Here is a 56,783-nt window from a genome sequence, read left to right as displayed (position 1 = left end):
TGATTTAGTTGCGCAGAACACGCTCTAAGTGCAAGGCATACATGAACTGCTGTACATTGAGCTTTATAACCTTGCACTTTTAATTTAAAAAATGGATGCCACGATTTAACCTTTTTCAACATTTCTTTTCAAAATTCTATATCTGTACTTTAATGACAACATGGCTCTGGCATCGAGGTAGATTACGTACGAAGCGGATTTGTATCTACTCATACTTCTTACTCCTTTATTGTTGCTGGTAACAATAAAATTGGAGTATCTAACGTGGTTTTTTATAGGCACAGCCTTGAGAGAATTTTGGCCACCTAGAATAGAAAATGATTTTTGACTGAACAAACACTCAGATAGAAGTCAAGATAGCTCTTTTCGATTATATTGATAGCAGCAATTCACCTGAGCAAAAAGAATTACTGATCATCTAAATAAATTCTGAAAATCAAGTAGACGAACAACCCGATAGCCTCAGATAAAGTTATTAAATTAACGTTACCAACCTAAGCAATGGGTAACTTTTGTTTTGTTAAAAAAAGGCGCTCACTGAACGCCTATTTTGAATGGGTCTCACCCTAACTTGTTAACCTTCAATCCATAAAACTCATCTAAGGGGAGACGGCGTACCCGCTGTACGCCAGTTTAAGATGATTGTTTTCGTAATTTTTTTGTCTCTTAAGATTCGCCAATCGAAATCTGTCGCCATACGCTATCAGACTTTTTAAAAATAACGATTCCATTATCTTTCAACAAAACTGTGACTGTATTTTCAGTCGCAAAGAAATAAACCAATTCTTTTTCTATAAGAATCAAAGAATATACTGCAGAAACCAATTCATCATTCATTTTATCTTTCAAAAGTGAAATATCATAGGAGCCTTTTTTAATGATTTTCACTAGCTCAGGTACACCTTTGCCAGAGTTATGTACATCAACAGTGAAAACATTCCCTCCTATACAATTTTCATAAATAACTGTCTTACCATACTCTTCGGTCACCTTACATTCATTCAGAACATTGAGGCCACTAGCGTATACATTTCCACCAACAAAAAAAATACACACTACATATATAAATAATTTCACTTTTAAAACCCTCTATATTTACCGAGTAATAAGTATCTTTCATCGTCAAACATCATATCAAAAGCCTCTGTGTTCATATAAAAGTTATTCCTAACATTCTGCACATCCCACATCGTATTTATGTTCAGATAACTACTATAGCCACCAGCTAATTTGCCAATAGTAAAACTCGAAGTAGCGGATGAGACAACGTCAGCTACCAATGCTCTCTGGGAAGAATCACTGGTAGGATCTGCTGCCTTTAATATTTGAGGGATTGCATCACTTGCGATAAGTTTTGTTAAATCAGTTACCAATGCACGTTGTAGCAGTCTAGCATGACTTTTCTGCCTTAAAATACGGTCGAACTGAGATCTACTGATACCACCTTTAGTTAACATATTTTTTGCAGTTGCAATTGTAATACGACCTTCTTCAGTCTTATAATTGGCCTCTGATATCTTATCTCTTAAATTACCAAAGTTCTTTTCAATTGCGTCTGCTTCATTTCGAGACTCCCCATTAAACGCCTGTGTAAACGCAGCCGTAATAGCTCCATTTGCAAACTTGCCCCCTGTTATCATTGACGTGGTACCACCAATAACCGCCGCACCAATAATACGATGCACCTTAAACTTGGCAAGCATCTCGATATTACCAGTTTTAATGGCCGAGTTGGCACTTTGAGCACCACCAATATTATTGAGCATTGGTTTGAATGTTGATGCGACGCCTGCAGCTATAAATCCATGCCCAAACTTTCCACCTTGGAGCTCAGATGCAACACCACCTACAAGAGCATTGGCTGCAATGTTTTCTATGCTACCAGGTTGGCCCCATGTTTTGCTGGCACCTATTTTCTGAAGCGCAGCGGATTGTGCGTAAGAAATCGCTCCAGCTTTTATACCTGCATTTAAGCTACCTGTAGCTGCAAAAGTTGTTGCCGCATTAAATACCGCATGACAGGCCCCAGATTGACAACCAGGTATAAATATCATTACGACTTGAATGACAGAGTTCAAAACTGGATTAGCAGCTATTTGCTGCATCAAGTCCCAGGTACCCGTCGCTTTCATAGCCCCTTTAAGCATCTTTTTAAACAAGTAGCCACTTGGATCTGTAAACGAAAGAGGGTTGTTCAAAACGTAACTATAAGCATTGTAGTTTTGCAGGTTCTGCGGCGCCTGAATAAACGGATCAGCCTGCATAAAGCGTCCCGTATCAGCGTCATAGATTCGACCATTCATATGAATAACTCGATTATCTCCGTCCAACGAAACAGGTTCATGCCCCGTATAACTTCTTAGGTTCGGTGCTATTTCATTAAATAACGAGATGCTTAAATGTGCAGCATAATATTGCTCATCTGCCTTATTTTTCGCAACCTTAGAGCGTTTACCAAAAACATCGTATTGATAACGAGCAAGCAGATTATAATTACTGTCTGCAACGGCAGTGATTGACCCTTGATGATCTGTAAACATCCACTGTAGTGAACTGCCACCTTCTACATAGTAAATTTGTACCGCCTCATTACCGATATACCGCCTGATAAACTTCTCTTCAATCGATCCGACGTTACGCTTGGTAAGCTCTAGCGCACCTACATAATAAACCGTTTGATTATCATCAACACGTTTGTAGCGACGGTTATTCACATCGTAATCAAAGCTAATTTCATCCTTGATACCCTTGATACTTTTAACCTTGTTGCGACCACTGTATGTTTGCGAACGATAGGCTTTATTGTCTCGCTTCATCCATAGTTCGTTACCATTGTTGTCATAATCAAAAGTTTCTTCGATATGCCCCAAAATTTGAGGATCTATCGCAGCGTGAGATGCAGGAGTTAACTCAGGTGCAGTATTATTACCTGCCGCAGTTAATCCATTAAATGGCTCTATGTTTGTATTGAAGTCTCGAATATTGCGCGTACGCTTTTCTAGTCGGTGACTATCACATTGGTTTGCCCCATAATGATATGTCCACTTACCTTTTTTCTTGAGACTTCCATTATCACAGTACTCAAAGTCAGTTACGCCATTAACGGCCGATACACGGTTTAATCCATCATACCCAAACTTTTGCTCTCCCGACCCGTTTAAAAGACTTCGATAAGTTAAGTTGCCCAAACTGTCAAAACGATAGCGATCACCCTGAAGATAAAGCGCCTTGTCTCGATATTTAGCGTCGATGCCAGCAATCATCCCTTGGCTATCGTACATCAAGCTCATCTTAACAAGACCCTTGTCATAACTCGTGACTTGTCCACGTTTGTTAACAGCAGCTGTATCCACGTTGTAATATCGAATACCGTTCTCTGTGTCCCTAGCTTCTTGCAGGCCTATGACCATACCGAATTTGTGGTATATCTTCTTAATACCACGGACATCGTAGAAATACCCATCCTGATTACGTCGATAATCTTCGAATTGATAAGCATCCCTACCATATTGGTCATAGAACTTTTGTTGAATAACACACAAGCTAGAGACTGGGTCTAACAACTTATCATCAGAAATATTTAAGTCGCTGTTACTCGAATTGAACACCACTCCTGAGTAACATTGATTACTTTCAAGATCAGTCAGAGTACTCGCCAAACGTCCTCGTTTGTCATAGAAATAATGTTGAAGCCAATTTCCTTGCTTGGCATACTGCAGCTGGTGAGTTGGTTGTGTGGCAGCTTCGTCATACTCAATATAACTCCACTCACTATCTCCCTCTAGCACCACTTTATTATCAGATGATGTTTGTGATTGAGAAATTTTTCTGCCGATTAAGTCATATTTAATCGTTGAGGTAACGCCCCGAGCGTCGGTTTGCTCTCTAACTTGACCAAACGCATTGAATTTATAGCTCCACTCTCCATTATTGAGGGTCTTACGGGACAACAACCGACCATCGGCTTCATATGTATTTTGAAGAACAATTTGATTATCAGCCGAAGAGTGAACTGTCGTGTTATTTCCCCAAATATCGTATTCGTAAGTCAACACATTACCGGCATTGTCCGTCACTTTATAGTTTCGGCCCAATAGGTCCGTCTCTACTGACTGTGTCTGTGAATTGCCTCCAGGCAACCCTTTGTCACGGTTAGCTGTACCTTCAATTTGCAAGCCAGTGCTTTCCATAGTCACCGTGCTTACCAGCCCTTGTTGTTTGTGAGTCGTGATCGTGCCAGCGTTAGGATCCGTTACGGAAACCACCCTGTCGAATGCGTCATAGACTGTAGTAACGGCTTCTTGTCCTGGTCCTTTATGAGAAATCGCTCGCCCAAAACGGTCATGCTCGACCTCAGTTTTGAACCAGAAATGATCGTGCATACCGCGTTTATGTGACTCATAAACTCGACCACCTTTGTCCATGTAACTTTTTTCAACTATGTAACCATTTAAAAGCGTATTTTGCTGAACGGCACACTGCGTATCATTCGCATCACAGTCTGTTAGGTAAGTATAGCTTTGTGCACCATCTGTGGAGAACGAGCCAATCTTTGCTCCAAAAGTGTCATATAGCATGTGGATCTGAAGATCATCAATATGCTCAACAATCAAAGGCTGACCAAAATCATTCCAGCTTTTTACAACGCTAGGAGTGAAGTAGTTATTACTAGAGGACTTTAAATGCAACTGTTCGTCATACACATGTGTTGTTAAACGAGTTTGCTGCTGCTCACTACTGCAACCTGTGTTAGTTAGAGCCACCGTTTCTATGTTGCCAACCTCGTCATATGTGTATGACGTAGTGAGCTCTTTATCACATCCTGCGCCTTCGTTTACCACTTCGTCTTTTAGTAAAAACTTTTCAATACCGGAGTCGTAGTAAGTAAACTTATTAGTCTTAGTTACACTGTCTTTGTTGAGTTCGGTTTGAGTTACCGTGGTACTCGTAAGTCGGCCCAACCTTACATAAGGTTTTGCGTATGCATATTCCTTATTGCATGCCTCGCCATAGCAATTGGTCGTATTCGTAGATGCCAGTTCAGTTCCATCTGACAAATACCCATAGTAAGCAAACTCTTCAACATTATGAAACAATACATCGTATTGTGTCACATCCATTGTAAATACATTGCCCCACACATCTTCGTCAATTGTGGTGTTTGTACAAGAGTAGCCACTCACTGAATAAGATGCGACTGCATCAACGCTGTCGATTCTCGCTGAGCAATCCCGGCTTTTTTCAGTAAAGATATAATAGCTGTTACTATGTTTACCTTCAGCCCTAGCATATTTATTGACGGCTAATGATATTAGTCTTTCGCCAATCGACTTATGTGTCGCAGCTGGTAGGCCTGTATATGGAAATGCTTGGCGATAACGCGTAGTAGTAATAAAGTGCTTCTGATCTTTTTCAGTAGTTGTCCTTATAGCAGCAAAGCCTAATGTGCCGCGTCCACCAAACTGTGCTTTAGCACCGTAATAGCGATAACTTACTGTAAGCGGTTTGTCTTCACCCTGTGCAGAACTTACTGAGGTGTCGGTTTCAACAGAGGCAACCAACGGCATGGCGCTAACCAAATTACTAACTTTAAAGCCCTGCGCATCAAATTGCTTGCTATCTTCTGTAGTATCTCTCAGCTCACTTGGTAAATCTTCCAAGGACTTAGAATATATTGCGTCTTTCCCTAACGTATTCATCGCACGATACTCAATGCGCGTCTCATTGCCATAACCTTGCTTAATAGAGCGTAATAAGCCAGCATGGGCTGGTTGATTACTTCCAAAGCGTGCAACTAAGCGATCACCATCTTTTTGAACAAGGTCAACAAAGCCGTTGTTGTCAAAGTCAGCTGGGAAAACGAGCGACTTCGCATCCCTATCTAGATTAAATGTTCTTACTCTTTCAGCTTGTAAACGCAGTGAGCCTTTATCCGTATCCCATTGGAACTTATTCCAATAGTCGGTCGCGCCCTTTTGCTTAAAGTAGACTTCGTTAATACCATTTTTGTCTACATCTAAAACAAATGGAGTTGCATTTTCGTCTAATGACGCATCTTGCAAATTTAAAGAGGTATCTTCTGTGTCATTTAGCTCGAACACTGTAGCTTGATACTGAGGTACAATATTGTAAGCATAAATGCTAGATGTTCTTGAAGTGAGTACTTTCCAAGCCTTTGTGCCATTGGATGCAGAGTCCAGCAAAATAAAGTCAACTAAGCCATCACTATTTATGTCGGTGATTGTTAAGTGTTCAAGTTTGCCATTCTCAGAACCATATATTGGATGTGATTGAAATGATGTATTGCTACCCTGATTAATAAAGGCAAAAAGTCTGCCTGGATTTGGCTCATCGCAACTTCCCGACCAACATGATAATGAAATGATATCAGCTAGACCATCAAAGTTTATGTCTGTTGCTCGCCAGTCAGAAACCGTACCAATCTCTCCATATGAAAAATCAACTTTGCTTTCATTACTATAAGAAGTACCATTCCAATAACTTATATAAACAGTCGCATCATCAAACTGTTTTTTATAGGCGATATCAAGATAGCCATCCCCATCAAAGTCTGCACTTTTGATTTCACGCATAAAGTTACCTCTAAGATTACTAATCTCAGGGTATCCAAATGTCAATTTTTCACCATCGAAACCAAACGCCAGCCAGTAAAAACCACTATAACTCTCTTCAAAGTAGGACTTTTTATTAATCCAAAGAGTTTGAGAACCATCTCCCTCGGGATCAATGGCCATCATGCTTACGCTATCAGAATCATCTTCTCGACTTAAGGTCCAGCAATCCAAAGCTGACTGATTATCGTTTGGTTGGCTTGGCCAAAGGCACAGTTCGTACTTTTTATCCTGCCCGTGCAAACGCTCAAGCGTAGCCAATTCTGCAAAGCCGTCACCTTGTGTATCGATAAACGTAAACGCAGCTAGTTTATTTTTATCTTTAGCAACAAAGAGTTCAGTGTTTTTTTCAAAGTAATGTGGTGTTGCAAAATCTGCATAGTCGAAAACTATAGGCTTTTTACAAATACCGCCGCGACATTGCTGGAATTTATCCAGTCTTCGCAGACCGTTTCCACTAGGTTCACTCGTATTAGCAGCAATTTTGTAGTGGCTCAGCTCTACCGGGGAAGCGCCCACCTTTTGTACTGTTATTTTGTCAAGTCTGGCACGTTGCGACAAAGTACCATGATTGATATAGGTAAGGTTTCGTGTTTTCCCTGCACTATAATCGAACTTTACACGATACGTACTGTAATCGATTTTCTCTAGGACCAATTCACCGTCACCTAAAGCATCGCCATTAGATGCTTTTGTTGTATAACTATAAGTCACTGCGGATTCATCCGATTGAGTACTATCGTATTCCTTATGAAGAAGCCAAGTTAGTGTGGGGTTATAGTCTCCTCCTCCAACTTTGACTATTCGTGAACTGTGTCCACCATAGATTTTTTTAGAACCATCTTTACCAAACACAACAAATTGACGTGCACCCAATACGGTTACGTCTTTTACAATTACTTGAGCATCGTGCTCCAGTACATAAGTAGCATTCCCACTGCCTTGATAGGGTAATACAGGCGATACATATGGGTTTTCAACCTTAATTAACCTCTGACCATCTAAGCAGTATTTATCGCTGTCATTAAACCCTACCGACCTAGAGTACCCATCTGTGGCCAATGTAGCTCGGCATCGCGTGATTGCGGACCCTACGTTAAGTGACCAACCAACAGCAATACTTGAGTCTCCCGCTTGAGAGTTATAAGACATAGAAACTGAAGGAGTAACACCTGCGATGCCTGACGGCAATTGAATAGGTATTGAGTATGTGGCACTCCCTGCTTCGCTGACTCTAAAACTACCTAGCGTTGGCGTCATTTCAGCATTTTTCATCAGCTCAACTTGAGATGTATCTTTGGTCGCTGGCTTTGTTGATAACACAACGTTAATTGCTGACTCAGAACTGCTGTCTTCAACAGTGATAGATTCATTGCTCGATGCGGATACACTGCAAGATTCATACTTTTTGTTCTCAATTAGCGTTTCTAGGCACGATTTAGCGTAAAAAACATGATCAGCATTGGTGACAACTTTAGACCACACTGTCTCATAAGGCACAGCGCTACCTGATGCATCTAATCTCGTTTCTACTTCAGGTGATGAGTTAACGATGTGAAAAACTTTATAATAGTCAATATTATCCAGACTAGACAAAGCAAAAGTTAGGTTACCACCTTCACGCTTTTGTAAAGTCATCTGTGGTGCGCGAAGGCCATCTCTAGGGTCGTTAACATTAAGCCCCAAAGCGAGTTCAATGATATTTAGAATACCATCATTATCAGTGTCTCTACTGTAATTACATTGACTTCCAAAACAGTAGCCAAAGTATATGTCCATCAACTCATTAACGGTATCTTGATAATAAGTATAAGTTGGTTGTTGCAATAGAATAACTAACTCTGCACGACGTAATTTGCCACTTTCTAATTCCGCAGCCCACTGTGAAGCTGTTTTACCTAAAAGCGTTGTACTAGTCGACACCTCAGAGTTAAGCAAACGACTCATTAATGCATTTGCGAACGCTAAATTATCAGGTCCTCTAAGCGCCAAGGCTTGCTGATCTGTGCCCACGGGCGCATTCAATATCGCATTTACAACTTCTTCTAAAGAATGACCATGCATATGAGCAAATGATAGCGCGGCGATTTCTCGCTTGCTCGGCAGGCGATTATGAATTACAGCCAAAAGATGGCTAATAATATTGCCTTCTAAATAATCTACTGGAGGTTGCCACCCTGGGTTTTCAAGGTTTTGATAGTCGTCGAGTCGAGTCCAACTAACCGCTTTTTTATCAACTAAGTTACGGTCAATATGGTTAATTTCACCATCTTGTGTTGTCACAGATACAAGACCATCTGCGCCCACGCCAGTTAAAGAAACTACACCACCTGAAGGAGCAAATGAATAGTGCCAATTGATCTGACCGCTGTCTGGTAACAATGAATATAGCTTTTGATCCATTGAGCCTACATAGATGTTGCCGTACATATCAGTTTGCACGCCAGCTGTATTTGCACCGCCTGTTGTTTGTTTCCAAATATAGCTAAATCGATTATCACTAATTGAGCTTGGGTTATGAGTTATTTTGTACACACTGTGGTTTTGTGCACCAAAATACACGTGTTCTACACCACCTTGGTTTAATACCAATGGTTTGCCTACAATACGATCATCGCTATTTGCATTGGCATCATCAGTTTTGAATATCCAACCGCTATTTTGTGTACCATGTTTATAGATATGAAGGCCGGTAATTGTCTCTGAAGAGGCCCCTACTTGATAAAATGGCGCAGCCCCCTTATCTGAACCAGGTTGAGAAGCTCCAACATAAACATATCCACTACTACTCACGGTAAAGTTATTTTCGGTCATATCAAGCACCTCATCTGGGGCCTGATCATCAACACGCACTTTGTAGGTAGACAAGCCATCAACACAAAGAACCTTACCTATGATATTGATATCATTGTCATCTACAGGGCAGCTTACTTGGTTGCGATATTCAACAATTAAACCTTTATTCTCATACCCTTTATAAAGCCTCTCTGTTAGGTTGGCTGTTAAAACTCCCCCTGATTGATTAACCGTAATATCACTTTGTTCAATTTCATAAGTTTCGGAAGTATTCTCAATTTGAGCGATCAGACGACCACCAGACAAAGCAAAGCCTGCGCCGCCTAAAATCAGCTTTTTGCTGTCTTCACTTACTGATGCACTGGCGGCCATAGGAGCAATATGCTCCACTACAAATGGAGAAGATTGCTTACATTCATTAAAACGATTACACGCTTCTAAAATATAAGTATATGTTCCCATTGGTGTGTCCGTGATAGGGAATGCTGTATCTTGAATGTTTGAGTAAATGGCATTTGCAGCTTGTGAAGTTGCCGCTATATGCCCATTCCAACGCTTTAAATTATAGTATTTTGTTAGACCTTTATCTTGGCTGGACTGCCAGCGCATAGTGTAGTCACCACCAAATTGACTATGCGACATATTGAATAATGGTCTTTGGGGCGTATCGTTGTGATCTATCGTCTTTGACGCGCACCCTTTAATTTTGCTCGTGGAAAAACCGTTTGGCCCATCTGCAATACCCACAACACACACTGAAAGAGTACTGCCATTATCGTCAACAGATGTACCCGGTACTCCCCACGGCAGACCTCTTGTTGTTGTCGCATAAGTTGATTTCACTCCTGCTTTGTTTACTTCAATGCTAAAGCGGGACGCATTACCATATTTACTGACGTCAATTTCATACCTATTCAAACTAGAGTTTAAATTCAAAGATACAACTGGGGTTGGGGGAACAGGAGGCTTAGCAAGCGCAATCGTTGTTTGAATCGTGTCAGATTGCTGCACTGCATTTTGGTCATCAATAACCTGAACATAAAAGTGGATAGGTGAACCAAACACAGCATCCGAATCTGGTTTCCATTTCAAAGTAAAACGACAGCGACCATCAATACAGGCCTCATCTATACTTACTGGCCCTCCCGCTAATTCAGGCACATTAGGAGTAATTGCATGGGCAGCATTGCCGTTGGGAACAATTCTGAATCCTTTTACTTTTCTACCTGAGGAGTAAACCTTATTGGCGACAATTGTCCATGAGATTTCTGGCGGATTGTTTTTGTCATTTACAATGTATTGGCGAGCAACCGAGTTTTGGTCAACATAAATACCGAAGTCTGACAACACATGTATTGTTTGCGGTGGAGCAAAACCTTTCAATCCGAGTTTGTCTTCAACACGACTGTAAATAGTGTATGCCCCAGCGCTTGTCAATTTACGAGATTTTGAACAAGGGCTCGAACTACAACTCACCCATTCGCCAGCACTGCACGCTTTATTTGGATCGACGTTGTTTGTACCTTTAGCACCACAGATTTGAATACGGGCTATATTTCCATTACTATCAGTGGCTGTAGTCGATACAGAAACATCGCTGCTTGTTGTGAAAAAGCGAGACTCTTTGTTACCTGATTTTATCGACAAGTTATTAATCTTTGGCGCATTATTGATACCGACCCATTGCTCGTTAGACGTTACCCAGAGGCCAGAATCTTTAACCCTTGCTTTAAAACCCGCTGCTTTAGACAAATTGCCAGAATTAACCTTACAACTGACTCTTTTCTTCTTACCGCTATTTCCGATACATTGAGGTGTTTTAGAAACCCATTTTCCATCAGCTCCAAGAAACTCTACCTGAGAAATATGATGCGCTGGGTTTACATTCTTATCACTTGCAGTAATGGTTATATCTGTCGATGTACCGTTGTTAACAAGGTTACTATTTGCAGAGATTGAGACAGATGGACTCACATTGCGACCTCTACTTGACCAATTATAAGTTACCGGGTAACTATTTTGCGCCCCATTGTAGGCAATAGCGCTTATCGCATGTGTAGTAAAGCCTTCAGCATTTATCTTGCCTTCACAGGTACTGGCATGACATGTTTTAAGAGCGCGCCAATCTTTTTCTTCATACCTTTTTGTTGTAAGAATAATTCTATCTGCATGGGCAGCACTAAAAGTAATGGATATATTCTCGTCTTTATTTACCCAGTACTTATGTGACTGCTTGATTACTTCCAACTTTGGAACTTTGCGCTTAAGTACAGTAATTTTTTTAGTACATTCATCTATAAAGTGTGCCTTATTCCCAAATTTTTTATCTATTTCAATTTTTAGATCGAAGGAACCAGCAGTAGGGAATGTATGAGTATAAAAATTATTAACTGTTGCGACACCGGCTTTTGGGTAAATAAGCTCGTTGTCTAGATACATTTTTGAGGGACCCATATTCCAATAGTTATGTACCGGCTGAGTCACCCTAAATGTAATGGCTTCATTTGCATATGCCTGTACAGGATCACTATTACAAGGGGTCGCAGAAGCTCTTACGCCAACGGCTGTAAAAGAGATGCATAGCAATGCTATAAACTTTAAGAGCTTACTCATTTATAACTCCTTCTCCCAAATCACAGGCAGAGGAGCCCCTTCTTGTCCCGTCATTGATTGATTATCATCAGACACACTAAAACTGACACTTCGCATCAACGAGCTAGCTGCTTTTGAAAAAGAGCTCGGCGTATCACTCGTGCTCGGCACACTTACACCCATTATTTTTTGTTCACCTTTGATTACAAATTGATTTTGTTCATTAGCGTTGTCAGCTAAGTACACCTCAGGAGTTGCCAAGATCCCTTGCCCGAGCCCTTGTGTATTTATCGTACGAGAGTCAATTTGATTATTGATGTCTAACGGATCTAATATTGAAACTTTGCCATCTCGGCTAAAGACATACAGGCCATTTTGCGCAGAAGTCGCAGGGCTATTACTAAAAATATGAAACGCATTTCTCAAGCTAGGTTGTGCAGAGTGAACTAAAACTGGTCCTGCAACCACATTCGCTTCAAATTGATTGCAAACCGCTTTTGGAGATTGAACGTACGCTGCGATATCTACCGAACAAACTTGCCCTGAGTACTCTTTCTCATGCTTAACTCCATTGATAGTTTTCCTTGGGGTAAAACTCGCTGTGTAATACAGATTGTCATTCTGAATAACAGGCTTATTTGCTATCAACCCATCCGTATTTAAAACCCAAGTAGGCTCAGTTTGATAATTATTTAATGTCGATTTATCAAAGCGATATAACTTAAAATCCTGAGTAGCAAAGTAAACGCTACTGTCAGTGTAAAGAACGCTTCTTTCTACAATTGAGTAGTTTTTTTCATAGAATGGTTGTAAATACTGGGTATGTTTTGTTCCTTTCTGACGAGTCAAATCGACAAAATTGCCTGCGATATTGACTGTTCTTGAAACTCTTTGACCACCAAACCCCACTGCTGTTAGGGTAACTGATTTATGCTGCCCAGGGTAAATGTTTATATTTTTCGTACCTGATCTTGGTGATAATCCATTGGTAGTAAAGAGTACTCTTCCGTTTTCTTTTTCAGTCACCGAGACGTAAGTAGCTCCTGAAGCATTCCAAGCAATTTGCGCTACCTGTGGAGAAACTAACTTACCTGTAAAAGCATTTAATTCAAGGCGAGTTGGTACCTGTGTTTGGCTATATTTAAACCCTGAACAACCGTATTTATGACATGACCGTACTTGAATTGCTCCGCTCAAGCTCCCCTTCGGTTTGAGTATATAGTTTGTGGCATTAACTTTGATCGTATCTGTTAATAATTGCCCAGATGCACTTTTATATTGATATACAATTTCATAATACTGGGCTTGGTCGGCTGGAGACCATGCCAGATTATATCCTCCATCAATGCTTGTTTGCCAGAATTGAGAGGGTTGCTCTGGTTTCAATTCAATGGGAATAAAAATGGTTATGTCAGATACTACGATGGGTGCATATGCCTGCTCAAACTCGGCAATTACACTTGTAGACATCAGCGCTAAACCAATTGTCCAAGTTTTGTTCAACTTCCGTCCTTATTCTTTCATGGATAAAAAACGGGGAATATTATTTTATTCCTCTACCCCATTCAATATTGCTTTAAATAAAACAATTAATCACCACAGGTAGAAAACAAGGGGTTCACAAAAGAATAAAAATCAAATAAAAGTTCAAACAATAAAAACAAAAATTAAATAAAAATCAGACTTAATAAATTCTAATAAATAATCACCCCTCCCTCTCAGAATAACAAAAAGATCTCACTTCAATTACAATAACAAACATTAATTAAACAAAAACCAAAACAAAAACCACTAAACTTAAATAAGTAAAAATCTCTTTAAAAATATAATTCCGTTATAATTAAAAAGGGGGCTGTGCCCCCTTTTATCTAGTTAACTTGATAACTAACCAAAAAAGTTAGTCAATAAATTTAGTCGGTGCCGGTGGCACAGTTAACTTCTTCTTCGGATTGTCCTCAAGCTCTTTTAACAGCTCTTTAACTGCACGCTCAACAGATGGGTCTTTACCAGCTTGGATTAGTTCTGGTCGATCAATCACTTCAATATCCGGGACGACCCCTTCATTTTCGATGATCCAATTACCATCATTATCAAGAATACGGAATGTAGCAGCAATTACCTGACCCCCATCAACCAAACGTGGGTTACCAGAAATACCGATTAAGCCACCCCAAGTACGAGTACCAATCAACTTACCTAAGCCAGCTTGGCGGAAGTAGTAAGGAATAGCATCACCACCGGAACTTGAATAACCATTAATCAACATGGCTTTTGGTCCATCATGTGCAAATTGTGGTGTTTTTGTCGGGGTGACACCACGGCGCTTCCAGTAGTTAAGCGGCTTGCGCGCAAGCCAAGTAATCACGTGCTCAGGAATAAAACCACCACCGTTATAACGATCATCGATTATCAACGCATCTTTGGTCGTTTGTGGCATAAAGTTTTTGAACATTGAACGGTTACCTTCGTACGCCGTATTTGGAAGGTGTACATAACCAATGCGACCGCCAGAAAGCTCCTCTACGTATGCTTTACGCGATTCAACCCACTGTAAATAACGCAAGCCAATTTCGCTCTTCACTGGCTTGACGCTAACTTTCCAGCTGTCATCAAAACTTGGTGACTTACTTAAGATAAGCTCTACTTGCTCGCCTTGCGTGTTCTCCAGTAGTTCATAGAAGTTACTGACTTCATTCACATTGCGACCATTTACAGCAAGGATAAAGTCACCTTCACTTGCACGCACACCGGTTTCATTAAGCGGCGAACGGAAGTCTTCATGCCAATTTTCACCTTTGAAAATGTGCTTGATAGTCACAAAACCTGAACGGTGACTTGCGACTTCTGCACCAAGTAAACCGTGCTTTTTACGCTTGCCTTTTGGCTCATCACCTGACTGAACATAGATGTGGCCAGCATTGATCTCGCCAGCAATTTCACTCAACACATAGTCAATATCTGTACGATGCGCCGCAGCATCAGCCATTGGCTGATATCGTTTTAAGATTGCATCCCAATCTTGGCCGTGGTGATTCTCATCATAGAACCAATCGCGTAATGTACGCCAGCCTTCAGTGTACATCTGTGACCATTCGATGCGAGGGTCAATCTTTAAATTCATCTTGCTTAAATCAAGCTGATTAGCCTTTAAGTCTTGTTTTGCTTTAGGCTTGATCACACTGTAGTTACTACCTGCGCGTGCAATAACATGCTCGCGGTTAGCAGAAACCTTGTATTCACTCACACCTTTGGCAACCGTTTCTACTTTACCTTCAGCTTTATTTTCAACTAGCTTAAGCGCACCACCAGATAGCGTTAACACACCACCTTTGACACCTGTTAGTGAACGATAATTACCAGCAGGTGCAGGCAATGACACAACACGGTCCATAAAACCCGCAACTTGAACGCTGTTATCAACATCAGCTTTGTCAGCTTCAGCTTTGTCATCACTGACAATAATTGTCTCATCACTTTGCGGCGCGTTGATTGGTTTAATCGAGTCATTCACCGCCACCGAGTAAATACGTGTGGCTTTATTAAACAAGTAATCAAACTCGTATGAGCTGAATGCTAAATTGTAATCGCGCTCTGAGGTAAAGTAGATATACTGACCATCTTCTGAAAAGGTTGGATTTCTCTCAGAAGTCATATCATCCGTCAAACGACTTAACTTTTTACTTTCAAGATTGTAGTGCCAAAGTGACGCATAGCGGTTTTCATTGTTTTTAACAAACACTAAGTCTTTGCTATTTGGTGACCAAGTGTATTGCGTGATGCCATTTTCATCATGCAAACCACGGTCAATCTTAGTCAACTTACCTGACTCAACATCTAGCAACCAAATAATATGGTCTTTATCAGCAAACAACAGTTTTGTGTTGTCTGGTGACCAAATTGGGGCAAAACGCCAAATGGTTCCATTGTCTGTTAATTGTTTTACTTCGTTATTGTTAGCGCGGTCTTTTAGGTAGATTTCATATTCACCCGTTGCATCGCTTAAATAGGCCACATAACGTGCACTTGGAGACCATGTCGCTGCAATTTCACGACCTGTTGGTGTGTGAGATAAATTACGCGTCGGCCCATTTTTTACTGGTACTGAGAAAATCTCACCTCGAGCAGTGAATACTGCGCGTTTACCATCATGAGATACGTCCATGGAGTCAATAAATTTGCTGACATTTTTGCTGTATGGCATGGCATGCTTGCGTACACCATCAACATTGATTGTCAGCTTCTCAGTCATTTTATTCGCTTCATTAAAACGATATAAGTAGCCACCATTTTCATACACTATGGCATCAGGACCCGCTGATGGCCAAAGTACATCATACTCTTTGTGGTCTGTCATTTTTACAGGCTTTTTGCCTTCACGGTATTTGTAAAGGTTAAGTGTGTAATCTCTGTCAGATACAAAGTAAATGCTGTCATTTACCCATGTAGGCTGTTGATCTGTCGCGCGGTGAGTCGTCAACTGTGTTGAGGTATTTTTCTCTAGGTCATACACCCATACATCTTGTGCGCGTCCACCACGAGATCGTTTCCAAGTTCTGAACTCTCTGTCAATTGGCGTGTAAACAAACTTGCTACCATCACCTGATAGCATACCACCACCACCTTCAGGAATGGCAAGCGGCTGCTCCAAGCCTCCTTCCACAGGTACCATGTATGGACGTCCCATACGCTTACCCCAAGGCGTGCGATTAGCACGAAAAACAATGTGTTTTCCATCTGGTGTCCAGTCTAATACGCGATAATCAAAGCCTCCTCGCGGCGGCATCGGACCTACATCATTGTAGTATGTCAGCTGCTTAAGTCCTGAACCATCTTTATTAATAACGTAGATTTGGCGGCTGCCGTTATATTCGGCAGCAAACGCAATTTTTTCACCATCAGGAGAGAACTTAGGAAATGTTTCAAAACCAACATGGTCAGTCAGGCGAGTGCTTTTACCAGTCTGGGTATTAGCAACATAAATATCACCTGAATATACAAACGTAACATGCTCTTTATGTATGTCTGGAAACCTCAATAAGCGGGTATCTTCCGTGCTATAGGCATTTGCCATTGGGCTCGCTAATGGCCCAAGCACTGCAGCCATAGCTGCAAATAAATGCTTTATTTTCATTATTTTCTCGTGTTTAGCTAGTACTGTTACATAATAACAAGTTCAGAGCTAATGTCAGTTTCATGCGATAAAAAGCAAAAAACCGCTTTTAAACGGTTTTAAGAAAGGAATTTAGCCTTGTAGATGGCCTATTGAGTACTCACTAGACCACTTACCGCGTGTTATAGCAGCTACGAATTTTCAAAGAAACGAGTAACACTAAACGGTGTTAAATCAATTGAAGTAGGCTGGCCAGTTACGAGTTCAGTCATTAGCTTACCAGTGATCGCTGAAGTTAAGATCCCCGTTCTAAAGTGTCCACACGCATTAAGGTAACCCTCAACTCCAGGAACTTCACCCAAAATAGGTAGTTCATCTGGTGTGCCTGGTCTCAGCCCCGCCCAACATCGCTTTATGTTTGACTCATTAAGGATCGGCAAACATTTCATCGCTCCTCGCGACAGCTCCTGGATTTTATCTAGGCTATTGGTGGTATCAAAGCCCTTTTCTTCAGTGGAAGAGCCAATTAATACTTCGCCATTGTCTTTTTGTGCAATATAACAATCGCTGGTACTAATGCAGCCATTAAGGATCTTAGGCATCCGCTCAGACAGTACAATTTGCCCTTTTACAGGATAAACCGGCATATCAAGATCAGTGGCTTGCTTGAATAAAGTATTAGCCCAAGCTCCCGTTGCATTGATCACGGTATCACACCGCAACTCCCCTGCTGCCGTCTTTAACCCCAAAACTCGGTTGCCATCACGTATTACATGCTCAATTTCAGTGTGTAAAAACAGTTCAACTCCATTTTGCCGCGCCGCTTCTGTATATGCTTCAACAAGGCGATATGGATTTACTTGATGGTCGCACTTAAAATCAATGGCACCGATTGCATCAGGCGTTACATACGGTTCTTCTGCTTTTAACTGCTCCGCATTTAACCACCGGATCTGATCACTTAAATGGGGAATACCGCTGACAATCTGATCTGCGTATAACTCATCCTCACGGTTATACATAATAAACTTGAGTCCAGTTCGCTCGAATTTAAAGTCTACATCATGCTTTGAACGTAACTCCTCATAAAGATCTGGGTACATCGCATTTGATTTTAATGCCAATTCAAAAAAGCAATCTGGCAATTGGTGAGGACGCATTGTAGGTACTTCTTCTCCTTGTGCTTCACTTTGCAATTTTGACAAGGTTTTAAAAAAGATTACGCCACAGCCAAGCCCAACTGACTCTCCTATTGCCCATAGCCCACCAGCAGATGCGCGAGACGCATTCCCCGGCTTTTTTATATCTACCAAGGCGACTTTAAGCTTGGTATCTCGGCTTAAAAAATATGCACATGCGGCACCGATAGCACCACCACCAGCAATAACGACATCATATTTGCTCATCGAATGTTTCTTCCATAAAAGTAAAGGGGATTGGGTCCAATGGGAATCGAGGCTTTATCACCCCTGTTTTTGAATTTTGTTTATGACCTGCTTGGTGCAACAAGTCCAAAGCGTAGCTACTGCAAGTCTTACCTTGGCAGTCACCCATGCCAATACGAGTACGCATCTTTAATGTTGTAAGATCTTTTACACCTTGTTTAATTGCATCGTCTAATTGTTTCTTAGTTGCTTGCTCACAACGGCAAACCACAGTGTCGTCTTGGGCCAAATTGAGTAGACCATTTTGACGCTCGCTGAACCGGTCAAAACCAAATCTAAACCGTGCGATTCGCGCATGTTTGCGCATTACTTTTTGCTTTTCTTTTTGAGCAACACTTGTGGTTACCGCACCGCGCTTCAGCGCAATGTCAATTGCGGCAATTTGCCCCTCACAAATGGCTGCATCAGCCCCTAGTAGGCCACTACTATCTCCAACAACATAGAGGTTGTCCTGACTACTCAGAAAATTATCATCTAACTTGGGTATGTAACCACTCACTTTTGTATATTTGTGCTCAACTCCTAGTAACATGGCAAGCTGAGTGCGTGCAACAAACCCATATCCAACCCCAATCGCATCTACCTCTATGGATTGCGATTGACGATGATCCGCTTGCCACTGCTCGTCATACGGCGCAACAGTTATTCGCTCAAGCTTATTGCTGCCCTGAGCATTAACAATGCCATGGCCATAATAAAATGGGATCTGATGTTTTTTTAGATAACCCATCATGCTCAAACCAGAAAGCGTTAACTTGGGTTTGTTTAGAAGCGCAACGGCTTCTTTAGCAAGCTTGTTAAATGAACTAGCCTCATAGACCCCCACAACATTTACACCAGCTTTATGCAATTGACATGCTACTAGCGGTAAAAGTGGTCCGGTCCCTACCAAAGCCATTCTCGCTCCCGGCCGAACTAACCCGCTCTTTATTTGTAGCTGAACACCTCCAAGCAACATTACTCCTGGCAATTGCCAACCAGGAAATGGAATACTGCGTTCATGACAACCCGTTGCTAAAATCAATTCATTGTAACTTTGCGTCGTCAATTGGCCATTTTCACTCAGCAATAGTTGTTGCTTACCTTCCGGCCCCAATACGCGAGTCTGCAATTTGAGATCGATAAAACTGCGGTTGTTTTCATATCGTGTACGTAATGCACTCATGGCGCGCTGAAGGTTATCATCTAAATGGGGCAATGATTGTGTCTTACGAAGTGGTCCACGATATATTACTCCACCTATTTTTGGTGCCTCTTCAACAATGATCGAGGAGATTTGATATTTTCCAAGCATCGCAGCAGCCGCGGTACCGGATGGGCCACCACCAACAATAACAACAGGGCTAGCATTTGCCATTACACAAACCCTCTTCTTTAAATCGATTACTAAGCGTTTCAATTTGCATATTAGGCTCAACCAAAGTTTGGCAGGCCCTCTGCTTATGTTGCTTATTCACTTTTACATGGCAGCAATGACACACACCCATTGAGCAATAAGCACCTGTAACGACTTGTCTGTCATTTTCACTGATGCGTTTCATGTTTGTTGCTTGCAGCACGGAAAGTACCGTTTCACCTTCACAGGCGGTGATGGGAGTATTATCGATGAGCACTTCAAATTGGATTGAATCTAAAGGCGTAATATCCTTTGTACGCGTCGCTGTTGTCATTTTTTTACCTTACTTTGCCAAATTCTATGTCAGATTAGGGTAAAAAATTGCCAACAAGAATCATAAATTTACAATAATTAAACTTTTGTTGATCCAAATTAAATTAACACAAAAATAGGTACAGCTGTAATATACTGTAATTTATTTTCTTTAATTTTTATGATCTAGGAATAATAAAAACAAAAATAAAGTTAAATATATACATAAACTTATGAAATATAGACGTGAAAAACAGACACTTAAAAGAAAAAGCATAACACTTTATTGTGTCGCTAAAACTATTACAAAAATAACGATAAAAAACACTCCTCCCATAAATAAAAAGGACACATTGAAAACTAATTGTTAACAAAAGATAGGGTCGTCACTCCGGTATCTTCTTTTACATGCTCTATGACCATGTAGGTGTGATTAGTTCCCACTCCAGGTATTTCAACGATTTGTCCCAGCACCTCTCGGTATTGGTGCATATCAGCAACTCGGATTTTTAATAAATAGTCAAACCCCCCTGCAACCATATCGCAAGACACAACATGTGGTATCTTGACGACGTGCTGCTTAAAGGTTTCAAATACCGACTCTGTAGAGCTTTTTAATGTAATTTCGACATGCGCCACCAGCTTCTGGCCCAGCTTTTCTGCGTTTAATCTTGCAGCATAGCCTTCAATATATCCCTCAGCTTCAAGCTTCTTAACTCTGTCTAGACATGGACTGGGGCTTAAATTAACGGCTTTAGCAAGATTAACATTTGAAATTCGGCCGTTTTTTTGTAGCACTTCTAATATGGCAGTGTCGATGCGATCTAACACTCTGGTTTTTATTGATGTAGTCATGCAGCATAAAATTCTGTAAGAAAGTCATTACACCCCTAAATTTACCGTATTTAGCCAAAATAGAACAGCATATTCTGCTGAAACTTCTATACAATGCTCTCAAATTCTATGGCGTTCCTATGATAAGGGCAAAGTTGTTTCTTATCACTTAGGGACTAAAATTTAACCACCGCAAATTTACACGGCAGCTTGCTCTTTGAGCTGTAGAAGACACTCGCTGTCTTCGTAGTACTTAGGTTTTTATATTGAGGGTTTAACCTATGCTATTTCAAGGCGATTTAACAACCCAATGTCCGATCCGTCAAAAGATCCGTGACTTCTACCGTATTGATGAAGAAACTGTCATCGATCATATTTTACCGCTTGCTGAAGTCGGTGCCTCTGCGCGTACTCGTGCATGGGAACGTGCCCGTCAAATGGTATTAAACATCCGCAAAGACCAACACGGTCAAGACGGTGTAGATGCATTACTAGAAGAGTACTCACTGTCTTCTGAAGAAGGTGTTGTACTGATGTGTTTGGCGGAAGCGCTTTTACGCGTGCCAGATGCACAAACGCAAGATATGTTAATTCGCGATAAGCTTAGCAAAGGTAACTGGAGCTCGCACTTAGGTAATAGTGACTCACTATTTGTAAACGCGTCGAGCTGGGGCCTATTACTCACCGGTAAAATGGTTAACTATGCTGACAAGACTAAAGAAGCGAAATTTGGTTTACTAAAACGCACTATGGGTCGCATTGGTGAGCCAGCAATTCGTAAGTCAGTACAATATGCAATGAAGATCATGGGCCAACAATTTGTTATGGGCACCACGATTGAAACGGCACTTGAACGCGCCAAAAAGAAAGAAGCCACTGGTTACGCATATTCATACGATATGCTAGGTGAAGGCGCACGTACCATGGCCGATGCCGAGCGTTACTTCCATAGTTACATGACAGCGATTCATGTCATTGGTAAAGCAGCAAATAACCGTGGCCCTATCAAGAGCCCAGGTATCTCTGTCAAACTATCAGCAATTCATCCACGTTATGAGTTTTCCCACCGCGACCGTGTGATGGCTGAAATTGTACCGAAGCTTAAAGAGTTGGCACTTGCTGCAAAGCAGTATGACATTAACTTCACAGTCGATGCTGAAGAAGCAGACCGTTTAGATATTTCTCTAGATATCATTGAAGCGGTATTCTCTGATGATGCGTTAGGTAACTGGAATGGCTTTGGTCTTGCTGTACAAGCCTATCAAAAGCGTGCTATTTGGGTCATTGATTGGCTTGAAGCACTCTGTCGCAGAGTTGGTCGCAAGATGATGGTTCGTCTTGTAAAAGGGGCTTATTGGGATACTGAAGTTAAACTCTCACAAGCTGATGGCCTTGAAGACTTCCCGGTATTTACGCGCAAAGCCAGCACTGACGTCTCTTACAAAGCATGTGCAATCAAGTTAATGAATGCACGTGATGTGATCTTCCCACAGTTTGCAACACACAACGCCTACTCCGCTGCCACAATCCTTGAGCTTGCAAAAGGCGAATTCAATAACTTTGAATTCCAGTGTCTACACGGTATGGGTGACTCACTGTACAACCAAGTTGTAACTGAAGACAAAGTACAATGTCGTGTATATGCGCCTGTTGGTCAGCACGAAGACTTGCTTGCTTACCTTGTTCGCCGTCTACTTGAAAATGGTGCGAACTCTTCTTTCGTAAATGCGATTGTTGATGAATCAATGCCTGTTGAATCACTACTTGAAGATCCAGTAGAAAAGATCCAACGTGTTAAACACAAGCGCAATATGCAAATTACGCTGCCAATTAACTTATATGGTGACGAACGTAATAACTCGAAAGGCCTTGATCTGACTAACATCAACCATCTCACGCCGATGCGTGAAAACTTGCAAAAGTGGGTTGAAGAAAACTTGATGACAGTATCAGATGTCCCTGAAGGTCACGAAGCAGTATTAAACCCTGCTAATCATGATGAAGTAATTGGCTCTATTCGTCATCAAGACGCGGACGAAATGAAGCAACTTGTGGTAAATGCAGAAACTGCATTTGCAACTTGGTCGCAGACACCAGTAAGTGAACGCGCAGAAATTTTACGCCGAACTGGTGACGCGCTTGAGCGTCATCGTGACGAACTGATCGCGATGTGTATCAAAGAAGCGGGTAAAATAACGCAAGACGGCATCGATGAAGTCCGTGAAGCGGTTGATTTCTGCCGTTACTATGCAGCAAAAGCTGAAGAGCTTGCACTGGATAAGCGCTTTAGTCCACGCGGTGTGATCTTATGTATCAGTCCTTGGAATTTCCCGCTGGCAATCTTCCTAGGTCAAGTTGCTGCTGCAATTGTGACAGGTAACACTGTTATCGCAAAACCTGCTGAGCAAACATCATTGATTGCCCTTCGCACGATTGAACTAATGGAAGAGGTAGGTTTACCAAAAGGCATCGTTCAGCCAGTTATTGCCCGTGGTAGTGAAGTAGGTAAGCACATTGTCCCAGACACACGTATTCAAACTGTGATGTTCACAGGTTCAACTGAAACTGGTACTCGCATTTCACAAACGCTTGCTGAGCGTGGTGGCGATCAAGTGCCTCTGATTGCTGAAACTGGTGGCCAAAATTGTATGATCGTTGACTCTACAGCACTTCCAGAGCAAGTGGTGGACGATGTAATCTCGTCAGGCTTCCAAAGTGCTGGCCAGCGTTGTTCAGCACTTCGTGTATTATTTGTGCAAGAAGAAATTGCCGACAAAGTTATTGGCATGATCAAAGGTGCAATGAAAGAACTACACATTGGCGACCCTGCGCACCTATCTACTGATGTTGGTCCTGTAATTGACCAAAAAGCACTAAATGCGCTCAATGAGCACGTTGAATACCTCAAAGGCAATGCGACGTTGCATTATGAATGCTCACTACCTGATATGGGTGAAACTGGTCACTTCTTCTTTGCACCACGTTTATATGAGATCAGTGATCTTTCTGTGCTTAAGAAAGAAGTATTCGGCCCATGTGTACACGTTATCCGCTTTAAAGGCTCAGAAATAGACAACGTTATTGACCAAGTAAACAGCACAGGCTTTGGTCTGACTATGGGTATTCATACTCGTATTGAAGAGCGTGCAGAGTACTTAGCGAAGCAATCACGCGCAGGTAATATCTACGTCAACCGCAACATGATAGGTGCGGTCGTTGGTGTACAACCGTTTGGTGGTCGTGGCCTATCTGGTACTGGCCCTAAAGCAGGTGGCCCAAACTACATTGCCCGTTTGGTAAAAGAAAACCAAGCAGAGCAACATATCCAAGCGACCAAAGTTAAAGTCGATAGCAAAGAGATCACAGCTTACCAAGGTGCGCAAGAGCAAGTATCACGCATGATGTCGCTATCAAAACGTGATGAGAAAACGTGGCGCTCAATGCCACTAAATGACCGTGTTTCAGCGATGCGCCAGCTATTGGCTAAACTGGCTAAAGTTGAAATCCTAGATACATTTGCTGATGATTTGAATAAAACGTTAGCAGATGCACGTGAACAACTTATCCGTGTTGAAAAACGTCTAGATAAAGTGATTGAGTTACCGGGACCAACTGGTGAATCAAATACACTGCGCTATGAATCGCGCGGCTGTGTAGTTTGCTATGCAGACAAAGACACTTCTTTCAATTTCTGGGTGCTTTCAGTTATCACTGCGCTTGCCGCTGGTAATACTGTGGTAACAGTGGTATCTGATCTGTTCCATGAAGAAGCATTAGCCTTTAGAGACAAGCTACTAAGCACTGGCATCACTGAAGGCGTACTACAGGTTGCTAAGCTAAACCAGTTACCTGCAATCTTAGCCCATGAGCACCTAGCAGGTGCCGTGGTTAGCAGTAGTTGTGGGCGCAAAGGCTATTTCAGCACACAGCTTGCTGCGCGCCGCGGTGCAATCTTGCCAGTAATAAGTGCTGAGTACTACGATACGCTACTAGGTCGCCTAATCACTGAAAAGACTATCAGTATTGATACGACGGCATCTGGAGGTAATACTTCACTGATGACATTGGTTGAAGACGATGCTTACCTTCCACACTAAGTAACCTTTTTAAAAAGCCAGCACAAGCTGGCTTTTTGTCTTTAAAATGAAACATTCTTCATATATTCAGCCTTTAATTTACAACAAGTTAGCTTCACTAAAAACAACTACCATTAACTTTTGTAAGACATAAATTACAATCCTTTACTTTGATTTTCAGCAAAACTATTTCAATTTTGTGCAGACCGTTATATTGTGCCTGTTTCTCTCACAAATATAGGGGCAGTTTGTGCTTAATAATAAAACACTGGGCAGTATGCTGATCGTCGCAGGTACTACGATTGGAGCTGGCATGCTCGCGCTGCCAATCGCATCGGCCGGACTGGGTTTTACCACTTCGCTCATTTTAATTATCGCAACTTGGTTGTTAATGACCTACACCGCCCTGCTTATGCTCGAAGTGCATCAGTTTGCTAATCAAGAAGCCACTTTGAATACGCTAGCCAAGCAAATTTTAGGGACCAAAGGTCAATATATTGCTAACTTTTCAATGGTTTTCTTATTTTATGCCCTATGTGCAGCTTATATCGCGGGTGGAGGCTCACAGCTGCAAGAAAAGCTTAGTAATCTCACAGGCATGGACATTGCGCCGCAAATAGGCTCGGTTCTTCTTGCCATTACAGTGGCAACAATCGTAGCGCTTGGGACCAGTACGGTGGATAAACTTAACCGCGTGTTGTTCACGATTAAAATAATCGTACTTGCCAGCTTATTTTTTGTTTTAACTCCCTATGTTCATGGACAGCACCTATTAAATATGCCAATTGAGCAGGGCTTAATTTTGTCAGCCATTCCGGTTATTTTCACTTCATTTGGCTTTCACGGTTCCATTCCCTCTATCGTGAAATATGTTGGTTTAGACATTAAAACACTACGCCGAGTCATGATCGCAGGTGCTGCACTACCTTTGACTATTTATGTATTTTGGCAACTCCTAAGTCAGGGAATTATGGCTCAGGAAGCATTGATACAAAGTGAAAACTTGCAAGGGCTTGTCAGCTCAATTTCAAACATCGCCCACAGTTCAAAAGTGCATACATTTGTGACTATTTTTGCCGACTTAGCACTTGCGACATCATTTTTAGGTGTGAGTTTAGGGCTGTTTGACTTTTTTGCCGATGCATTCAAGCAAAACAATACAGGTATGGATAGAGCTAAAACAGCCCTCATTACATTCTTACCGCCTTTAGGCTTTGCACTTTTCTACCCGCAAGGCTTTATTATGGCACTAGGCTATGCAGCCATCGCATTAGTTGTACTCGCTATTTTCTTGCCTGTGGCCATGGTATGGCAACAAAGAAAAGAAAATACGTCTGGTTACCAAGTGCGCGGCGGCAATTTGGGACTTGCCTGTGCAGGCTTGTGTGGTGTACTTATTATCTCAGCCCAGTGTTTACAAATGTTCGGTTTCATACCTGCATTAGGGTAAAATATACTTACTAAGCGCCTTTAAAGGCGCTTTTCTCCGACTACCTATACGCTGATCTCGTTTCTGCATCTCATTGCTAATGTCGATCAGCTTACACTCTCTAAAAAGTTGCCCCCACTTTCTTACAATTCAATTGTCGATTTTATCTTTTCACAGTGTATATAATGTGTCTAATTATAAAGGAGTGAAGTATGAAACAGGCTACATTGGCAATTGTGCCGCTACTATTCCTCACAGCGTGTGGCGGTGAGAATGACACACCTCTACAACGGGATAACAGCACAACGCCAGATACACCAAATACCCAAACCCCGAATACAGGAAGTGATTGTGGAGCCGATTTTAGCGCCGAACGCTCCCTCAATAAGTTTGAATTCTCTGGGGTATTTTGGCAGGTAGAAGGCGAGCGCTTACAATCAAAGCCTGAATTCAGGTTTTATTCGGACAGTCGTTCCCTAGGCGCAACACATACTCTTTCTTCAGATAAAACTCTGTGCTTATTAGCCGCCAGCGTTTTTGGTTCTCTCAACGCAGAAACCTGGGACGGCGACAACAATGCGTCATTTAATAAGGGCGAACTCTATTACTACGCGCCCGAATTTAAGGTCAAGACAGAGCTTCCTGAGATAGCCTCTTTGACAGATTGGCGCTCCAAAGGTCAGCCTGAAAAAGTCTCGTTACCGCTAAGTAGTGCAAACCTGACCATTCACTATAGAGACAAAGACAATCACTTAATTACGCTTGGTGACTCACAGACCAATTTAAATCCTATAATTTTGAGTTGTAACCAAACCGAGTTTGATATATCACTGACTCTGCAGCAAGTTGCAAATACAGCGTTAGCGACGTTAGACCCGTCCTATTGTGAAACACAAACTGTCGGTTCAAACGTAGAAACATTTTGCTTATCAGCAGGGTTTAGCCAAGACATTAGGTTGGAAAGCTGTAAGTTTGACTTAACCAAAGTGGCACTCCCAGATCAAAGAGGTAACAAAACCTCTGTACAAGTATCTGGACTACTAAAATTCTCTGACATGAATGCAGAATTACAGATAATAGATATAGATTTATAAAATCAGAAGCTGTAACAACGGGCTTTAGCTCTTGAGAGAACTATCTTTCCATTTGAGCTTTTGCCCAAAATGCCATAATAAGGGAACGAAACATAACGCAACAGTCACTGTATTTACAATTGGCAGTACTGATTTATACAAGTAGGTCGAATAGCTCAAATCCATTAAGTGCCTGTCGACTAAACGGAATAGCTGAAGAATTGGCGCGGGCAACACAACTAACTGGACCATAATACTTTGCCACATATACATTTTATCTTTTAATGCCCAGTACGCCACAATAGCAATAAAGATAATGTCGTTTAGTGCCCAGAGGATATAACGGTAAACCTTGTCGTCATCAAATGCTTTTATTGGCTCAAAGGTAAAAGCACCGACAATATAGAATATGAGGCACAAAAAAGAGTACCTAAAGGCCTGCTTGTCTTTAATAAAAACGAATGCAACACAGGCCAAAAAGGCAAGTAGAGTAAGCGAATCATCTAAAACAGATATGAACGTCGTATAAAACTCATAGCTATTCACATATTCTATAAAGGTAGAAGTATTCAATTTGATTGCTTATCTAATAGAGAAGAAACTACTTGTCTTCTTTGTCATTGTCACCGTCGTGACCCGAACCGTTACCACCAGGCATATCTGCAAATTTATATAGCATAGACATAACAAACTCCCTTAAATTAATAAAATTAAAAGCCAACATACGTTAGCCCAAAAATGTTAATCACGCAATATTTTCTAGTTATTTTCCCTTCTAACTTCAATAGGATCGGATTCTTTTGCTTTACCTTGTAAAATCGATATTTCGACGCGTCGGTTACGTTTTCGATCCGTATCATTTGCATTTGGTACCAAAGGACGAGTACCGGCATGCCCTACTACTACCATACGATTTTTATCAAATCCACTCACTGTTTCCATTTCACTCGCAACAGCTACTGCGCGCGTTGCTGATAAATCCCAGTTATTATAATACAGCTCGTTAGATACCTTAAAATCATCTGTGTGTCCGGATACGGTGATCTCACCCGGCACATCTTTAAGTAAATCAGCTATATCACGGATCACAGGTTTAAATTTAGGCTGCAAAAATGCACTACCTGATGGGAATGAACCATTTTCTTGAATCCGAATGATGATTTGCTGACCGAGAGATTCTAATTCAATGGCACCATCCATGATTTGCTTCTCTAACTGTTGAGATATTTTCTTCACTAACTCGTTTACTTGTTCTTGATCTGCTGCCGCTACAGCCTGTGTCATCGATTGCTCTTGTGCAGTACTGGCCGACTCACCACCGCGCTTGTTGCCACGCTGCTCTTGCCTACCACCAGCGGAGCTTTCCTCACCCGCCTGGAATTCAAGCATCTGTTGTGTCATTTCAACTGTTTGTTGTTGTATGGTTTCTATCGGCGTAGGCTCTGGCTTACCCGGAGTAAACTCCATTGCAATCACACTTGTGCCCTTCGGAATGTCTTTTACTTCTATTTTATTTTGCACACCAAAGGCGAATTTCATCGAGCCAGCAATCTGTTTGAACTTTAATACGTCCATTTCTGAAAATGCCAAAAGCAAAACGAAAAAACACATCAGTAACGACATGAGATCCGCAAAAGTCCCCATCCAAGCTGGCAAGCCCGGTGGGGGGCATTTACATTCGTTCTCGTCAGACATAGCCTACTCCTCTGAGCCGTCACCACGTTTAGATTCTGGCAAGTAGTTTTTCAAGATGCCCTCGATCACTTTCGGGTTTTGGCCGTCTTGGATACCTAATATTGCATCTAAGATTAAGCGCTGATTGCGCTCCTCTTCGTCTTTCCTAAGCTCCAATTTAACCTGAATTGGAATAGCAACAACGTTAGCTAAGAATGCACCATAAAGTGTCGTTAAAAGTGCAACAGCCATCGCAGGACCAATCGCCTTAGGGTCATCCATGTTAGATAACATCGCAACCAGACCAATCAATGTACCTATCATACCCATTGCAGGCGCAATATCAGCAAGTGATTTAAACAACCCAGCACCTAATTCGTGCCGATTGGCGGTCAAAGCAATATCTTTTTGTAGTGTTGCACGCACAACATCTGCATCATGCCCATCAACTAACATATCAACACCCTTTCTCATAAATGGATTGGGTATTTCTGCCTCTTCCAATGCAAGGAAGCCGCCTTTACGCGCTGAGTCAGCTAGCTCCACTGCTTTTTCAATTAGTTCTTCTGGCGTTTCAATTTTAAACATGAACGCCTTTCCGGCTACTTTACCAATGCCCAAAAATTGCGCCATTGTAAAGTTCGAAAGCACTATAAATATTGAGCCACCGAATACAATCACCACTGAAGGAGTATTGTAAAACATGGCAAGTTGACCATCACTACTCAGAACCATTGACATGACTATCAAACCAATGGCACCAAGGATACCTATAACGGTTGCTAAATCCACACACCCTCCAAAGGTATTTATCCGTGAAATATCACGCAGTTATTGTTATACGTTGAGTTATCGGCAGGTTTTGCAATAACTTAATTCAATTATATTAAAAACCCTTTAAATTGCGAGAATATACGTAAAGATTCAATGCAATTTAAGCTATAAGGTTAATAAAAAAGTCTATCAGATACTTTGACCTCTATCTTTATTAACCATAAAATTGAGCCCTTAAAAGTTTTGCGTGAAAGTGAAGAGAAGATATGGCAGTTAAAAAACCAGAAAACATGAGCTTTGAAGAAGCTGTCACCGAGTTAGAAACCATTGTTCAAGAAATGGAGCGTGGTGAATTGACTTTAGACCAATCCCTAAAGCAATTTGAACGAGGTGTGAAACTAGCCCAAGCATCTAATCAAAAACTCCAACAAGCAGAACAAAAAGTATCAATATTGCTCGCCAATGACGAAACGGCCGCACCAAGTGAGTTTTCGGATCAAGTGGAATAATTGCGTGGATTTACAACAAAGACTCAGTATCGCAAGGCAAGACGTCGAGCAAACAATTAAAAGTTATTTTGACCAAGATTTAAACACAGATCCAACGGCCAAAGCCGCTGCGTTGTATTCAGTTAGTAATGGTGGAAAACGATTAAGACCATTTTTAGTTTACGCCACAGGCGAGATGCTAGGCGCATCAAAACAGGATCTTGATACGGCCGCGGCAGCAGTTGAGTGCATACATAGTTATTCTTTAGTGCACGATGACTTACCGGCTATGGATGACGATGATCTGAGACGAGGCAAACCAACCTGCCATATTGCTTTTGATGAAGCACAGGCAATTCTTGCAGGTGACTCGTTACAAACATTGGCATTTGAACTGTTATCTTCTCATCAATTCGCTGTTTCTTCACAACAGCAGGTCTTGATGATTAAAACTTTAGCACAGGCGTCGGGGTTGCAAGGCATGGTAGGCGGTCAAGCGCTTGATATTGCAGCTACCGATAAAATGATCGATATTGATCAGTTAGAGCGTATCCATAGACTAAAAACAGGCGCTCTGCTTAATTGTGCGATTGAATTGGGTGCTTTATGTGCGCCCAATGTTTCAGAATTAACTCGTAGTCAGTTAAAGGAGTTCGGCTTAGCTATTGGATTAGCTTTTCAGGTACAGGACGACATTCTCGATATTGAAGGCGATACCAGCACATTGGGTAAACCCCAAGGCTCAGACTTACAGCACAACAAATCAACCTATCCTGCGTTACTAGGTATGGAAGGTGCAAAAAATAAGGCTCAAATGCTGATTGAACAAGCATTGCAAGCTTTAGATAAAATAGATGCTGATACACAATTACTGTCTGAGCTAGCAAAGTACATTATTGCCAGAGACCATTAATCTTGGCCCTGTTCTAAATGACTATTTAATGACAAGTTCCCTTTAAATTTATAAAACTATTGGCAAGCTTTGTATATAATTCAGCAAGGTTTGCTAAGGATATTACAAATAATATGACTCTTGATAGTAGCAAGTATCCCTTATTGGCATTGGTTGACCAGCCTCAACAATTGCGCCAATTGCCACAGCAAAAGTTAAATGACTTTAGCGCGGAGCTGAGAGGTTATTTATTAGATTCTGTGTCTCAAAGCAGTGGCCATTTAGCCTCAGGGTTGGGCACAGTAGAATTAACCGTCGCACTTCATTATGTATATAACACACCTATTGACAGGTTAGTGTGGGATGTGGGCCACCAAGCTTATCCGCATAAAATTCTTACGGGCCGTAAGAGTCAAATGCACACCATCCGTCAAAAAGATGGACTTCATCCGTTTCCTTATCGTGACGAAAGCGAATTTGACACCTTTAGTGTTGGGCACTCTAGTACTTCTATCTCTGCGGCATTGGCTATGGCAATTGCAGCTGAAAAAGAGGGTAAAAACCGTAAAACGGTAGCCGTCATTGGCGACGGTGCAATGACCGCAGGTATGGCCTTCGAAGCGATGAACCACGCGGGTGATGTCAAGTCAGACATGCTGGTGATCCTTAACGATAATGAGATGTCTATTTCCGAAAATGTGGGTGCATTGAATAATCACTTCGCTCGCATTTTATCTGGCAGTTTTTACACCAATATTCGCGAAGGTGGTAAAAAGCTACTTTCAGGTGTGCCACCAGTTAAAGAACTGGCTAGTAAAATGGAAGAGCACTTGAAGGGAATGGTGATCCCTGGCACCTTTTTTGAAGAGTTAGGTTTTAACTACATTGGTCCAATCGATGGTCATGATGTCAATATGTTAGTTGACACACTTCGTAATATGCGCAACCTCAAAGGACCTCAATTACTTCATGTTAAAACCCAAAAGGGTAAAGGTTATCAGCCTGCTGAAGCCGACCCAATCGGTTACCACGGAGTGCCCAAGTTCGACCCAAGCGTCCATAGCTTGCCAAAATCAAAGCCTAGCGCACCAACTTTCTCTAAAGTATTTGGTGACTGGTTATGTGACATGGCTGAACAGGACAAACGTTTAATGGCTATTACACCAGCTATGCGCGAAGGTTCTGGGATGGTGAGGTTTTCAAAAGAATACCCGTCTCAATACTTTGATGTTGCAATTGCAGAGCAACATGCTGTGACACTTGGTGCAGGCTTCGCTTGTGAAGGTCTAAACCCGGTAGTTGCCATTTATTCAAGCTTTTTACAACGCGCATACGATCAGTTAATTCATGATGTAGCACTACAAAACTTACCAGTGCTGTTTGCGATTGACCGCGCCGGTATTGTCGGTGCTGACGGTGAAACTCACCAAGGCGCTTATGACCTGAGCTTTATGCGTTGTGTTCCAAATCTAGTTATCATGACACCAAGTGATTTAAATGAGTGCAGGCAAATGCTGTACACCGGTCATGTATTAGATAAACCGGCCGCTGTTCGATACCCTAGAGGTTCTGCTGGCAGCGCGGAGATAGAGTCAACCATGACAAAGCTGGAAGTCGGCAAAGCGAATACGGTTCGTGATGGGCAAAAACTCGCGATATTGAACTTTGGTACATTATTGGAAAATGCTCATCACGCAGCCGAGCAGTTAGATGCGACACTTGTTGATATGCGCTTTGTTAAGCCTTTAGATACTTCGTTGCTCGAAACACTCGCAGGGACACACAGCCATTTTATAACGTTGGAAGACAACGCAATTGCAGGCGGTGCAGGTAGTGCTGTTAGTGAATTCTTTGCTGCAAATAAAATTACCCACCCTGTGATGCACTTAGGTATTCCTGATGAGTTTATCAAGCACGGCACTCAAACAGAGATGCACAGTGAAATGGGACTAGATAGTGAAGGTATACTATCTTCGGCTCAAAAATGGCTTGAAAACTAGTCTAAAGATATATAGCTGCCTTTTAACAGGCAGCTCCTACTGGTTTATTTCTCTAAATGCATAATTTAAATATGCAAATGCACTAAGCTACCCCACCATCCAAAAATGCAATAAACGCAACAATAAACTTTGACTATCTCCAATTTCATGGAAATACCCATACAACTGGTACAACCAGATGGTTATTGACCGTTTTCATTTTTGCATTAGATAACACCAAAATAATAGCAATAAATATAATTATAAAAAAATGTATAAAATCATAAGGATATAAAAAATAAAATTAACTTCACAATAAACATCAAGCGCATTTTTTCAAATAGACTGAACTAAATTCATTGCGTAATTTATTACACTTCTCCCTCTTAAAATGATATTTCCTTACTATAGCGACAGAGCTATGAAACATTTCATATAGTTGAATGAACAATAGACAGTATTAATTTTATGTGATAAAAATCTTTGAAAATTACAATCTATATACGAATTAACTTTCAATTCAGTGCGTTTTTTAGATTGTAGTTATTCATCGTTGAAGCGAATATTTATTATAAACAGCTAGGCCTGTTTTGAGGTTTCATTGATCACATAGTGCTGTGTGACCTTTTATCTATGGCTTCGATATAAAGTTTCGTCTTTTAATTGTTGTAAGTTGGTAACGGATTCGGTATTAAGGTAAGGGGAATATAGTGGATTTTTTTGCAAGATATATAACAGGGGATGACCTTAGAGCACTGCGTAAAAAGAAAGGTGTGACAACGGCAATCATGGCGAAGCATTTGGGTGTATGTCGTAAAACGTACGAAAACTGGGAACGCGATGTTGGGCAGCCAAAACTAAACCAATTTTTTGCTATTTGTGCCTACTGCTCTATTGATTTAACAGACCTAATTGCGAAAATCCGAGGTCAACAAAGCTCCTAAAATCAGGATTGCTTGCGGTGGAAGATTTTAACATACAGTATTCGAAACAGGCCCATGGAAGCGCGAATTTACCCTGCGAAAGTGGGCAGATTGCCGCCTTAAATGCCATGTATTTAAGTAGGCCTAGTTACACCAATAAAATCTCACAAGCAATGCAAGTAGCCCTGTTTTAGTTGCTTACTTTACAAGTCTTAGAAATGAAAGTAATCGCAATCCTGCTCACAGCTACTCTAATTATGTACCTTACCACTAATGTGCTGGATGCGGTTAAAGCCGAAATACTCTACGTCAGTGTTATCGCTTTTATTGGTGCTTGGTATCGAGACAATATCAACATTGCGCATATTTGCGCATTACTAGCTGCTCAGCACATTGTTTCCATTGTTATTTTTCATTTCAATTTTTTTCCAGTTGCATCCGACGCCCCTGCGGTTTGGCACAACACCCGTGCATTTGCAATTCACTTTTTTCTCGATTTAACATTATTCTTCGCGATAGGGCTAAGGCCAGCCATATCTAGGTGGATCAAAAGACATCAAGATGATGTAAAGCAAACTATTTGTATGACCAATGCTGATATCACACTACTCAGTATATTCGGTTTATTTATTCTAGCTGATAGTCTTGCTCTAGTAGAAAACTTCCTAAGAAATTTGAGGTACCTAGGAGTCACTGGACCCCTTTCAACTTTATTCCAAGGCTGGACCGGTATTTACTATAACTATGTACTGATCAAGTCCTTTATTCTTGGCTTGGAAATGATAGCTATTCTTTCAATTGTTAAGCCATCAGTCCGAAAAAAATCGAAAGTTAAACTTCCTTTCAATGACGCAGCTCCTCAGCATCACCCATAGGCGCGTATCACTTTGTACGCATTGATTATGTTGCAATGCGTTCGGAAAAAGTGACGATTTAACTTCCGACGTTCCCATATTGATAAACTTTCATGTTCAATAAACATACTTAAAACAGTACCTTACTAATAGATTAAATTTCACCCAATAAACAAGCTTGCAATTAATTTTTAAATTTTACAAAGATAAAAGCGGATACAACAACAAAGGAAACTGACATGAAACACTATCCGTTAGTGGGCTGCTTTCTTGCGCTCTTATTTTTTGTACACAGCGGCTACGCTCAATCACAAGAATATCCCGTAGGTGTCACTTATATTGCGGCGACGGATTATAGCCGCACTGAAAAGTTAACCCCTCAGTACGATGACTACCGAGATATTTTGATTAAAATTTGGTATCCCGCAGCCATCGAGAGCGATCAAAGCACCAGTTACTTACATTTCCATACCGAAGAATTTCCTTACTCCACAACCACGCCTTCTTCAGAGGATCTTCAGTTTCACGCTTATTTAAAAACACTCCCATTTAAAACATTCAAAAATGTACCAATGGCGCAGACCGATACCCCTTTCCCAGTCGTTTTGTATTCTCATGGTTATCAATCAACCATTGAAGACAAAGAGATATTGATGATTGAGCTGGCTAAGCGAGGCTATATTGTTGCAAGCGTTGGACACCCACACCATGCAGGTTTTGTTACTCAAAGCTTAGGAAAGAGTGCAACATACGATAGCGATGCACGAGCCAATGACTTCTATATCAGTGATCAAGCTGATGTGAACTTTGATGAACTTGTTGCCGAACTACTTCAGCTTGCCGGTCGTCCATTAAATGACTCTGAAATTGCAAGGGTATATCAATTGATGAAGTGGACCGAAGGCGATCGTCTAGCTTTAAAACTTTGGGTCCAAGACATGCACTTCGCACTAGATCAATTAACTCGCCTTCAATATGGTCACTATTGGGGTATCAACTACCTTGGCGACCACCTTAGCTCATTTAAAGGGCAATTTGATTTAACTAAACTAGCTGCTGTGGGACTTTCTTTTGGCGGACCTACGGTTGCAGCCTTTTGTGAACAAGTATATCAATGCAAAGCGGCTGTGAATTTAGACGGTATACATTACAATTTAGCGCCGACTGTTCCCCAATCCAAACCTTATTTGATGATGCACTCTGACACTCCATTGAGTGCAGATTTTCCGATTGTATTTAATCAACAAAAAGCAGATACATACATGATGTCCATTGATGGCGCATTACATTGGGACTTTTCGGATCTCCCCTATATTTTACCAAATGATAGGGGTCAAGGCCTCCTGGGCACCATTGACCCTTATTTAGTCACTGAGATTGTTAACACTGCTAGCCTCGAGTTCATCGATTTATATATTAAGGGTAACAGCACTCGCGCCGACTACGTCAGTACTTTGGCAAGTTTTGAACCAATACAATTACAATCCAAAATAGGAGAAAACCATGAAAATTAATAAAACCAAACTAAAAAACTTAAGTACCAAGAAACAACTAGAACACAAACTAACACCCAATGTACAAGGCGGTGCAATATCTGTGCTTTATGGTCCATGCCTCTCTGCGCCCGAGTTTTGTGGCACCCTTTCAAAACTTACTTACTGTTAATTGATAAGCCCCCCGAGTATTCGGGCGGGCGTATCCGTTCTCTCATAACTTGATTACTTTTCTGGCAATTTATTTAAATAAGGCAATACTTAAAACTTTATAGCCAGCAGCCAACTAGGGTTCTGTTTATGCCAAATCAAGCAAAAGACATGGAAGAAATGCTGTTCTTTAGCCAGATGCTCAATGAATGCTCACCATTGACATTGTTGCAGCAAATTTTAATTCACTCCCACCATGCCATTGTAATTACTGATGCCGATGACAAAGCAGGTTATCGCATTGTGTATGCTAACCCTGTGTTTTGTCGCCACACCGGCTATGAGCTTGCCGAGCTGGTGGGCATGTCACCCAAGATTCTCCAAGGTCCAAAAAGTAACAAGCGGGTTATTGAAAAGCTCACACCCTCTTTGAAAGAGCGAGGTTTTTTTTACGGCGCCTCAATTAATTACAGAAAAGATGGCAGTATGTACCCTGTGGAGTGGAATATTTCTGAAATTAAAAATGAGCAAGGCCAAGTCACTCATTATATATCGATGCAAAAAGATTTAAGTAATTTTAAGCGCTTGGCCGAGCAAGTTAAAAAGTCTAATGAGAACTTTAAAAACTTCTATTTATCTACCACCAAAAAAGATAAAAATGCCGAAAACAACGATGTTGTCGAGTCGTTAAAAAGCAATGAAAAGATCTACGCTGGCGGATTGAGAAATGACCAGAATGCCGACTTATTTGAAGATGCGTTTTTTGATTTTTCACCCGATGAGCTAGGTGCTCTAGGCAATAAGATTGACAAAGGCACGTTGAGTGCCAATGACTTTTGGGTAGAGAATCCAATTGATGAAGAAGATATATCTGCACTTGTAGAGTCAATTCAAGAAGTAGATGTTGAACTTGGGCTTTTGCAATCGCAGGGCCAAAGTAAAGAGCGCTTAGAAAACATTGCCAATGGTTTTAAGGAAGTTGCCAACAATCTTTATTTTTGTGTCGAGTTTAACGACGGCGCACTTATCATTGATGAAGTTGCCAATATACTGATGACATTAGAGGACGGGCACAAGTTCCCCGTTGATACACTGCTGACATTCAACAAAGAAGTGTATGAATGGCTAGATGGGGCGGTGATCAGTAAAACTACCGACAATATTTTTGAAGGAGAAAACAACACGATTGCAGCGGGGAACCAGCTGCTTTTATTTCTCAGGTAGCGCTTCGGTGTCGCTCAGTACAGGCGAATAAACTGTTACCTGAGCGACACTAAACTCTATGTCCCATTTGTTTTCGAGTTGATTAGTCTTTATGACGCATCTTGGCTAAAAACTTGCCTTTTCTTTGCGCTATTTTCTCTCTTTGCTCCGCAGTCAAAATATGGTGGATAGCATGCCTTGCTTCCAGCATAGTAAGTATAAAAGCTTGTTTTTTAGGTGCATGCTCTTCTAGTAAAATTTGTGCTTGCGCTTTGTCGAAGGTTTCAGCTTCAATAATTTCTTTAAATGCTTTATGCGGCTTGGCCTGCGGTTGTGTTTCTTTCAGCGCCGCTAAACGAGATTTGTAAGTTTCAAAAACGGCCTTTAACTCAGTTTGCTGTGTATCGGTCAAAGCAAGATGTTTAACAGCTTTTGCAGACAATAAGCGTTTTTCAATGTGTGCAAGGGGCTTCATATGATGGCGCTTAGCTTTGTGTACTTTGTTTTCTCCTTCACCCGCAAAAGAAGTTGCAGGGATCAAACCCACGCTAATACAACTTGCTAGTAAAACGCTGGCTAATTTTTTCATAGTAAGATCTCCGGTTGATTATATTTACGTTCAACAGTCGTGCTTAGGACTGCATGCTCCTTCACACCTGTACTCATGACATGATTCAATTTAGCAAGCTCAAAGCAAAGCAACGTCAAGTCTGAGTAAAGTTTTGTCAATAGTGATTACAAAACATCTTGGAACATAGTGTTTATCAGAAATGTGCAAAAATAATTAAAGTGAAATAAACGCTTAGCTAGCTTTTTTGAAAAGCCCATTCAACGCTTTAAAGCGCGTAAAGAAGTGTAAATTACACCCCTTGCCCCCTATAGTTAGGTAAAATAGTAATCATCAATCCCAAAGACATGGCCTTATGAGTAATTCAGTTTTAATCATTGACGATGACCAATCTCTATGCGAACTGTTAAGTGAGTATTTAGAAAGTGAGCAATTCTCGGTCCTAAGTAGACATGACGGTGAGGCTGGCTTAGCGACAGCGCTTGAAGAAGACTTTGCCGTGATCCTATTAGATGTAATGCTGCCTAAAAAAGATGGATTTGAAGTATTAAAAGCACTCAGAATCGAAAAAATGACGCCAGTTATCATGCTTACGGCTAAAGGGGATGACTTCGACCGCATTTTTGGACTGGAGCTTGGCGCAGATGATTACATTCCAAAACCCTTTAACCACCGAGAGTTGTTAGCCAGGATTAAGGCGATTACACGCCGAATAGCGCACCTTACTCAAACCACCAAAGAACAAAAAATGGAATTTCACGGCCTTGTACTTGATATGGCAGCTCGAAGCGTCTCTTTTAAAGACGTATCTATCTCGCTTACTGGGACTGAGTATGAGGTACTTTACCAGTTAATGAAATCGGCTGGCGAAGTCGTGAGTAAGCAAGCACTTTGCCAAAGTGTATTGGGTCGCCCATTGGTCCCCTATGATCGCTCTGTGGATATGCATGTAAGCAACGTGAGAAAAAAACTTGCGCAGTATAGCGATCATACATTTATCAAAACCCTGCGCGGTTCAGGGTATATATTTTTAGCGGCATAATATGAAAAGATTTTTAGCTATTAAGGTATTTCTTTGGTTTTGGCTAACCGTGATCAGTACCCTTGCAATTTTAGTGAGTGTCAGCTTTTTACAACCTGACGTGCTTGCATCCAAAGATATTTCCCCCCCGATGTTAAAGAACTTATTTCATGTAAAAAAATCCTTAGATAAACATATTCAGCGAAACCCCGATAAATCATTGGAAGAAATACTCTCTCACAGGCGCCATGGAAAGCGCTCAAAAATTTATCTGAAACATGATGACCCAGAAAAGAGCCTAATTAGTAACCCCGATCTCAATCAATTTGATCTGGCATTATTAAATTTTTCGGTTGGTGGGGAGCCCAAGGTCATCAATACAGACAGGTATCGAGCCTATGGACCTTTGAGTGTTCACATCCAGCAAAATGACTATCAACTATTTATGATTTTAGATAATCGCGAAGGTGATTTATTTCTGAAAGTGAGGCTGATGCCCAGATGGATGAAGCTCAGCATCTTGTTGCTGGCAAGTTTAGTACTCAGCTATTGGTTTGCTATGGGTTTATTGAAGCCCATTAAACAACTCCAAAAAGCAGCATCACAATTGGCCCAAGGTAAATTAAGCGCAAGGGCGGAAGTGGACAAAACACGCCAAGATGAACTTGGCCAGCTGGGTAAAGACTTTGACATTATGGCCTCGCAGTTAGAGACTCAGGTTTTAAGTCAAAAACGTTTGCTTGCTGATATTTCGCATGAGCTACGCTCACCGTTAACTAGGCTGCAAATGGCCACTGGAATTGCATCTGGAAAAGCCACTGGTGAATTAGACAACTATTTACAACGCATCGAAAAAGAGTCTCACTTGCTTGATCATATGTTGAGCGATATTTTGCAGCTATCAAGGCTAGAGTCAGGCACCAGCTGTGTTGAGATGCAACCTTTGTGCATTGCAGAGCTACTAGAGCCTATCTTCAGTGATGCACAGTTTGAAAGCCAGCAACTCAATAAGCAGGTGATTACGAGTGAGCTGCCTGAAAAGTTGCTTGTAGGCGACACAATCTTACTCAACAGAGCCATTGAGAACATCGTTCGCAATGCACTTAAGTACGCTAAAAAAACTGTAGCTATACAGTGTAAAATAGCCGGTGAACAGTTTGTTTTACAGGTATCCGACGATGGCCCAGGTGTTAACGAGGATATGCTCGATAAACTGTGTATTCCATTTTACCGAGCCTCGCAGTCTAGAACGCCTATTAACAATCAAAAAGGCGGTTTCGGCCTAGGATTAGCAATTGCGCAGCATGCGATAAAAGTGCATCATGGCCACATTCTCTTTCAGAATAACCAAGGACTGGATGTGACAGTGCGCATCCCTTTACAACAGCCGCATGTTTTACAGCAATAGCAACGAACTTTCTCATAATTTAGCGGCCATTGAACAGCACTGGCAATATTGCAATAAAGGGCAACTTAGCTCTGCATATGGAGATATTTTTTACGTTCATTACGCACCTATCAACCCTAGGTTTACCGTAGTGATCGTAAATGGCCGCATTGAATCTGCAATAAAATATCGAGAGCTTTTATGGGAGTTAGCGCTCAATGATATCGCAGTCGTTACTTTTGACCACCCAGGTCAAGGGATGTCTTCTCGCCTATTAGACAACCCGCAGATAGGGCATGTGAATAACTTCAAGCAATTTAGAGATGCATTACAGCACATTATTGATACTTTAGTGCTCCCTGCAACTGACAATTGGCTGTTTATGGCGCACTCCATGGGCGGCGCTATTGTGTGTGACTACCTTCAAAATAATCCAAATTCGTCCGCAAAAGGGGCCTTTTTATGTGCACCTATGTTACAAATAAACACAGCTCCCTACCCGACTTGGCTGGCTAGTCGCATCGCCAAACTGGCTTGCCAACTTGGCTTTGACAAACGCTATGCTATCGGTCAACAAGACTATCGTGAAAAATTATTTTTTGATAACGAGCTCACCCACTGCGAAAAGCGTTATCAATTATTTCAAGAGCTATATCAACAACAAACTAAGTTACAGCTTGGCGGGGTGAGCTTTGGCTGGCTAAACGCGGCATTTTCATTAACCAATAAATTGAATAATGCATCGTTCAATTTCCCAATTAGTATTGCAAGTGCAAAGCAAGATACAATTGTTAAACCTGATGCTCACGCACAGTTTGCCAATAGAAATGCTCAATGCGCGATAAGGTCATATGCTGGAAAGCATGAATTATTATGTGAAGTTGACCCAATACGCCGCGCAGTATTAACTCAATTCTATGAATTTGCCGACTCCGTTACACTCAATGAAACTGGATCTTGATGCACCAATACATCAATTTCCCCCTCGCTCTGAACTTGAATTTGCGCGACCACTTCATCGGCAACTTGATGAGCTCGCATCAAAGGCATGTCGTCATCAAGCTCCAAGTGCAATTGAACAAATTTAATCTTGCCACTTTGGCGTGTCCTTAAATTATGAACACCATAAACAGCCTCATGAGAAGTTGCAATACTAATGATATGTGCCTTTTCTTCTTCAGGTAACTCTTTGTCCATTAGGTGATCTGCGCTTTCTCGGGCTATATCCCAGCAGTTATATAGCAAATAGCCAGCAACCCCGATAGCAAACACAGAATCAGCCCACATAATGCCGTAATGGCTCAGCAATAATGCAACCAATACCGCGATATTGAGTAAAATGTCACCCTTGTAATGCATCGAATCCGCTTTTATGGCAATAGACTGTGTTCGTTTAACAACTTGATGCTGTACCAAGACCACTAACAAAGTACAAAAAATAGCGAATACACTTACCCATACCCCCATCATGCTATGGTTAATTACCACAGGATTAAACAGACGCTCAACACCATGAAAGGCTAGGAAACAAGCGGACCCTGAAATAAAGGCAGCTTGACCAAGGCCAGCCAACGCTTCGGCTTTACCATGGCCAAAGCGATGATCATCATCAGCAGGGCGCAGTGCATAACTGAGAACAAAAAAGCTCATTAGAGATGCTGTTACGTCCAACATGGAATCCGTAAGAGACCCTAACATCGCAGCACTACCAGATGACAGCCAAGCAGAAGCTTTCGCAACTATCATTAGTCCCGCCATTACGATGGTAAAGATACTTGAAAAACGTACTAAAGAATCATAACTACGCGCCACAGATACTCCCCCTTATGTTACGCGCCCAACCATATGCATCATACTCTAGAACCACAATAAAACAGAAATATTAGATTATAAAAGCTTGTTTTTAGTAGCTTTGATTAGAAGTAAAATATCAAAAATCATCACTTATAAAACATAGTTGTAAATTTTGACTCAACCCAAATTCTATTTAACCAATTTGACGTAGAACTACAGTCTTTTGGCACCTTCCTCAATACTCTAGTTGTTAAAGTATGGATGAGCTATACTGCGCTCAAATTGAATTAGAGGTTAACCATGTTAGACATCGTTTTATATCAACCTGAGATCCCACCGAATACTGGGAATATCATTCGCCTATGTGCAAACACTGGCTATTCTTTGCATTTAATTGAGCCACTCGGTTTTGATTGGGATGATAAACGCGTAAGGCGTGCAGGACTTGATTATCACGAATTTAGTGAAGTTAAGCGCTACCCTTCTTATGAAGCATATTTGGAACAACGCCAACCAAAGCGTGTTTTTGCATGTACTACAAAGGGCAAGGCATACCACCATGCGCCACAGTATCAAGCTGGTGACTGTTTACTATTTGGTCCTGAAACACGTGGCTTACCAGAGGACATTATTTTCTCTTTGCCCGAGGAGCAACGTCTTCGTATTCCAATGAAACCAGATAGCCGCAGCATGAATTTATCTAATGCTGTCTCTGTGTTTGTATATGAATCATGGCGTCAATTCGACTTTGATGGTGCTGTTTAATACGTAACAAAATAGCCTGTTATTTATTCAGTCTATGAGCTCATCACATGGTATAAACTAGAAAAGCCACTTATATAATAAGTGGCTTTTTTCATTGAAGATGCGCTAGTGTCGGAGATTTATAGCTGATCTTCTAAGTCTGCAAGACCTTTGTCTTCACCTTCTTCATCTTTGATTGTCGCCTGAAGAAGTAACATTTCACGTAGCTTGCCTTCAATCTCGTTAGCAATTGCCACATTTTCTTTCAAGAACTTAATTGAGTTAGCTTTACCTTGGCCAATCTTATTACCATTGTAGCTAAACCAAGCGCCAGCTTTATCAACTAGCTTGTGCTTCACACCAAGGTCGATAAGTTCACCCTGCTTAGAAGAGCCTTCACCGTACATAATGATAAATTCGGCTTGCTTAAATGGCGGTGCTACTTTGTTTTTAACAACTTTCACTCGGGTTTCATTACCGACAACCTCATCGCCTTCTTTTACTGAGCCAATACGACGAATGTCTAAACGCACCGATGAATAGAACTTAAGAGCATTACCACCCGTTGTTGTTTCTGGGTTACCAAACATCACACCAATCTTCATACGAATTTGGTTGATGAAGATACATAACGTATTAGAACGTTTGATGTTACCCGTCAACTTACGCAACGCTTGCGACATTAAACGCGCCTGAAGACCAACGTGAGAGTCACCCATGTCGCCTTCGATTTCTGCTTTTGGAGTAAGCGCAGCTACCGAGTCAACAACAACCACATCGACCGCACCAGAACGTACTAACATGTCACAAATCTCCAGCGCTTGCTCACCTGTATCTGGCTGCGACACAAGTAAATCGTCAACGTTTACACCGAGTTTCTCTGCATATACTGGGTCAAGTGCATGCTCAGCGTCAACGAAGGCACAAGTTTTACCCATCTTTTGTGCTTGAGCAATTGTTTGTAACGTTAAGGTTGTTTTACCTGAAGACTCAGGACCATAAATTTCTACAATACGACCAGTTGGCAGACCACCGATACCTAAAGCAATATCTAATCCTAGAGAACCTGTAGATACTGACTCTATGTCTAGAGCTTGGCTATCGCCTAGCTTCATGATTGATCCTTTACCGAATTGACGCTCAATTTGCGACAATGCAGCATCTAATGCTTTTTGTTTGTTATCGTTCATCTGTTTCTCCAATCTAGCGTGATGCGGACAAGTATACTGTATAGAATTACAGTATCAAGAGCCTTTTACTGATTTATTAAAGAAATTATTTTTTCTAATATAAATTCAATAGCTTGCAATCTTACTTCCGCACGTTCTCCCGAGAACACCTGCATAAACGTGTAGGTTTGTTGCTGTATATCTACGGCAAACCATACAGTACCAACGGGCTTTAATTCGGTACCACCAGAAGGCCCGGCAATGCCTGACACTGATACCGCTATATCAGCTTGCGCCTGTGCACGCGCACCATTGGCCATTTCGATGACAGTCTGCTCACTTACCGCTCCAAACTCAATGAGTGTATGCTCGCGCACATTTAACAGCGCTTGTTTGGACTCATTGCTATAAGTGACGAAACATCGGTCAATATACGCTGAGCTACCGGGGGTATCTGTGAGTGCATAGCTAATTCCTCCCCCAGTACACGACTCAGCAGTAGTGATCGTGAAGCTTTTATTCGTTAGAATAGCGCCCAATTGTGCCGCCAGTGCGGCGATCTTAGTGTGTATTTCCATACAAAAAACCTTAGGTAGAAGCATGTCATTAGATCTTTATTCTGAACATACTATAAAGCAACAAACACCTATGATGCAGCAGTATCTTAGGATCAAAGTCCAACATCAGGAGATCCTACTATTCTACCGTATGGGTGATTTCTATGAGTTATTTTTTGACGATGCCATTCGTGCCGCTCAGTTGCTGGACATCTCACAAACTCACCGAGGCAAGGCTGGTGGTAATCCAATCCCAATGGCGGGTGTACCTTATCACGCGGTAGAAAACTATCTTGCGCGCTTGGTACAAATGGGTGAGTCCGTTGCTATTTGTGAACAAGTTGGCGACCCTGCAACGAGTAAAGGCCCAGTTGAGCGTAAGGTTGTTCGAATCGTCACGCCAGGTACAGTAACCGATGAAGCCTTATTACACGAGCGCCAAGACAATTTATTGGCTGCCGTATGGCAAGATAAATCCAAATACGGAGTTGCATATCTTGATATAAATTCGGGTCGATTTAATCTTGTTGAACTCGCCACAGATGAGGCGCTTACATCGACGTTACAGAGGCTACAGCCGGCTGAGTTACTTTACCCAGAGTCTTTTCAAAATCTAATCGTGTTAGAGCAAATCAAAGGCAGCCGCAGACGCCCAGATTGGGAGTTCGATCTAGATACTGCCAAACATTTACTTTGCCAACAGTTTGAAACAAAAGACCTAATCGGATTTGGGGTTGAAAATGCCACAGCAGGTTTGATTGCCGCTGGCTGTGTCATGCAATATGTCAAAGATACCCAACGCACCGCTTTACCGCATATCAGAGCGATCACATTAGAAAAAAATGAACACGCAGTTATCCTTGATGCCGCTACACGTAAAAACCTTGAATTAACTATGAATCTGTCGGGGTCGATCGACAATACCCTTGCTCAAGTGCTGGATAAGACCGCAACGCCAATGGGGTCGCGCCTGCTGAAACGCCGTATCCATACACCAGTCAGAGATAGACATGAACTCAATGCCCGTCTAAATGCAATATCAAGCATCCTGGACCTTCAACTCGGTATGGATGTTTATGATGGCCTGCGTCAAATTGGTGATATCGAACGTGTTGTTGCAAGGTTGGCTCTATGTAATGCGAGGCCTCGTGACCTAACACGATTACGCAGCGCATTACAAGCTTTACCACCTCTTCATCATTTACTTAATGAAAGTGATGATGCACGCATACAGCAAATTAAAGCGCAATCACCTCAATTACCGCACCTTCAAGAGTTACTAGAACGCGCAATTATTGATAACCCACCAGTGCTGATCAGAGACGGCGGCGTGATTGCAAAGGGCTATTCCAGTGAACTTGACGAATGGCGCGCGCTGAGCGAAGGCGCAACCGACGTACTAGAGCAACTAGAAGAACGTGAACGAGAAAGAACTGGGATCAGCACATTAAAGATTGGCTACAATAAAGTACATGGTTTCTATATTGAGATCAGTAAAGCAAATTCCCATTTGGCGCCCCCTGAATACATTCGTCGCCAAACACTCAAAAATAATGAACGTTATATTATTCCTGAGCTGAAAGAGCACGAAGACAAAGTACTGGGTAGTCAGTCAAAAGCATTGGCACTTGAAAAGCAGCTTTATGAGCAATTATTTGAACTAATTGCGCCGTATATTGAGCAATTGCAAATAATGGCCGCTGCGTTAGCCGACCTAGACGTACTCAATACTTTAGCAGAACGCGCTCAGACATTGGACTACTGTAAGCCGGAACTCACGGCCGGAGATGAGATCCAGATTGAAGCTGGCCGACACCCAGTTGTTGAGCACGTCAGTAGCGAACCATTTATTGCCAACCCCGTTCACCTTAATAGTGACCGAAAAATGTTGCTTATTACAGGTCCAAATATGGGGGGTAAATCAACTTATATGCGCCAAACCGCGCTTATCGTGTTAATGGCACATATTGGAAGCTTTGTACCTGCAAGCAGTGCTCAAATTGGCCAAATTGATAGAATATTTACCCGTATCGGTGCTAGTGATGACTTGGCTTCAGGGCGTTCAACCTTTATGGTAGAAATGACTGAAACCGCCACAATTCTGAATAATGCTACGGCACAATCTCTGGTACTTATGGATGAAATTGGACGCGGTACAAGCACTTATGACGGTTTGTCTCTAGCCTATGCAACTGCAGATTACTTAGCTAATAAAATATCCGCCAAAACGTTATTTGCGACGCACTACTTTGAATTAACAGAGCTCGCAGAGCAACAGTCTGGACTTGTCAATGTGCACTTAGACGCCGTTGAACACAACGATACCATTGCTTTTAAACATACTGTACTTGATGGTGCGGCAAGTAAGAGTTTCGGTTTGCAAGTCGCAGGGTTAGCAGGTGTGCCAAAAGCTGTCATTAAACTTGCTAAACAAAAGCTCACTCTTTTAGAGCAGCATCAAAGTGTAGTTGAAAATACATCATCCAATTCACCTCAACAGCAAACTTTGCTTTTGGCCAGTGAACCTTCAGAAGTAGAACAATTGCTAGAAACAATTGACCCTGATGACCTAACACCAAAACAAGCTCATGCGCTACTTTATCAATTAAAAGATAAGCTCTAATAAAACAAAAAGGCTGCAATCGTGCAGCCTTTTTACTCAATCGAGTCTGCTTTTCTCTTTTTATAGCGTGTGGTTGTACTGTAAACCAAATACAGAAGCGTGACCTTTAGACTTAAAGCCCCATTCGCTGCCTGCGTTATCTTTTTCGATAAAACGCTGTGTTTTACCACGGATAATACTCACACCTAAATCAATGCTGGCAACTTTACTGATCTGGTACTCTGCACCAAATGCATACCAAACACGGTCTGTATCAGGGATAGAGATTGACATGTGGTTTTCGTCAGCAGGCGACTCATCATAGGCAAAGCCAGCACGTAGCTTTAAAGCTTCGCTCCATTGATAATCTGTACCAATTGAATAACGTAGTGAGTTGCTAAAGCTTTCATCTTTACTAAATACTGTGCCTACATTGTCGACTTGGGCTGAAAGCGTCTGAAAACTGTTCCAGCCAGTCCATAAGATGCTGTAATGTACTGTCGACTCGGTAGTCAGCTTGTGTGAGCCTGAAACTTCGGCAATCGCTGGTAACGTAATGGCAACACCGCCTGGTAACTTCTTGCCAGCAGTACCGTTGAAAGGCGCTATCGCAGGCAACTGATTACTAAACGTTCCCTCAAAGGTAATGTCCGTTTCACTGCGATAGTGAAAACCGAAGCGGTTGTCTTCGTCAATGTTGAAAACCACTCCAACATTCCAACCAAAGCCCGAATCATCACCTTCTAGATTCACGACCTCCGTTTCACTTGGAACCTGTAGGTTATTGGCCCCCAGATTTCTGATAATTTTGGCATCCGCGTAAACATGGTTTAAACCAAATGCCACACTCCACTGCTCATCTACTTGGTATGATGCCGCCAGACCAGTATTGATGGTTACTATTTCAGTTTCACCTGCAATTTGACCCGCTACATAGTCCGTATCAAACTCTGTGGCAAGACCAAACTGCGAGTACATACCTCCACCAACTGACCATTTGTCATTGATAGATGTTGTTATAAAAGCACTAGGCACAACAGCACTCGGCGCAATACTGCTGTTGTCTAGCGCTGATGCCGGTACACCATTATTGGTGCTTGTACCTTGCAAACTCACATCTGGCTTTACATACATGGCTGCAACACTCAGTTGCGTGCCTTCAAGCTTATTCATTAACGCTGGGTTTCTAGAAACCACCGACGCGTCATCTGCAACACTTGCCTCGCCTGCATATGCACGACCTAAACCAGATACATTTTGTTCCGCCAATTGAAATGCAGCGGCCAAGCTTTGTGATGAAGTCACAAATACGCCCGCGCCAAATAACGCGACCATAACCTTGTTCATTAATAACCCTTAAATCATAAAAACTGAAAATTTGTTGGTGACACAGTACAGAATTGAAAGTTAAAAATCTCCAAATTTAATACTTTTAACAGCGCATTTGCGTAAAATAAAACCATTTAGTTACTTTTAATAACAAAGCAGACCAGCTTTCAACCAACCATCACCAACACTATAAATGAGACTGATTCTCAATATCATTGAACCGTTTCAAAGTTTCGCTTATACTGTTCGCCATTACTTGGAGGGAGATGATTATGATAGTGTTGTTAATATTGGCAGCGCTGCTATTTTCTGGGGTCAGTGTTTACTGTCTGTGTAAAGCAAATTATTGCGCTTGCCAACGCGCTGGGCAGTGCGACAATCCAGTTAATCATTATTGGCTTGGTGCTATCATGGCTGCGCTGGCGGCGCTGGTATGTTGTTGTGTTGCACTACACAGCGAAAAAGGCACTTTAATGTGGATAGTTTTAATGTCCAGCTGCCTTGCGGGCGCTTTACTTTCAGCAAAAGTACAGCGCTTAAAAAGGTGCAAACGAGCTAAACAAGCAGATTCTCTTGCAGCAAACGGGATAAATTAATTTGATAATCAAGGGGCTTAACATTAGCAATGATTTTAATATCATCGCTGTCATTTAGATCCACATCTTTCATGGTTACATGGTGCATGTGCTTTGCATTGTAGAACACTCTCACAATCGGTGCTTTGGGATTGTCCTTGTTTCCAGTCATCACTAAACCTAAGCGATCATTAGTGAGCTTTACAATAGTACCTATAGGGTGAATACCAATACACCGAATAAACTTATGAACAAGCACTTCGTCAAATTTATCTTTGTTAGATAACAAAATGCGTAGCGCATGAACTGGTTCAACAGGCTCCTCAGTGCCGTGAGCTGTCGTTAAAGTGGTGTATTCATCCACAATTGCCATCACCCGAGCAGCCTTACTCAGCTTTTCTGCTTTCAGTCTTCTAGGAAACCCACTACCATCCAATCTCTCATGGTGATTAACTATCATGTCGATAATTAAAGGGGTTATGCCTTTCTCTTCTTTAACCATGGCTACCGAGTGTGCTACGTGTTTCTGCCAGTGGCGCCTTTCATTCTCGGTAAGTGGCGTTGCCTTCTCTAAGATACTTTGTGGCACTTTGCTTTTACCAATGTCATGTAACATAGCCGCCATGGCCATTTGCTTAACAACGTGGGGCTTTACGCCCAAATATTTGGTAAAAATAGTCATCATGATTGTGCAATTAATCATATGACGCCAGTTAAAACCACGTTTATCTTTTAACCGAGTTAAAATTGCCATCACATTACTATTCTGAGTAACAGAATCAACAATCTCTTGGCTTATGTCATTAATTAGATGTAATTGAAGTGCTTCTCCACCAAGAATATTGCCATACAAAATCTGTAGCTTTTTATTTTGTACTTCAAATTGATTTAAGGCCGCAGCAAAAGATTCTGCAGTGGGTATACCGATATGAACAGGTGATAACTGCGCACCACTTTTATCCTCTTTATTCTGCTCAGTACCGCCTTTGCTTTGCACTGTCGGTAATGGAGTTTCTGGCAGGTAACTTGCTGGTACAGGTACTTGGCTTTGCTTGATATCAATATTTAACTCAAGTACACCATCAGCTTCCAGTTTGGCAATTATTGCTGAATTACGCACCATCCCTCGTGACTTTAGCTTTACATCAGCATCAGACTTCAGTTTATGGACGCTGTCCACAAACATACCTGGTACAAGTTCATTTATAGGGATTGTCGCGTGCATAGTTCCTAAGAGAAGCTTTTTTACTCAAACCGCAATAATATGCATAGTTACGACTAAATTGTCTACTACATGTTCAAAATACAAGAATAAAGGATTAGAAATAATGAGAGAGAAGTCCATTTCTTTCTGCCGCATTGAAAAAATGCGTCGGGATTAATCTTGGAAGTATGTGCCCCAACCGTCGTATTCAACGCCAGTTTGTGTTGCAACAGCCACGAGTTTCGTTACATCTTCCATAATGACTTCAGCATTTAGTTCAGCTTCAACTACTATATCAAAGCCCCAGATCTTGCCACCATCTTCCAATTCTAGCTCCGCAGGTTCTTCAACATCATAACCAAGCTTAAACGCAGCCAGCGCAGCTTCTTCTAGTTTATCAAAGTTTTCACATACAAAATGATGTTCGACCTCGTATAGCTTTTCAGGATTAGAGCCATCTTCTAATAACGACTCTACAATGTCTTCACTGATCTCTTGCCAATTTTCCATCAGCTTTACTCACCTTTATCTAATTGTGCGATTTTGTCGGCCATTTTAGCATGAATGTTGTTAGCGTGCTCTCTTACTGAACATTCCTCTGATAGCTTAACGGGTACCAACATAGAAATATAAACTTTACCATTGTCCCAACGATTCAGTTTAATTTTATCCTGTGTAGAACTCATACACACAGGAACAATCGGAACTTGCGCACTCTTCGCAGCATGAAAAGCCCCCGTTTTAAATGGTAATAAGCCGCGACCATAACTGCGAGTGCCTTCGGGGAACATCCACAAAGACAGGCCTTTTTGTTTAATTTTTTGGACTGCTTTATCAAGTGTACCCACCGCTTTTGAACGGTTTGCTCTATCGATCAGAATATTACCCGACAACCAGTAAAGTTGGCCAAAGAACGGGATCCACTTTAGGCTTTTTTTCCCCATACTCACGGTATTTTGGGGCACTACCGCAGGAAGAGTAAATAAGTCGTAGTTATTCTGGTGATTTGCAACGTACAAAGCGGGCCCAATATCATTTACTTCAGGCGCCTTCTCTATCACCAGTTCAACACCGATAACTTTGGCCATTGAGCCAAACCATGATGCGATAATATGTACGTTATTTCGATGAAAGGGCCTTACAATACATAGCAATAACCCAAAAACACAACTAAAGATAATAAATATGGCCATTGCCACAATGCGCAATAAAGCTAACAAACTTAGAGCTCCTATTTCATGATCAATGCATTATAATCAAATAAGCGTACACTTGTAAGCTCAATTTTTTATGACACAAAAAAATACCGCCCCATAGAGGAGCGGTATTTATTGAATCTTTTGTATTACGACTTAGCTCATTGCAGCTTGTAACTTTTTCATCGCTGATTTTTCTAGCTGGCGCACACGTTCAGCAGAAACGCTATATTTATCAGCTAAATCTTGTAATGTTGCCTTATCTTCAGCTAACCATCTCGCAGCGACAATATCTTGAGAGCGTTCATCTAACGTCTTCATTGCTGCCAGTAAACGGTTTTGAGATTGTTCTTGCCACTGCTCTTCTTCAATAACTTCGGCTATATCGCTATTTGAGTCCGTTAAATATTGAACAGGTGAAAAGCTAGTACTGGTGTTGTTATCTTCTTCGTCAGCACCTAAGTCAAAGCCCATATCTTGGCCGCTCATGCGTGACTCCATTTCACGTACTTCTTTTTCGCTAACACCTAGCTCAGTTGCCACAGTACTCACTTCTTCTTGGTTAAACCAACCCAAACGTTTTTTATTTTTGCGCAGGTTAAAGAATAGCTTTCGTTGCGCTTTAGTAGTTGCAACTTTTACGATGCGCCAGTTTTTCAATACATATTCATGAATTTCAGCTTTGATCCAATGTACTGCAAAAGATACTAGTCGCACGCCCACTGTAGGGTTAAAGCGTTTAACCGCTTTCATTAGACCAATATTACCTTCCTGGATTAAGTCAGCTTGCGGAAGGCCATAGCCTGAGTAGCTCTTCGCAATATGCGCAACAAACCTAAGGTGAGACATAATGAGCTGTTTAGCAGCATCAAGATCGCCATTTTCATGAAGGCGCGTCGCAAGCTTGTGCTCTTTTTCAGCGTCTAGCATTGGGATCGTACTAACAGCTTGCAAATATCCTTCAATGCTCGCGCTTTGTTGTCCAGCTGTTAATGCCATTGCATATATGTCTTTACTCATTTTTCACCTCAGTGATAAATCTTTAGTTAATTTTAGCACTCTAACCCTTAGAGTGCTAACTGCAATCTACTACTTTTTACGACCAAAAATCAAGCTTTTTATTATCCTGATATAAAGAATAAATAAACCATTGATTTTTATATGATAATATTTTTGGTTTTAATGTGAGATGAATGGAAGGCGGACCCAGATAATCAAAAGGCCCGCTAAAGATAATTGATTTGGCTTTTTTAGACTTTTTCAGGTTCAATTTCACGAATGTATTTTCGTACTGATAAATAAGACCCAATAAACCCGAGTAAAATAGCAAGAAATAGTAAAAACATCAGTTCAGATAGGTTAAGCCCCTCGAGTACAAAACTACTTTGATACACACCTACAACCAAAGAGACGGCTGACTCAAGCCACCAAAGCATCAACGTGACACAAATAAATGCGACTAGTCCACCTACAATGCCATACCAAATTCCGGTCCACAAAAACGGAGTGTGGATAAAAGTGTTTGTCGCACCGACTAACTTCAATACTTGAATTTCTTCCTTTTTATCCATAATAGACAAGCGAATCGTATTACCAATAATTAGCACAACGGCACTCAGCAGTAATAAGCCAACCGTAAATACACTCTCTTTTAATAACCCAAGTAGCGCATTTAGCCTTTCTAACCATTCAATATCTAGTTTGCCAAACTCTACTTCTCGCTCATTCTCGAGCTTTTCAAGTAGTACTTGTGCGCTATCCGCACCACGGTGTCGTTTAGTTGGCGTGACCAATACAACACTGGGTAACGGGTTCTCTTCTAAATAATCCAAAGCTTGGCCAAACCCTGAGACTTGTTTGAACTCTTCGAGCGCCTGAGTTTGAGAGATAAAACTGACGGACTCCACCTCAGGATATAGTCCCAAACGCTTTACCAAAGTTTGAGTCTCTTGTTCACTAATCCCCTCTTTAACAAAGAGAGATATTTCTGCCGCTTCTTGAAAACCACTACTCACTTTTTGTACATTTTTTACCACAACGAAAAGTGTTGTTGGCAAGGTTAGGCTCAAACCTAGTACCAATATTGTCATTATTGATGCCATGGGCGTGCGCCACATTTCACCTAAACTGTGTACACCATGACGAAACACAGTCAAAACAAAGAAGTAAAGCTTTAAAAAGACGGATTTTTCTTGGCTATTGGCTTGATTACCACGCCCTTTGAATAGCAAACTCATGAATGCCCCCCCATAAAATCTTCTTTTAAGGGATCAATAGCGAGTGGATCTTGCAACAGTCGGCCACGCTCTAGGGTCAAGCTGCGATATTTCATTCTCGCAATGAGCCCTAAATCGTGAGTTGCAATAAGCACCGAGGTACCATGACGGTTGAAATCTTCAAACAACGAGAGGATTTCCATAGACAATTCAGGGTCTAAGTTGCCGGTCGGTTCATCCGCCAACAACAGAGGAGGTGAATTAACAATAGCGCGAGCAATACCGACTCGTTGCTGCTCACCGCCAGATAAAGTGCTAGGTTGGCATTTAACTTTGTCCAATAGGCCTACTTTATCCAGTGCAGCATGAACGCGCTTTGTTATATGCTTACGATGGGTACCTTCAATCACTAAAGGCAACGCAACGTTGTCAAAAACATTATAACGTTCAAGCAGGCGGTGGTTTTGAAATATGATACCAATGTCTCGTCGAACGAAAGGCACTTGACGGTTCGAAATGCCGTTAAGATCAATATCATTAATAGATACTTTTCCCGCAGAGGGCCTTTCCATCAAGCTAATTAACTTTAATAGCGTACTTTTACCGGCACCACTATGTCCTGTTAAAAAAGCTAACTCTCCTCTGCCGAGTTCAAAACTAACCTTTTCAAGGGCCATATGACCACCAGGGTAAGTTTTACTAACTTGATCAAATGTAATCATACCTAACCCGAAAAATGCTTTTATCCATTCGCGAACTAAAAAGCGCCTTAATTAAGAATAAGGCGCTTTTACTGTGTTATTAATTTTTATTTTCGTCTTCTTGGCTAAATAGTGCTTCAATAAAGTCATGACTCTTAAACGTTCTCAAGTCATCAATTCCTTCACCAACACCAATATAGCGGATAGGAATCTTAAATTGATCAGCAACAGCGAAAATAACGCCGCCTTTGGCTGTACCATCTAGTTTAGTTAACGTAATCCCAGTTAAGCCAACGGCTTGGTTAAATAGCTTAACTTGACTGATGGCATTTTGGCCTGTGCCAGCATCAATAGTAAGCATAACTTCATGTGGAGCATCAGGGTCAAGTTTCTTCATGACTCGTGCAATCTTTTCTAGCTCTTGCATCAAGTTGTCTTTGTTTTGAAGTCGGCCTGCCGTATCGGCAATAAGCACGTCTACATTCCTCGCCTGAGCAGCTTGGAAAGCATCAAATACCACTGATGCACTATCTGCGCCTGTATGTTGCGCAACAACAGGAATATCATTTCGCTCACCCCAGACCTGTAATTGCTCAACAGCTGCTGCACGGAAAGTATCACCCGCAGCCAACATAACCGATTTACCTTGGGCTTGAAATTGTTTTGCCATTTTGCCAATGGTTGTTGTCTTGCCCACACCGTTAACACCAACCATCAAAATCACATATGGCTTTTTGCCTGTATTGATTTCTAATGGTTGTTCAGCATCTTTCAAGATGTCTGCCATTTCACTTTTCATCAATTCATAAAGTGCATCGCCATCTTTTAGCTGTTTACGATCTGCGGCATCAGTTAAGTTATCAATCAACTTCATGGTCGTATCTACGCCCAAATCAGCTGTTAATAGTTGCGTCTCTAATTCTTCAAATAATTCATCATCAATCTTTTTCCCCTTAAAGATTGATGCAAAGCCTGAACCTATATTTTCCTTCGTTTTAAGAAGGCCTTGTTTTAGACGGGCAAAAAAGCCTTTCTTTTTTGGCTTCTCTTGTTCTTCTTGTTCTTTGGCTAAACGCTCTGCTTCTTCACGCTCCGTCTGCTCTTTAGCTAAACGCGCTGCTTCTTCACGTTCTGCTTGCTCTTTAGCTAAACGCTCCGCTTCTTCACGTTCTGCTTGCTCTTTAGCTAAACGCGCTGCTTCTTCACGTTCCGCTTGCTCTTTGGCTAAACGCGCTGCTTTTTCACGTTCCGCTTGCTCTTTAGCTAAACGCTCTGCTTCCTCTCGTTCTGCTTGTTCTTTGGCTAAACGCTCCGCTTCTTCACGTTCCGCTTGTTCTTTGGCTAAACGCGCTGCTTCTTCACGTTCTGCTTGTTCTTTGGCTAAACGCTCTGCTTCTTCACGTTCCGCTTGTTCTTTGGCTAAACGCGCTGCTTCTTCACGTTCTGCTTGTTCTTTGGCTAGACGCTCCGCTTCTTCACGTTCTGCTTGCTCTTTAGCTAAACGCGCTGCTTCTTCATGTTCTGCTTGCTCTTTAGCTAAACGCGCTGCTTCTTCACGTTCTGCTTGCTCTTTGGCTAAACGCGCGGCTTCCTCGCGTTCTGCTTGCTCTTTGGCTAAACGCGCGGCTTCCTCGCGTTCAGCTTGTTCTTTGGCT

41 protein-coding genes are annotated in these 56,783 nt (G+C 41.6%); 17 read left to right on the top strand and 24 right to left on the bottom strand.

Annotated features, from left to right (window positions below; translation table 11 throughout):
* Positions 1 to 666 precede the first annotated feature (666 nt).
* The 8 genes from N475_RS17960 to N475_RS17925 all read right to left on the bottom strand — a co-directional run bounded on the left by N475_RS17960 (position 667) and on the right by N475_RS17925 (position 21,078).
* Positions 667 to 1,077 (bottom strand): hypothetical protein, encoded by a 411-nt coding sequence (locus N475_RS17960; protein WP_063357546.1) that lies wholly within the window; start codon positions 1,075 to 1,077, stop codon positions 667 to 669.
* A gap of 2 nt (positions 1,078 to 1,079) precedes the next feature.
* Positions 1,080 to 12,041, bottom strand: coding sequence for an RHS repeat-associated core domain-containing protein (locus N475_RS17955; RefSeq protein WP_063365733.1), 10,962 nt, complete (start codon positions 12,039 to 12,041; stop codon positions 1,080 to 1,082).
* Positions 12,042 to 13,523: a hypothetical protein gene (locus tag N475_RS17950; protein ID WP_063365732.1), complete on the bottom strand. Its 1,482-nt coding sequence runs from the start codon at positions 13,521 to 13,523 to the stop codon at positions 12,042 to 12,044.
* A 394-nt stretch (positions 13,524 to 13,917) separates the two neighbouring features.
* Positions 13,918 to 17,151, bottom strand: coding sequence for a S41 family peptidase (locus N475_RS17945; RefSeq protein ID WP_081215954.1), 3,234 nt, complete (start codon positions 17,149 to 17,151; stop codon positions 13,918 to 13,920).
* Positions 17,152 to 17,321: 170 nt separating this feature from the next.
* A complete protein-coding gene (locus N475_RS17940) occupies positions 17,322 to 18,536 on the bottom strand; it encodes an NAD(P)/FAD-dependent oxidoreductase (RefSeq protein WP_063357542.1) in 1,215 nt (404 codons plus the stop codon).
* Positions 18,523 to 19,932, bottom strand: coding sequence for an FAD/NAD(P)-dependent oxidoreductase (locus N475_RS17935; RefSeq protein ID WP_063357541.1), 1,410 nt, complete (start codon positions 19,930 to 19,932; stop codon positions 18,523 to 18,525). The genes N475_RS17940 and N475_RS17935 overlap by 14 nt, the downstream gene beginning before the upstream one ends.
* On the bottom strand, positions 19,919 to 20,245 hold the full coding sequence (locus tag N475_RS17930; RefSeq protein WP_063357540.1) for a 2Fe-2S iron-sulfur cluster-binding protein: 327 nt from the start codon (positions 20,243 to 20,245) through the stop codon (positions 19,919 to 19,921). Before N475_RS17930 ends, N475_RS17935 begins: the two co-directional genes overlap by 14 nt.
* Positions 20,246 to 20,583: 338 nt before the next feature.
* Positions 20,584 to 21,078 (bottom strand): winged helix-turn-helix transcriptional regulator, encoded by a 495-nt coding sequence (locus N475_RS17925; protein ID WP_063357539.1) that lies wholly within the window; start codon positions 21,076 to 21,078, stop codon positions 20,584 to 20,586.
* A 260-nt stretch (positions 21,079 to 21,338) separates the two neighbouring features.
* Between N475_RS17925 and putA the strand changes: the two genes are divergently transcribed.
* The 3 genes from putA (at position 21,339) to N475_RS17910 (ending at position 27,656) form a co-directional block, all read left to right on the top strand.
* Positions 21,339 to 25,154 (top strand): bifunctional proline dehydrogenase/L-glutamate gamma-semialdehyde dehydrogenase PutA, encoded by a 3,816-nt coding sequence (gene putA, locus N475_RS17920; RefSeq protein ID WP_063365731.1) that lies wholly within the window; start codon positions 21,339 to 21,341, stop codon positions 25,152 to 25,154.
* A 229-nt stretch (positions 25,155 to 25,383) separates the two neighbouring features.
* Positions 25,384 to 26,583 carry an aromatic amino acid transport family protein gene (locus tag N475_RS17915; RefSeq protein WP_081215953.1) on the top strand — a complete coding sequence of 400 codons (1,200 nt, stop codon included), beginning with the start codon at positions 25,384 to 25,386 and terminating at the stop codon, positions 26,581 to 26,583.
* A gap of 191 nt (positions 26,584 to 26,774) precedes the next feature.
* On the top strand, positions 26,775 to 27,656 hold the full coding sequence (locus N475_RS17910; protein WP_063357537.1) for a hypothetical protein: 882 nt from the start codon (positions 26,775 to 26,777) through the stop codon (positions 27,654 to 27,656).
* 24 nt (positions 27,657 to 27,680) lie between these two features.
* Here N475_RS17910 and N475_RS17905 read toward each other — a convergent pair whose 3' ends face one another.
* The 4 genes from N475_RS17905 to pomA are packed head-to-tail and all read right to left on the bottom strand — an operon-like array spanning position 27,681 to position 30,101.
* Positions 27,681 to 28,208: a hypothetical protein gene (locus N475_RS17905; protein WP_227008453.1), complete on the bottom strand. Its 528-nt coding sequence runs from the start codon at positions 28,206 to 28,208 to the stop codon at positions 27,681 to 27,683.
* Between the two features lie 28 nt (positions 28,209 to 28,236).
* Positions 28,237 to 28,359, bottom strand: a complete 123-nt coding sequence (locus tag N475_RS26215; protein WP_264373383.1) for a hypothetical protein — start codon at positions 28,357 to 28,359, stop codon at positions 28,237 to 28,239.
* A gap of 35 nt (positions 28,360 to 28,394) precedes the next feature.
* Positions 28,395 to 29,330, bottom strand: coding sequence for a flagellar motor protein MotB (locus tag N475_RS17900; RefSeq protein ID WP_063357535.1), 936 nt, complete (start codon positions 29,328 to 29,330; stop codon positions 28,395 to 28,397).
* A gap of 3 nt (positions 29,331 to 29,333) precedes the next feature.
* Complete coding sequence (pomA, locus tag N475_RS17895) at positions 29,334 to 30,101, bottom strand: flagellar motor protein PomA (protein ID WP_063357534.1); 768 nt, start codon at positions 30,099 to 30,101, stop codon at positions 29,334 to 29,336.
* 248 nt (positions 30,102 to 30,349) lie between these two features.
* Here pomA and xseB point away from each other — a divergent pair, with 248 nt between their 5' ends.
* The 8 genes from xseB (at position 30,350) to N475_RS17860 (ending at position 38,086) form a co-directional block, all read left to right on the top strand.
* Positions 30,350 to 30,592, top strand: a complete 243-nt coding sequence (gene xseB, locus N475_RS17890; RefSeq protein ID WP_063357533.1) for an exodeoxyribonuclease VII small subunit — start codon at positions 30,350 to 30,352, stop codon at positions 30,590 to 30,592.
* 4 nt (positions 30,593 to 30,596) lie between these two features.
* Complete coding sequence (gene ispA, locus N475_RS17885) at positions 30,597 to 31,484, top strand: (2E,6E)-farnesyl diphosphate synthase (RefSeq protein WP_063357532.1); 888 nt, start codon at positions 30,597 to 30,599, stop codon at positions 31,482 to 31,484.
* A gap of 113 nt (positions 31,485 to 31,597) precedes the next feature.
* The gene (gene dxs / locus N475_RS17880) at positions 31,598 to 33,463 is read left to right on the top strand and encodes a 1-deoxy-D-xylulose-5-phosphate synthase (protein ID WP_063357531.1); all 1,866 of its coding nucleotides are present in this window, start codon (positions 31,598 to 31,600) and stop codon (positions 33,461 to 33,463) included.
* Positions 33,464 to 34,152: 689 nt separating this feature from the next.
* Entirely contained in the window at positions 34,153 to 34,386 is a 234-nt protein-coding gene (locus N475_RS17875; RefSeq protein ID WP_063357530.1) for a helix-turn-helix transcriptional regulator, read from the top strand.
* A gap of 197 nt (positions 34,387 to 34,583) precedes the next feature.
* The gene (locus N475_RS17870; protein WP_063365730.1) at positions 34,584 to 35,240 is read left to right on the top strand and encodes a hypothetical protein; all 657 of its coding nucleotides are present in this window, start codon (positions 34,584 to 34,586) and stop codon (positions 35,238 to 35,240) included.
* A 218-nt stretch (positions 35,241 to 35,458) separates the two neighbouring features.
* Positions 35,459 to 36,733 (top strand): alpha/beta hydrolase family protein, encoded by a 1,275-nt coding sequence (locus N475_RS17865; RefSeq protein WP_063365729.1) that lies wholly within the window; start codon positions 35,459 to 35,461, stop codon positions 36,731 to 36,733.
* Positions 36,723 to 36,884: a hypothetical protein gene (locus N475_RS25560; protein WP_155730915.1), complete on the top strand. Its 162-nt coding sequence runs from the start codon at positions 36,723 to 36,725 to the stop codon at positions 36,882 to 36,884. The genes N475_RS17865 and N475_RS25560 overlap by 11 nt, the downstream gene beginning before the upstream one ends.
* A 128-nt stretch (positions 36,885 to 37,012) precedes the next feature.
* Entirely contained in the window at positions 37,013 to 38,086 is a 1,074-nt protein-coding gene (locus N475_RS17860) for a PAS domain-containing protein (protein WP_063357527.1), read from the top strand.
* Between the two features lie 82 nt (positions 38,087 to 38,168).
* Here the strand turns inward: N475_RS17860 and N475_RS17855 are convergent, their stop codons facing one another.
* Positions 38,169 to 38,654: a Spy/CpxP family protein refolding chaperone gene (locus tag N475_RS17855; RefSeq protein ID WP_063365728.1), complete on the bottom strand. Its 486-nt coding sequence runs from the start codon at positions 38,652 to 38,654 to the stop codon at positions 38,169 to 38,171.
* Positions 38,655 to 38,988: 334 nt separating this feature from the next.
* Between N475_RS17855 and N475_RS17850 the strand changes: the two genes are divergently transcribed.
* The 3 genes from N475_RS17850 to N475_RS17840 are packed head-to-tail and all read left to right on the top strand — an operon-like array spanning position 38,989 to position 42,002.
* Positions 38,989 to 39,675, top strand: a complete 687-nt coding sequence (locus N475_RS17850) for a response regulator (protein ID WP_063357525.1) — start codon at positions 38,989 to 38,991, stop codon at positions 39,673 to 39,675.
* A gap of 1 nt (position 39,676) precedes the next feature.
* The gene (locus N475_RS17845) at positions 39,677 to 41,062 is read left to right on the top strand and encodes an ATP-binding protein (RefSeq protein WP_063365727.1); all 1,386 of its coding nucleotides are present in this window, start codon (positions 39,677 to 39,679) and stop codon (positions 41,060 to 41,062) included.
* On the top strand, positions 41,046 to 42,002 hold the full coding sequence (locus N475_RS17840; RefSeq protein WP_063365726.1) for an alpha/beta fold hydrolase: 957 nt from the start codon (positions 41,046 to 41,048) through the stop codon (positions 42,000 to 42,002). Before N475_RS17845 ends, N475_RS17840 begins: the two co-directional genes overlap by 17 nt.
* On the opposite strand, the gene N475_RS17835 is transcribed toward N475_RS17840, so the two are convergent.
* A complete protein-coding gene (locus tag N475_RS17835; protein ID WP_264373384.1) occupies positions 41,957 to 42,853 on the bottom strand; it encodes a cation diffusion facilitator family transporter in 897 nt (298 codons plus the stop codon). The two genes, N475_RS17840 and N475_RS17835, sit on opposite strands and share 46 nt — an antisense overlap.
* 282 nt (positions 42,854 to 43,135) lie before the next feature.
* Between N475_RS17835 and trmL the strand changes: the two genes are divergently transcribed.
* Complete coding sequence (gene trmL, locus N475_RS17830; protein WP_063357522.1) at positions 43,136 to 43,600, top strand: tRNA (uridine(34)/cytosine(34)/5-carboxymethylaminomethyluridine(34)-2'-O)-methyltransferase TrmL; 465 nt, start codon at positions 43,136 to 43,138, stop codon at positions 43,598 to 43,600.
* A gap of 119 nt (positions 43,601 to 43,719) precedes the next feature.
* Here trmL and recA read toward each other — a convergent pair whose 3' ends face one another.
* Together recA and N475_RS17820 are read right to left on the bottom strand one after the other, a co-directional pair.
* Positions 43,720 to 44,769: a recombinase RecA gene (gene recA / locus N475_RS17825; RefSeq protein ID WP_063357521.1), complete on the bottom strand. Its 1,050-nt coding sequence runs from the start codon at positions 44,767 to 44,769 to the stop codon at positions 43,720 to 43,722.
* A 65-nt stretch (positions 44,770 to 44,834) separates the two neighbouring features.
* On the bottom strand, positions 44,835 to 45,326 hold the full coding sequence (locus N475_RS17820; RefSeq protein WP_063357520.1) for a CinA family protein: 492 nt from the start codon (positions 45,324 to 45,326) through the stop codon (positions 44,835 to 44,837).
* A 22-nt stretch (positions 45,327 to 45,348) separates the two neighbouring features.
* Here N475_RS17820 and mutS point away from each other — a divergent pair, with 22 nt between their 5' ends.
* Positions 45,349 to 47,928 (top strand): DNA mismatch repair protein MutS, encoded by a 2,580-nt coding sequence (gene mutS, locus N475_RS17815; protein WP_063365725.1) that lies wholly within the window; start codon positions 45,349 to 45,351, stop codon positions 47,926 to 47,928.
* Between the two features lie 60 nt (positions 47,929 to 47,988).
* Here mutS and N475_RS17810 read toward each other — a convergent pair whose 3' ends face one another.
* The gene (locus N475_RS17810) at positions 47,989 to 49,254 is read right to left on the bottom strand and encodes an outer membrane protein transport protein (protein ID WP_063365724.1); all 1,266 of its coding nucleotides are present in this window, start codon (positions 49,252 to 49,254) and stop codon (positions 47,989 to 47,991) included.
* Between the two features lie 254 nt (positions 49,255 to 49,508).
* On the opposite strand from N475_RS17810, the gene N475_RS25230 reads away from it, so the two are divergent.
* On the top strand, positions 49,509 to 49,832 hold the full coding sequence (locus N475_RS25230; protein ID WP_081215955.1) for a hypothetical protein: 324 nt from the start codon (positions 49,509 to 49,511) through the stop codon (positions 49,830 to 49,832).
* On the opposite strand, the gene N475_RS17805 is transcribed toward N475_RS25230, so the two are convergent.
* The 7 genes from N475_RS17805 to ftsY form a co-directional block, all read right to left on the bottom strand.
* Entirely contained in the window at positions 49,792 to 51,036 is a 1,245-nt protein-coding gene (locus N475_RS17805; RefSeq protein ID WP_063365723.1) for a cyclic di-GMP phosphodiesterase, read from the bottom strand. The genes N475_RS25230 and N475_RS17805 overlap by 41 nt on opposite strands.
* Positions 51,037 to 51,189: 153 nt before the next feature.
* On the bottom strand, positions 51,190 to 51,525 hold the full coding sequence (gene rraB, locus N475_RS17800; protein ID WP_063357516.1) for a ribonuclease E inhibitor RraB: 336 nt from the start codon (positions 51,523 to 51,525) through the stop codon (positions 51,190 to 51,192).
* A 5-nt stretch (positions 51,526 to 51,530) separates the two neighbouring features.
* Positions 51,531 to 52,235 (bottom strand): 1-acylglycerol-3-phosphate O-acyltransferase, encoded by a 705-nt coding sequence (locus N475_RS17795; RefSeq protein WP_063365722.1) that lies wholly within the window; start codon positions 52,233 to 52,235, stop codon positions 51,531 to 51,533.
* A 132-nt stretch (positions 52,236 to 52,367) separates the two neighbouring features.
* The gene (gene rpoH, locus N475_RS17790; protein WP_063357514.1) at positions 52,368 to 53,231 is read right to left on the bottom strand and encodes an RNA polymerase sigma factor RpoH; all 864 of its coding nucleotides are present in this window, start codon (positions 53,229 to 53,231) and stop codon (positions 52,368 to 52,370) included.
* A gap of 230 nt (positions 53,232 to 53,461) precedes the next feature.
* A complete protein-coding gene (gene ftsX, locus N475_RS17785) occupies positions 53,462 to 54,448 on the bottom strand; it encodes a permease-like cell division protein FtsX (protein ID WP_063365721.1) in 987 nt (328 codons plus the stop codon).
* On the bottom strand, positions 54,445 to 55,149 hold the full coding sequence (gene ftsE / locus N475_RS17780) for a cell division ATP-binding protein FtsE (protein ID WP_063357512.1): 705 nt from the start codon (positions 55,147 to 55,149) through the stop codon (positions 54,445 to 54,447). The genes ftsX and ftsE overlap by 4 nt, the downstream gene beginning before the upstream one ends.
* A gap of 79 nt (positions 55,150 to 55,228) precedes the next feature.
* A partial coding sequence (ftsY, locus tag N475_RS17775; protein WP_081232462.1) for a signal recognition particle-docking protein FtsY occupies positions 55,229 to 56,783 on the bottom strand: 1,555 nt, incomplete at its 5' end.

The sequence above is a fragment of the Pseudoalteromonas luteoviolacea DSM 6061 genome (assembly GCF_001625655.1).
Lineage (GTDB): Bacteria > Pseudomonadota > Gammaproteobacteria > Enterobacterales > Alteromonadaceae > Pseudoalteromonas > Pseudoalteromonas luteoviolacea.
The sequence above is the reverse complement of the archived record's forward strand: the minus strand, read 5'-3'. Positions and strand labels throughout refer to the sequence as shown.

Bases quoted from the DNA above. Each gene is read 5' to 3' on its own strand.
- N475_RS17910 (WP_063357537.1), top strand. From the start codon at position 26,775: ATGAAACAGGCTACATTGGCAATTGTGCCGCTACTATTCCTCACAGCG.
- N475_RS17840 (WP_063365726.1), top strand. From the start codon at position 41,046: ATGTTTTACAGCAATAGCAACGAACTTTCTCATAATTTAGCGGCCATT.
- N475_RS17805 (WP_063365723.1), bottom strand. From the start codon at position 51,036: ATGCACGCGACAATCCCTATAAATGAACTTGTACCAGGTATGTTTGTG.
- rpoH (WP_063357514.1), bottom strand. From the start codon at position 53,231: ATGAGTAAAGACATATATGCAATGGCATTAACAGCTGGACAACAAAGC.
- N475_RS17845 (WP_063365727.1), top strand. From the start codon at position 39,677: ATGAAAAGATTTTTAGCTATTAAGGTATTTCTTTGGTTTTGGCTAACC.
- xseB (WP_063357533.1), top strand. From the start codon at position 30,350: ATGGCAGTTAAAAAACCAGAAAACATGAGCTTTGAAGAAGCTGTCACC.
- N475_RS17865 (WP_063365729.1), top strand. From the start codon at position 35,459: ATGAAACACTATCCGTTAGTGGGCTGCTTTCTTGCGCTCTTATTTTTT.
- recA (WP_063357521.1), bottom strand. From the start codon at position 44,769: ATGAACGATAACAAACAAAAAGCATTAGATGCTGCATTGTCGCAAATT.
- N475_RS17860 (WP_063357527.1), top strand. From the start codon at position 37,013: ATGCCAAATCAAGCAAAAGACATGGAAGAAATGCTGTTCTTTAGCCAG.
- N475_RS25230 (WP_081215955.1), top strand. From the start codon at position 49,509: ATGATAGTGTTGTTAATATTGGCAGCGCTGCTATTTTCTGGGGTCAGT.
- dxs (WP_063357531.1), top strand. From the start codon at position 31,598: ATGACTCTTGATAGTAGCAAGTATCCCTTATTGGCATTGGTTGACCAG.
- mutS (WP_063365725.1), top strand. From the start codon at position 45,349: ATGTCATTAGATCTTTATTCTGAACATACTATAAAGCAACAAACACCT.
- trmL (WP_063357522.1), top strand. From the start codon at position 43,136: ATGTTAGACATCGTTTTATATCAACCTGAGATCCCACCGAATACTGGG.
- N475_RS17870 (WP_063365730.1), top strand. From the start codon at position 34,584: ATGAAAGTAATCGCAATCCTGCTCACAGCTACTCTAATTATGTACCTT.
- ftsE (WP_063357512.1), bottom strand. From the start codon at position 55,149: ATGATTACATTTGATCAAGTTAGTAAAACTTACCCTGGTGGTCATATG.
- N475_RS17930 (WP_063357540.1), bottom strand. From the start codon at position 20,245: ATGACAACAGCGACGCGTACAAAGGATATTACGCCTTTAGATTCAATC.
- N475_RS17925 (WP_063357539.1), bottom strand. From the start codon at position 21,078: ATGACTACATCAATAAAAACCAGAGTGTTAGATCGCATCGACACTGCC.
- N475_RS17810 (WP_063365724.1), bottom strand. From the start codon at position 49,254: ATGAACAAGGTTATGGTCGCGTTATTTGGCGCGGGCGTATTTGTGACT.
- N475_RS17945 (WP_081215954.1), bottom strand. From the start codon at position 17,151: ATGAAAATAAAGCATTTATTTGCAGCTATGGCTGCAGTGCTTGGGCCA.
- N475_RS17900 (WP_063357535.1), bottom strand. From the start codon at position 29,330: ATGTCTGACGAGAACGAATGTAAATGCCCCCCACCGGGCTTGCCAGCT.
- N475_RS26215 (WP_264373383.1), bottom strand. From the start codon at position 28,359: ATGTTGGCTTTTAATTTTATTAATTTAAGGGAGTTTGTTATGTCTATG.
- N475_RS17940 (WP_063357542.1), bottom strand. From the start codon at position 18,536: ATGAGCAAATATGATGTCGTTATTGCTGGTGGTGGTGCTATCGGTGCC.
- N475_RS17850 (WP_063357525.1), top strand. From the start codon at position 38,989: ATGAGTAATTCAGTTTTAATCATTGACGATGACCAATCTCTATGCGAA.
- putA (WP_063365731.1), top strand. From the start codon at position 21,339: ATGCTATTTCAAGGCGATTTAACAACCCAATGTCCGATCCGTCAAAAG.
- N475_RS25560 (WP_155730915.1), top strand. From the start codon at position 36,723: ATGAAAATTAATAAAACCAAACTAAAAAACTTAAGTACCAAGAAACAA.
- N475_RS17820 (WP_063357520.1), bottom strand. From the start codon at position 45,326: ATGGAAATACACACTAAGATCGCCGCACTGGCGGCACAATTGGGCGCT.
- N475_RS17935 (WP_063357541.1), bottom strand. From the start codon at position 19,932: ATGGCAAATGCTAGCCCTGTTGTTATTGTTGGTGGTGGCCCATCCGGT.
- ftsX (WP_063365721.1), bottom strand. From the start codon at position 54,448: ATGAGTTTGCTATTCAAAGGGCGTGGTAATCAAGCCAATAGCCAAGAA.
- N475_RS17955 (WP_063365733.1), bottom strand. From the start codon at position 12,041: ATGAGTAAGCTCTTAAAGTTTATAGCATTGCTATGCATCTCTTTTACA.
- rraB (WP_063357516.1), bottom strand. From the start codon at position 51,525: ATGGAAAATTGGCAAGAGATCAGTGAAGACATTGTAGAGTCGTTATTA.
- N475_RS17855 (WP_063365728.1), bottom strand. From the start codon at position 38,654: ATGAAAAAATTAGCCAGCGTTTTACTAGCAAGTTGTATTAGCGTGGGT.